Below are 57,671 nucleotides of genomic sequence, written 5' to 3'. Positions count from 1 at the left end.
ACATTATGAAAAATCATATTTCGACAAACAACACGATCACATTATCATGACAGATTCAGGTGAAGTTATCGAATTTTGTGACCCAAGAATTCAACAAATTAAAGAAACCATGGAAGAAATTTTTGGAATTAATATCCAAACACATTCGCTTTATTTTTACGCAACAAAAAAACAATAACGTACAATCGTTGTATTGCAACGATTCAACAAAACAAAAAAAATGACCGTAGATTTATTACTAGGATTACAATGGGGTGACGAAGGAAAAGGAAAAATCGTTGATGTACTTACTTCAAAATATGATATTATTGCTCGTTTTCAAGGTGGACCAAATGCTGGACATACTTTAGAATTTGACGGAATAAAACATGTTTTAAGAACTATTCCTTCTGGAATTTTTCATAAAAACGCAAAAAATATAATAGGAAACGGTGTAGTAATTGACCCAGTAGTTTTTCATAAAGAAATTGAAGGTTTAGCTAAATTCGATATGGATGTGACTTCTAAATTATTCATTTCAAGAAAAGCTCACCTTATTTTACCAACACATAGATTGCTTGATGCAGCTTCTGAAGCTTCAAAAGGAAAAGCAAAAATTGGTTCTACTTTAAAAGGAATTGGACCAACTTACATGGACAAAACTGGAAGAAACGGAATTCGTGTCGGTGATATTGAATTAGAAGATTTCAAATTGCGTTATAGAGCTTTAGCTGACAAACACGAGTCAATGATTGCTTTCTATGATGTAGATTTACAATACAACCTTCAAGAAATGGAAGACGAATTTTTCGCTTCTATTGAAGAACTAAAAAAATTAACTTTTATTGATTCTGAAGAATATTTAAACAAATCATTAAAAGAAGGAAAAACAATCTTAGCAGAAGGTGCGCAAGGTTCGTTATTAGATGTTGATTTTGGAACTTATCCATTTGTAACATCATCAAACACAACTGCTGCAGGTGCTTGTACTGGATTAGGAATTGCTCCAAATAGAGTCAAAGAAGTTTACGGAATCTTCAAAGCATATACAACTCGTGTAGGAAGTGGACCATTCCCAACTGAATTATTTGACGAAGTTGGAAGTGCAATGGCAAAAATCGGAAACGAATTCGGTTCTGTAACAGGAAGAGCAAGAAGATGTGGTTGGTTAGATTTAGTTGCACTTAAATATGCTGTTCAAGTAAATGGTGTGACAGAATTATACATGATGAAAGGGGATGTTTTATCAGGTTTTGACACTTTAAAAATCTGTACAGCCTATAAATACAAAGGAAAAGAAATCAGTCATTTACCTTATAATATTGAACCAGAAAACGTTGAACCTGTTTACACAGAAATAAAAGGTTGGCAAGCAGATTTAACAAAAATGACAACTTACGATGAATTACCTAAAGAATTAAAAGACTATATAGAATTCATCGAAAAAGAAGTTGAAGTACCTATAAAAGTGGTTTCAGTTGGACCAGATAGAACACAAACGATTACAAAATAATTAGATTTTTAAATTAAATTAAACCGTAGTTTTCACGTAAATTTGTGATTCTGCGGTTTTTTTTATACTCATACTTATAAAACTTTCTTAATTGAAATCAGCTTTTGTACTTTTTAATTAAATTTGACATAAAATAAATAGCATTGAAAAATTACATCTACATATTTTTACTTTTTATTCTGACAAGTAATTCTCTTTTTGCACAGAATGAGACCAATAATTCAGGTAAAATTGTTATTGAGTATTCTGATTTTATAGATAAAAATCAAAACGAAATTCCTGGAGCAATTGTCTTTACGGGAAATGTACGTGTACTTCACAATGGAGTAAAAATAAGCTGTAACAAAGCCTATCACTTTACAGCAGAAAATTACGTAAAAGCCTTTGGAAATGTTCAACTAGTTCAGGGTGACACTATTTTCATGAATAGCCGTTATGCGGAATATAATGGAGATAAAGAATTTGCTTTTGCCACTGGTGATGTAAACATGCGTTCTCCTGATTCAAATTTGGTAACTGATACTGTTTATTTTGACAGAAAATCTCAACAAGCCTTTTACAATAGTTATGGGACAATCACTAATAAAGACAATATCCTAAAAAGCAAATCAGGAAGATATTATTTGGATGAGAAAAAATATTCATTCAAAACGGCCGTTTCAGTTGTAAACCCAAGAAGCACAATCAAGACAAATCATTTGGATTACTATGATAATTCTGGACATGCTTATGTTTATGGACCTTCAACTATTACAAGCAAAACGGATTATATTTATACAGAAAATGGCTTCTACGACACCACAAATGATATCGGAAAACTCAAAAAAAACTCTCACATTCTCTACAACAGTAGACGAATTGAAGGAGATGATATTTTCTATGATCGAAAGAAAAACTTTTCCAAATTAGTCAACAATGTAAAAATTACAGATACAGTTAATAATTTGGTTGCAAAAGGACACTATGCTGAAGTTTATAGAAATACGTTAACCAAAAACGACTCAATGTTTATTACTAAAAAGGCATTGATTATTACCAAAACCGAAAATGATTCTATGTACATGCATGGAAAACGTATTTTGGTAACTGGACCACCAGAAAATCGAATTATTAGAGCTTATAACAATGTAAGATTCTTTAATTTAGACATGAGTGGAAAATGTGATTCTCTTCATTCGAGTAATAAAAATGCTTTAACTAAAATGATTGGAAAGCCAATTTTATGGAGCAACAAAAGCCAAATGACAGGAGATATAATGCACATTATTGGCAATAACGAATCAGAAAAAGTAGATTCTTTAAAAGTACTAAATAATGCTTTTCTGATTCAAAAAGATACTTTAAGTGAAAACGGATACAATCAGGTTAAGGGACAAAACCTATATGGAAAATTTAGAGAAAACAAACTTTATGAAGTAGATATTGTTAAAAATTGTGAAGCCATATCATATTTATATAATGAAGAGGATGAATTGGTTGGAATAAACAAAAGTGTTTGCAGTAGAATCAATTTAGAATTAGTAGAAAACAAAATCGAAACCATAACTTTCTTTAATAAAACTGACGGTTACATTTATCCAGAAGAAGAATTTCCTGAAAATGCCAGAAGACTTCGAGGTTTTCTCTGGCGTGGTGATGAAGAAATAAAATCAAAAGAAGACATTTTTCCTCAAGACGAACTCGATTTAGACGAAAAAATTCAAACTGAGACTAAAGCTAAAGAATTAATTGAAGACAAACCAATGGAAATTCTTAAAGAAACTTTAGAATTTGACAAAAAGAAACCTAAAAAGAAAAAATAGGAATACATCCGATAAAAGATTTTCAGACAACAGATAATAAACCACAAAAATGCTTTCCGATTTTTTCAAATACCAAGCACAAACGACTCCTCACCCTTTAGCAATGGAAATTTCTCATGCTAAAGGTTCTTATATTTATAATACAAAAGGAACTAAATTTCTTGATTTCGTAGCTGGAGTTTCAGCAAATACACTTGGACATCAAAATAAAAGAGTAAATGATGCCATAAAAACTCAATTGGATAAGTATTCACATGTAATGGTTTATGGTGAATATGCTCAATCACCAGCTGTTGAATTGTGTAAATTATTAGCAGAAAACCTACCTTATCCATTAACAAAAACTTATTTAGTAAATTCTGGAACAGAAGCTATTGAAGGTGCTTTAAAACTCGCTAGAAGAGTCACAGGACGAAGTCAATTGATCTCTTGTCACAACGCTTATCATGGAAATACTATGGGAAGTTTGAGTGTAATGGGTTTTGAAGAACGCAAACAAATATTTAGACCTTTAATTCCAGATGTAGATTTTATTACATTTAATAATGAAGCTGATTTAGAAAAAATAACTACAAAAACTGCCGGAATTCTTTTAGAAACCATTCAAGGTGGTGCTGGATTTATTCAACCACATAATGATTTTCTTAAAAAAGTCAGACAACGTTGTGATGAAGTTGGAGCAATTATGATTTTAGATGAAATCCAACCTGGTTTTGGTCGAACAGGAAAATTATTTGGATTTCAAAACTATGATGTTATTCCAGATGTAGTTGTCATGGGAAAAGGAATGGGAAGTGGAATGCCTGTTGGTGCTTTTACAGCTTCAGAAAAAATGATGGATTTACTAAGCCATAACCCAAAATTAGGACACATAACAACTTTTGGAGGTCATCCCATTATTGCTGCAGCATGTTTAGCTACTTTACAAGAATTAACTGAAACCGATTTAATGCAACAAGCCTTAGAAAAAGAACAATTAATTCGAAAATTATTGGTTCATCCTTTAATTACCGAAATTCGTGGAAAAGGCTTAATGTTAGCTGCCATGACAAAAAGTCCTGAAATAACAGACAAAGTCATACTACGCTGTCAAGACAAAGGTTTAATTTTATTTTGGTTATTGTTTGAAGGTTGTGCTATACGCATCACTCCACCACTTACAATTTCAAACGAAGAAATTAAAGAAGGTTGTGGCATTATTCTTGAAGTTCTTAATGAAATTGACGCTGAATAAAAGGCAACTATTGGAAAATCAAAAAATGAAAAACCTTTACTTGTTAATTTTTAGCGGTTTAACTATTGAAATTGTTAATTAAATTGTTTAAAACAATAAAAGCTAAAAATCAGATTAGCCTTTAATTTAGTTAATTTTAAATAGGATAAATATTCAAAACCAAAAGCTATGAATTTGAGTCACGAAGAAGAAAACAACCAAGGCTTATCCTTATCCAAATTTGAATCAATGCTTAAAACTAACAAGGTTTTATTTTTTGATTCTGAAGAGTTTGAAGAAATAATTCTTCATTACATGGATACAGGAAGGCTAAATCTTGCCAAAAAAGCACTTAAACTTGCCTTAGAGCAACATCCAAAATCTACTGGATTAAAGTTAGTTCAAGTAGAAATATTAATTTTTGATGATAAAGTTGAATTAGCAGATAAATTATTGAATGAACTATATGCTATTGAACCTACAAACGAAGAAATTTATATACAAAAAGCAAATATTTTTTCTAAAAAAGATGAGCACGAAAAAGCTATAGAATCTTTAAAAACTGCTCTTAAGTATACAGATGATTTTGCAGATGTATATTCAATGATTGGAATGGAATATCTTTTTATGGATAATTTAGAATTAGCCAAAGAAAATTTCATCAAATGTTTAAACGAAGACACTGAAGATTATTCATCACTATATAATGTAGTTTACTGCTTTGATTTCTTGGATCAAAACCAAGAAGCTATTTTATATTTAGACCAATTCATCAACAGAAATCCATATAGCGAAGTAGCTTGGCATCAATTAGGCCGTCAATATTATGCTTTAAAAAACTTTGAAAAAGCAGTTTGGGCTTTTGAATATGCCACCTTAATTGACGATTCATTTTTAGGGGCTTATTTAGAAAAAGCAAAAGCTCTTGAAAAATTAAAAAAATACCAAGAAGCCATTGATTGTTACAAAATTACTATGGAATTAGATGATGTAACTTCTTTTGTACTTCTGCGTGTAGCCAAATGTTATGAAAAATTAGGCAATAACAAAGAAGCATTAAAATTTTATTCAAAAACTGTTCACGAAGATCCTTTATTAGATAAAGCTTGGATTGCCATTACAGACTTTTACATTAGACAATTTGACTATAAAAAGGCTTTGTATTATGTAAATAAAGCTATTGGAATTGAAGGTGATAATAAATTATATTGGAAGCGTTTTGCCTCTATAAATAGAGCTTTAAAATCGTATGAAGAAGCTGAATATGGGTATAGAAGAGCATTTGAATTAGGCGATACTGATTTAGATACTTATATCTTTTGGGCAGATTCATTGCAGTATGTTGGTGATTATCAAATTGCCATTGAAGCATTATTACATGGTGTAGAAAATCATCCAGACCATTATGAAATTGAATACCGTTTAGCTGGTTTATATTACATTCTAAATCAGACTAAAAAAGGGAAGTTTCATTTAGTTAATGCCTTGCAAAGTAATTACAAAAATCACAGTATTTTAGAAAATAATTTTCCGATAATTTGGAATAAAAAATCAATTCAAAATCAAATTATTAAATTTAGAAATTAGTTTATACTTTGATTTAGCTTATTTCATACCATGAGAAAAATTTTTCCCGATTACTTAATCATTACACTAAAAGGAATTGCCATGGGAGCAGCAGATGTTGTTCCAGGAGTTTCTGGTGGTACAATTGCTTTTATTTCAGGAATATATCAAGAATTAATTGACAGCATAAACGGAATTAACCTTTCTCTTTTAAAAACACTAAAAAAAGAAGGCTTAAAAGCAGCATGGAAAAAAGCAAATGCTTCTTTTTTACTTTCATTGGTTATCGGAATTGGAATAAGTGTCCTAACTTTTTCAAAAATAATAACACATCTATTAGCTTCTAAACCTATTATGGTTTGGTCCTTTTTCTTCGGATTAATTATTGCAAGTATTTTACTTATTTGGAAACAAATAACTAAGTGGGAAATAGTTTCAATTGTAGCTTTAATTATTGGCGTTATTTTGACATATTACATTACAATTGCAAGACCAGTAAGCAGTCCAGAAAGTTATCCTTATCTTTTTTTATCTGGTTTTATTGCCATAATAGCTATGATTTTACCCGGAATTTCTGGAGCTTTTATATTATTATTGATGGGTTCTTATGAAACCGTAATTAGCACAATAAACCAATTTAGAGAAGGTTTAACCCAAATGAATATGGAGTTACTTTCAACTGCAATGATGAAACTTGGAGTCTTTGCAATTGGCGCAATTATTGGTTTAAAGTCTTTTTCAAAAATTCTACATTGGATGTTTGAACGCCATAAAAACACTACTTTAGCTTTATTAATTGGATTTATGATTGGCTCACTAAACAAAGTTTGGCCATGGAAAGAAGTGTTAGAAACTCGCATAAACAGTCACGGAGAAACAGTCCCTTTTTTAGAAAAAAGTATTTTACCCCAAGAATTTAATGGTGATGCGCAAGTTTTAACTTCAATCCTTTTAGCTGTTTTTGGATTTCTTGTAATTTACGGAATGGAAAAAATTGCCGCTCGATTAGGAAAAAATTAATGATTTAAAGATGAAAAAGAAAGTAAAAAAACAGAAAAAATATGGTTTAGTCGGTAAAGACATAAGCTATTCTTTTTCTAAAAAACACTTTACTGAAAAATTCACAGCTTATCATTTTGATAACTGCGAATATTTAAACTTTGACTTACCTTCTATTAAAGAATTTCCTGAAATTTTTGCTAAAAACAAAGGATTGAAAGGCTTAAATGTAACTATTCCTTACAAAGAAGAAGTTATTCCATACTTAGATTCTTTATCCAAAAACGCAAAAAAAATTGGTTCTGTCAACACCATCGTTATCAATAAACAAAAAAAACTAATTGGCTATAACACTGATTTTTATGGTTTTAAAAAATCGTTAAAACCTTTATTAGAATCACATCATACAAAAGCATTAATTTTAGGAACTGGTGGAGCAAGTAAAGGGATTGCTTTTGCTTTAAAAAAACTAAATATTGAATATGATTTCGTCTCAAGAAATCCAAATGAATTTCAAATATCTTATGATGAAATTGATGCTGCTTTATTTGAAGAATATTCTATAATTATAAACACAACTCCAGTTGGAACCTTCCCAAACATTGAAGATTATCCAAAATTTGATTACAGCTTATTATCAAAGAAACACATTGCCTTTGATTTAGTGTATAATCCTGAAGAATCTATGTTCTTAAAAAAGGCAAAAGAACAAGGAGCTACAACAAAAAATGGATATGATATGTTGGTTTTTCAGGCAGAAAAATCATGGAAAATCTGGAATAAAAAATAATTTATTTCAATTTAAAAATTAAAAAACAATCTCGAAACTTCTGGTTGTTACTCTTTAATGTTTAATCTTTAGCTTTTTCTTTTGAAATTTCCTTGTGAGTTAGTATCTTCGAAGCATAATAGTAACTTATACATGAATCATGTTAGAAGAAAAGAATGATAACCTGCAAAATGCAGATGGAGACAATGAGCAAGAATTAATACAAGAAACTACTGAAATTCAAGATGTTATTGAAGAGGAAGTAGTTCAAGTAGAACAAGAAGTTCAACCTGTTGCAGAAGAAGCAACTGAAGAGGCTGTTACTGAAAAAACTACTTCGAACGCTGCAATGGATGAAATCGACAATTCAAATGCAGAAGAAAGCGAAGATGACACAATAAAAGACAGACATGAAATTCCTTTATTGGATTATGATCCAATGTCTATGGAAGCACTTACTGAAGAGCTAGAAAAATTAGTTTCTAATGAAAAAGTAATGGCCATCAAAGATCATGTTGAAGAAATTAGAAAAGCATTTATGTCTCATTTTCATGATTTGTTGGAAGAGAAACGTGAAGAATATAGTGAGCAAAACGAAGGAAATACAGAAGGTTTTGAATTTCATTCGCCAATAAAAAATAAATTTGATGCTATTTTTGATGATTACCGTTCAAAAAAATCAAAACACTACAACCAACTTCAAAATAATTTAAAAAATAATTTTGAAGTAAGAAATATAATAATTGAAGACCTAAAAAACCTTATTGATTCTACTGATGATTCTATTGGTGATATGTTCAAAAAAATGAACGAAATCAGAGAACGTTGGAACAATGCTGGTTCTATTCCAAGAGATAAGTATAATATTATTTGGAATAATTATCATTTTCATGTGGAACGTTTTTATGATTTGATTCATTTAGACAAAGAAGCTCGTGATCAAGATTTTAGAAATAATCTAGAGCAAAAACAACAGTTAATTGTTCGTGCAAAAGATTTGTTGGCCGAACCAGATGTAATGAAAGCTTTTAGAGAATTGCAATTATTACATAGAATTTGGAAAGAAGAAGTTGGTCCAGTTGATAGAGAACATAGAGATGCAGTTTGGAATGAATTTAGTGAAATTACTAAACAAATGCATGACAAACGTGAAGCATTAAATGCAAACGCTCATGTTCGTGAATTAGAACATTTTGAAGCTAAACAAAAAATTATTGAAAGTATTAATGCTTTATCTTCTGAAGCAGTTAGCGGTCATAAAGGTTGGCAGAACCAAATGAAAAAAATGGAAGCTTTACGCGAAACTTTTTTCAAAGCTGGAAAAGTACCTTCAGAATTAAACGAAGAAACTTGGGCGAAATTTAAAACAGCTGTTCGTGATTTCAATAAAAATAAAAATGCTTTTTACAAAGAAATTAAGCATGACCAACAAGATAATTTAAATAAAAAATTGGCTTTAGTTGAAAAAGCAAAGGCACTAAAAGATAGTGAAGATTTTAAAGCAACTACTCCAATAATGAAGCAAATTCAAGAAGAATGGAAGAAAATTGGTCATGTGCCAAGAAAACATTCTGATTCTGTATGGAAAGACTTTAAATCAGCTTGTAATGCTTATTTTGACAGATTACACAAAGTTCAAAACGAAGAAAACAAAGAAGAAGTTGAAGCGTTTGAAAACAAGAAAACCTTTTTAGACGAAATTAAGTCGTTTGAATTAGTTGGTGATCACAAAAAAGATTTAGATGCTATAAAAGAAAACATTGAAAAATGGAAATCATTTGGAAGAGTTCCTTTTAACAAAAGACACATTGAAGGTAAATTTAATAAAATCTTAGATGCTCTTTTTGAAAAATTAAGTTTATCTAAAAAAGATACTGAATTAATGAAGTTTGAAAATCGTTTAGAGCATTTAGCTGAAAACGAAGACAATAGAGCTTTAGAAAAAGAATCGTATTTTTTACGTAAAAGAATTGATGAAGTTCAAAGTGAAATTTTACAATTAGAGAATAACATTCAATTTATTACTTCAAGTTCAAAAAAGGGAGAAAATCCATTTATAAAAGAAGTACATAAAAATATCGATAAGCATAAAGAAGATTTAAAAATCTGGAAAGAAAAACTTTCAAGGTTAAATCAATTATAAAATTAAAATCCCGATTCGTTCGGGATTTTTTATTTCTTAAAACTATATTCTCGTTCTACTAAACAAATTCGGGTTGTTTAAGATTCGTACCAAGTACTCCTTCCCGTTTCTTGAGCTACAAGATGGTCCATGTTTTGTTTCCATTTTTTGATGGATTCCAAATCTTTCCAATACGAAACGGTTATTCCAATTTCACTTCGAGCCGATTCAACACTTAAAAACCCTTCTTGTTCTTTCGCTAAAGTTTCCATTTTTTTAGCCATAGCTAAATAACCTTCATCTATTTCGGTACGTTCTGAAGTAAAAATTACTGCGTAGTACATTTTTTTTATTGAATTGTTAAACTGCAATCTATTTTCTGCCAACTGAATACTGAGCACTGAACACTAAAGTTTCTTTGCTTCTTCCCAAAAAACATCCATTTCTGACAAAGACATATCTGATAAATTTTTACCTAATTCACCTGCTTTACTTTCCAAATACATAAAACGTTTCATGAATTTTTTATTCGTTCGTTCTAAAGCGTCTTCTGGATTAATTTTTAAGAAACGAGCATAATTAATCATGGAAAACAAAACATCGCCAAATTCGGCTTCCATTTTGTCTTGATTGCCGGATTCAACTTCAACTTGTAGTTCATTTAACTCTTCTTGCACTTTATCCCAAACCTGATGACTTTCTTCCCAATCAAATCCAACACCTTTAACTTTATCTTGAATGCGACTTGCTTTTACCAAAGCTGGTAAACTTTTAGGAACACCTTCTAAAACTGATTTTCTACCTTCTTTTAGCTTAAGTTTTTCCCAATTGCGTTTGACTTCTTCTTCATCTTCCACTACTACATCACCATAAATATGTGGATGTCTATCAATTAATTTATCACAAATTGAATTCGCTACATCAGCAATATCAAAATCATTAGTTTCACTTCCTATTTTTGAATAAAACACAATGTGTAACAACAAATCACCCAGCTCTTTTTTAATTTCTGGCAAATCATTATCCAAAATTGCATCCCCTAATTCATATGTTTCTTCAATGGTTAAATGACGAAGACTTTCTAACGTTTGCTTTTTATCCCACGGACATTTTTCGCGCAACTCATCCATAATATCTAACAAACGATTAAAAGCTGCTAATTGATTTTCTCTGTTATTCATGTTTTTTTTTAATTGTTATTGAAATTGAATTTCCTATTGCCTTTGAATTAACGTAAAATTATGGAAATATTTTTAGAAGTGAATTAAAATTGGGTTTAATACTAAATAACTATTTTTAAGATTAATAGTATATTTGGGTTAAATATAGTGCCAACAAGTTTAGGATAAAATCTTAAATTAATTTTTAAAATATATTCAATTATGTCAATGTGGGAAATTAATGAGTTATTAAAAAATAGTATTGCAGTAATAAACAACGCTAATTTAGATATCAATTTGAAAAAAAATCTAATTTGGAATTTAGAAAATCTTCCAGAAAAATATCAATTTGATGCAGGTGGATTTGCTAAGACTGAAAATGATTCTGATTTTTGTTATGAAGCTATGAATCCTTATAAGTTTGGTTTATTGGTTTGCATTGAAGCTGAAAAACAATCCAAAACACATTTTATTTATGATTGGTCGACTTTTCTCCTAAATTATTGGAATGAGTATTTTTCTGAATCTACTAAATTAGATGATTTAAAAAAGAATTACCTATCTCTTTTGAAAGTTAGATTTCATAACTATAATTTTGAAAACTACAAACCAATTCATGCTTCTTTGACCCTATATAAAAATGGAAATGAATGGTTTACTGAAGAACAAAACAAATTGATTAAGTGGTTTTGTTTTGAATGATATTAAAACAAAAAAGTCCAAACATACATTTGGACTTTTTTTATATCTTTTTAAAAAAAAACTTATTCTGAAGCTTCTTCTGGTTTTTCTTGTGCTGTTAAAGCTTCAATAGAAATCATTCCTTTTGACTGCAATAAATTGTACCAGTTCATTACTTTTTTAATATCTGAAGTATAAACTCTATCTTCATCAAATTCTGGTAAAATTTCTCTAAAATATGCTTTTAAATTTTCATCTGTTTCCTTGTGAGAAATAGCTGGACCTTCGTTTTCTTTTGTTGCAATTGCTTTAAAAATTTCTGCTAAACGAACTTCTTCGTTGTACGTATAAACAGCAATTTCAGATAACAAACTCACGTTTGCTCTTAATCCCACAGTGATTTTTTTTCCATCTAATAAAGATTCAGCTACAAATCCTGTGCGGGTTTGTAATTTTAAATCATATAATCCTGGCTTTCCAGAAATAGCTAATATTTTTTGTAAACTCATTTTAATGTAATTATTGGGTGGCAAATATATATTTTAAATTTTAAATTCCAATTATTAAACTCCAAATTCCAATTAATATTGTTTTATAAAAATAAGTTAGATTTTGGGATTTCAAAAATTTGGAATTTCTTAATTATCTTCCTTTTTTACTAAAAAATTTCATTCTATAATCAGGAAATGCTTTGCCTTCCATAATGTTTTTTAATTTTTTAGCAATCAACTTTTTCTTTAATGAAGAAACGTGATCTGTAAATAATATTCCTTCAATATGATCATATTCATGCTGAATCACGCGAGCAATTAATCCGTTATAAACTTCGGTTTTCTTGTTGAAATCTTCATCAAAATATTCAATCGTAATTGTATCATGACGAGAAACATCCTCACGAACATCTGGAATACTTAAACAACCTTCGTTAAAAGTCCACATTGTTCCTTCTTCTTTAAGGATTTTTGCATTAATGAATGTTTGCTTAAATACTTTTAATTCTGCAGCTTCTTCTTTAGAAAGATCATCACTGTCTGCAAAAGGTGAAGTATCAACAATAAAAATACGAATTGGCATTCCAACTTGTGGCGCTGCTAATCCAACACCAAAAGCGTTATTCATAGTTTCGTACATATTGGCAATAACTTCCTTTAAATTTGGATAATCATTAGCAATTTCTTCGCAATGTTTTCTTAAAACAGCTTCGCCATAACCATATATTGGTAAAATCATTTTTTTAATTATTTAAGTAATAAAACTTATTTGGTGCAAAAATAGTATTTTGATTTCAGTATAAAAAGTTTAATTGTTGAACTTTTATCTAAAAAATCATCATCCTTAAACCTGACATCCCTATTTTACTTCCTATTCATATAATCTTGTAGCATGATCGTAGCTGCTATTTCGTCAATTAATGCTTTATTTTTTCTTTGATTTTTCTTTAAACCACTATCAATCATAGTTTGAAATGCCATTTTTGAAGTAAAACGTTCATCTATTCTATCCAAAGGCATCTCTGGAAACGTTATTTTAAATGTCTTGATGAATTTTTCTATAATTGCTGCACTTTCAGAAGGAGTTCCATCCATTTGTTTTGGCTCACCTACTATTACTTTTTCGACCTTCTCTTTAGAAAAATAGTCTTTTAAAAAAGCAATTAGGGTTTCTGAAGGAACAGTGGTTAAACCTGAAGCAATGATTTGCATTTCATCTGTTATTGCAATTCCTGTTCGTTTCATTCCGTAATCTATGGCTAGAATTCTTGGCATTTATTATTTTTTTGTAAAGATACTAAATTGTTGTTTAAACCAGACAGGTTTTGAAAACCTGTCTGGTTTAGCATGAAAAACAAATTACTTTAACAAACCTTAGCCATTCGTTTCTAGAATAAATTTATTTTATATTTGTGAAAAAATTATAAAATGCAAAACTTACAATCAATTATAGAACAAGCTTGGGAAAACCGTGCTTTATTACAAGAAACTGAAACTACTACTGCCATAAGGGAAGTTATTGAATTATTAGATAACGGAAAATTACGTGTAGCTGAACCAACTGAAAATGGTTGGCAAGTGAACGAATGGGTTAAAAAAGCTGTAGTTATGTATTTCCCAATTCAGAAAATGGAAACATGGGAATCTGGTATTTTTGAATACCATGACAAAATGGAATTAAAACGTAATTATGCCGAAAAAGGTATTCGAGTTGTTCCTCCGGCTGTAGCTCGTTATGGTGCTTATATTTCTAAAGGTGTAATTTTAATGCCAAGTTATGTAAATATTGGTGCTTATGTAGATGAAGGAACTATGGTTGATACATGGGCAACTGTAGGAAGTTGTGCTCAAATTGGTAAAAACGTACATCTTTCTGGTGGCGTTGGAATTGGTGGTGTTTTAGAACCTTTACAAGCTGCTCCAGTTATCATTGAAGATGGTGCTTTCATCGGTTCAAGATGTATTGTGGTTGAAGGTGTTCGCGTGGAAAAAGAAGCAGTTTTAGGAGCAAATGTTGTGTTGACTGGTTCTACAAAAATTATTGACGTTACTGGTGATGAACCTATTGAATATAAAGGAGTTGTTCCTGCACGTTGTGTAGTGATTCCTGGAAGTTATACTAAGAAATTTGCTGCTGGTGAATTTCAAGTTCCTTGTGCTTTAATCATAGGAAAACGCAAGCCTTCTACTGATTTAAAAACTTCATTGAATGATGCTTTGCGCGAATATGATGTAGCGGTTTAAACATAAATTCCAAATTTTAAAATTCCAAATCTCAATCATTACTATTGAGATTTGGAATTTTATGTTTTTACAAGTAAATATATTGTTAATTAATTGTAAATATTTTAGTATTTCATACATTTGCCGAAATATTTCATCCATGAGAAATTACTTTCAAAGTATAATCCTTTTCTTCAAACGCTTTTTATTAATAGTCATTATCTATCAATTATGTAGACTTCTATTTTTATTCTTTAATAGGAATGCATTTAATGGATTGACTTTAAAAACATTTTTAGGTGGTTTACACTTTGATTTATCAGCTATAGCCTATATCAATATTATCTTTGCTATTTTGCATTTTGTTCCAGGAAAATTCAAATATAAATCGGGTTATCAAAAAGGACTGAAAATTGGATTTTTTGCTGTGAACCTACTATTTATTTTAACGAATTTTGTTGATTTTGAATATTACAAATTTACAGGAAGAAGAAGTTCATTTGGAATGATAACTGCATCTGGAATGGAAAATGAAATTGGAGGATTAATCTTTTCGTTTTTAGCTGAATTTTGGTTTTTACCAATTATTGCTTTTGTTTTAGCAATCTTATTTTGGAAAGCCATTCCGAATATTAAACTTATCTTTTCTGAAGAAAAATCTAAATTTTTAGTTGCAAAACAAATTAGTCTTTTCATATTCTTGCTAGGATTTGTGTTTTTATTAGGTCGTGGTGGATTTCAAAAAAAGCCATTAAAAGTAGTTGATGCTGTAAATTATGGTTCAATTAGTCATTCTGCTTTAGTGTTGAATACTCCTTTTTGTATACTGAAAACTATTGGTAAAAAAGAAACTCTTGAATCTCCAAAATTTTATTCAGAAAGTGAATTAAATTCAATATTCAATCCAGTTGTTGCAACAAATCCAACAGAAAACCAAACCAAACAAAATGTTGTTGTAATCATTTTAGAAAGTTTTGGAAGAGAAAATATCCAACATGGACAAACTCCTTTTTTAGATTCATTAATTACAAAATCATTATTTTTTGAAAACGGTTTTGCCAATGGAAAATTATCTATTGATGCTGTTCCTTCAACACTTTCGAGTATTCCAAGTTTGATGAGTTCTTCATTAATTACTTCAAGTTATTCAATTAATGAAATTTATGGCTTACCTAAAATTTTAAAAGATAATGGGTATAACACTGAATTTTTTCATGGTGCTTTCAATGGAAGTCAAAACTTTGACCAATATTGTAAAGTCGCTGGATTTGATGCTTATTATGGTAAAAACGAATATGATGGCTCAGAAGCTTTTGATGGGAGATGGGGTATTTTTGATGAAGAATTTTTTCAGTTTTATTGCCAAAAAATGTCGAGTTTCAAACAACCTTTTTTTACTTCAATTTTCAGTATTTCATCCCATAATCCATATACCATTCCAGAAAAATATAAAGGAAAATTTCCAAAAGGAACTACTAAAATCCAGGAAAGTATTGCTTATTCTGATTACGCACTAAACCATTTTTTTAAAACGGCAGGTAAACAAGATTGGTTTAAAAACACAATATTTGTAATAACAGCAGATCACACTTCTTCTGAACCAACGGAAGAAAAATTTAAGACAAATGTTGGAAAATTTAGAGTTCCTATTTTGTTTTATAATCCAGGAAATCCAACTTTTGGAGGTATAAGTTATAGAAATATGCAACAAATTGATATTATGCCATCACTTATTGATTTATTACATATCAAAACCAATATGGTTACTTTTGGGAAGTCGTATCAATCTGACAAAGATTTTGTAGTGTATTATTTGGATAATATTTACCATTATATTCAAGGTGATTATTACATGGCATTTGATGGAAAAAAGGCTTTAGCTTTGTATAACTTCAAGAAAGATGAATTGATGAAAACCAATTTACTTTCAACTGAAAAAGAAAAAGCATTGACTATGGAACGTTTTATTAAAGCTTATGTACAATCGTTTAACGAACGAATTATCAATAACAAATTAACGATTCATTAATCTTTCTTGACGTTGTAATTTCAATAATTTCGCATATTTCATATGTGAAAAGAAACCTTGAATTAGAGCAATTGTGATTCCATCTATTCCGTTAAAAATTCCTTTTTTCAAGAAATAACATCTAATAAATGCTGTTAATCCATTGATTACGGGTTTGGCTGCTCCTACTCTTTTTCCTTGATCAAAAAGTTGCTGTGCATGCCAAGTTGAATATTGATTTTTCTTGGCTACAATTTGTTCCAAAGAATCCCAACCATAATGCAAAATATGAACCGGAACTCTCTTTTCGTTAGTTGTTACAATTGATTGATGTACTTTAGCTCCAGAAGGTCTTGCAGTTACCTTATTAAAAAAACGTACTTTATGATCTGGATACCAACCTGAAAAATCGATTAATTCATCTCCTAAAAAATTCTTTACTCGAAACGAAAAAGCGTCATGATTTCCAATTAAATATTTTTCTTCTAAAATAAATTTTTCGGCATCTTTATCTAAAAATTCATCAGCATCTAAATTTAAAATCCAGTCATTTTTGCAATAAGGTAAACCATGAGTTCGTTGTGGACCATCCCCTAAAAAAGCTTGAGAAATTACTTTTGCTCCTTTAGATTCTGCTATTTCAACTGTTCTGTCTTTACTTAACGAGTCTACAATTATGACTTCATCACAAACTTTGAACAATGCATCAATACATTTTCCAATGTTTTTTTCTTCATTAAATGTAATAACTAAACCACTGATTGCCATAATTTGAATTTTATAAGTACAAAAATACAGTTTTTATTTAAAGTTTTTATGTTTGATATTACTTATGTACTTTAGCACTTTAATTTATAAAAATGAAAATTTTAATCATTCAACAAAAACGAATTGGTGATGTTTTAACCAGTTCAATATTAGCCAATAGTCTTAAAGATTATTATCCAAACGCAAGTATTGATTATATGTGCTATGCCAATTGTGTGGATGTTTTAAAAGAAAATAAAGCAATTTCTAACATAATTGTTTTAGAGCAAAATGTTAGAAAAAACTATTTATCGTTATTTAAATTCATTTTTAAAATTAGAAGTCAAAAATATGATGTTGTTATTGATGCCTACAGTAAATTAGAAACGAATTTAATTACCCTTTTTTCTGGTGCAAAATATAAAATATCATATAACAAAGGCTATTCAAAGGCCTTTTACAATCACAATATCAAACGTTTACCAAACGGTACAAAAAGCAACTATGGTTTAGCTATTGAAAACAGATTGGCTTTATTGAGACCATTAATTCAAGAAGAAATTACAGATTTTAAACCAAAAATTTTTCTTTCAAATCAAGAAATTGAAGTAGCTAAAAAAACCATTTTAGAAGCCAACATTCCTCAAAATCAACCCTTGTACATGATTGGGATTTTGGGAAGTGAATGGTACAAAACGTATCCATTGGAACATATGGCTGAATTATTAGATTATACAGTTGAAAAAACTAATGCTTCGTTACTGTTCAATTATATTCCAAATCAAAAGGAAGATGCTTTAAAACTTTATAATTTATGTAATGAGAAAACACAACAAGCAATTTTCTTTGATATTTATGGAAAAAGTCTTCGTGAATTTTTAGGATTATTATCACAATGTAATGCTTTGATTGGAAATGAAGGTGGTTCTGTAAATATGGCAAAAGCTTTGTTTGTTCCAACCTTTTCTTTGTTTTCTCCAAGTGTTGATAAAGAAACTTGGCAGATTTTTGAAGACGAAAAGAACATTTCAATTCATTTAAAAGATTTGAAACCAGAAATTTATGCAGAACATGATGAAAAATATATCAAAGAACATACTTTTAAATATTTTGAAGAATATCCAATTGCGTTAATTAAAGAGAAAATGGATGAGTTTTTTGGGGAGATTAAAGCTTAAACTCCTTTACTTAATTATAATAAATTATTTATTTTGAAAATATTTTTTTGCAGTTTTAAAATATTGATCATAGAAATCTTTTTTTGAGCTTAAGTTCTTTATTTCCGTTGAAAAAAAATCCATTAATATTTTTTTATATTCCGAAGTATCTGTTAAACAATCTTGGTTATCTGAATCAAATACAATTACTGTAGCAAAAATTTCCTCTCTACTTTCAACTCCACCTGTAACAACTGAAAACAACTCATCGTTAGAATCTAAAAGTTTTATATTATGCCATATTAATAATAAATCTGTATCGTTATCTACCCAAACTTCATTATCCCATTTCCCATATTTATCATACATAAGTTTTTGTGAATACATAGCCGAATACACTGCATTGAATCGTAATTCATTTAAATAAATTGAATCATTATTATTAACAGAAAGAACTTTAATTATTTCAAAATTTTTAAAGCCATTTTTATAAATATAAGGTATGTTTGGATTTGCAGTTTTTTGCTTAACTCCTACTTCATCATTATTCTCATTTACTGTTTTTAGATTTGAACAGCTTAAAAAGACAATAAAACTTACAGCAATTAAAATTATTTTTTTCATATTTATAATTTTTATTTATACTGAGAAATTCCCTTTTCAATGGCAGTTATATTGTGCTTTTTATTGTAAGCTCTAATAGCAAAATTTTTCTCCCAAGTTTGTTTGGTTGCATAACCTCTTTTGTGCTCTAAATGCAAACAAATAGCTTGGTAACGAATTTGTTTTGCCAAAACTCCAAAATTAAATAAGCGCTCTCCTACTTCTCTATCTAAACCACCATATTGCATTTCTTCATTGAAACCATTTACTGCCATTAAATCGCTTTTAAAACAAGATGTATTGTGACCGTTAAAGGTTTTCTTAGTTGGAGTTATCCAATTCATAAAAATAGCGAAGTATTTATTATGCGTTAATTTTGTCAACTTAAAACTACTTTTTACTCCGTTTTGAATTAACCACGATGTTGAAAAGCAATTTTGTGATTTTATATCTTCAAACGAAATAGCTTTAGAAGTTTTCATTGGTAATTTGAAATAACCACCAGAAAGAAAATAGCCTTTTTCTTGAAATTTTAAATGTTGCTGCACAAAATCTTTCCTTGGAATACAATCACCATCCGTGAATAATAGATAATCTGAATTCGTTTTAAGAATAGCTTTATTTAGAATTTTACATTTTTGAAAACCATTATCTTCTTGCCAAATATGAAGTATTGGATACTTAAATTTAGATTTAAAAGATTCTATAACTTCTTTAGTTTTAATAGTAGAGCCATCATCAGCAACAACAACTTCAAAATCATTCTCGGTTTGTTGGCAATAGCCTTCGAGAACTTTTGATAGCCATTCTTCTGAATTGTAAGTAGTAATAATTACGGATAACTTCATGAAAACTATTAAGAATGGAAAATTACTATTTTTTCCAAAACTTTAACCTCTTTTTTATCCTTTTTTTTCGGTAAAAACGATATTGAAAATCTTTAGTAAGATTCCACATAGTTGAAAAAACCTTATCTTCATCTACTCCAGAAAGTTTTGCATATTCGTTACTCATAGTAGCAACCATGTCTTCTTTTGGAGTAATTTTAGACAAGTTTTTCATACGAGTTTCAAAATCCATTTTATCATGGAATTTCATTCGATTTAAATCTACTAAATAGAAATCATACTTTCTTTCAGGTCTTTTGATAATCAAAGTGTTTCCTGGTGAATGATCTAAAAACTCAATTCCTTTTTCGTGCATCAAAAAAGTAAATTGTGTAAACTGACGCAAAATATTTTCTGCATCTGGATAATCGGTTTCAACTAATTCACGATAGGTTAAATCACATTCTAAATGCTCACTTACATAATAACTGTCTTTTAAACCTAGTAGCGAAGTATTTTCAAAATAAGCCACTGGTCTTGGTGTACCAATATTATTCTTTAATAAAAAATTAGCATATTCAAACGAACGTTGCGCTTTAGACTTTCTAAAATATCGGTAAGCAATTTTATTAATTAGGTTTGGTTCTTTAAACGATTTTACATTTAAAGTCAATTTATCTAACTCAAAAAGTTTAATGGTATTTCTATTTCCTTTAATAAAAACTTCGCCAGAATTATCGAAATTCTTGATAAAATTTTCAATTTGTTCTTTCTTCTCTAAAAAGGCATCATTTAGTTTGTACACCATTATTTTTTTTTCAAAATTATGCATACAATTTAATTAAACCAATATTTTAGGTATTTTTACCAAAAAATAAATCAAAAAATGAGTTTATTACCAAAATCTTCGCTTGTAACTCCAACTTATAATTGGCCAGAAGCTTTAGAACTTTTACTTTTAAGTATAAAGAATCAAAGTGTTTTACCAGATGAAGTACTAATTGCCGATGATGGTTCCAGAGAAGAAACTACAATTTTGATTAAAAAATTTCAAGCAGATTTCCCGGTTCCTTTAATTCATGTTTTCCATGAAGACAATGGTAATCAGAAACCAAAAATCATGAATAAAGCCATTGCTAAAGCTAAATATGATTACATTATTGAAATAGATGGCGACATTATCATGCACAAAGATTTTGTAAAAGATCATTTAACTTTTGCTGAAAAAGGACTTTATTTATTTGGTTCAAGAGTAAATATTCAGAAAGATATTTTAAAAACTATTTTTGACAAAAAGATAATCAACTTTGGCTTTTTTGCAGAAGGAATTAAAAAAAGAACAAGAACTGTTCGTTTTCCGTTATTTATGAAATTTGCTAAGACTCACGAGGAACGCTCAGGAAAATTGAGAGGTTGTAATATGTCATTTTGGAGAGAAGATTTTATTAAAATCAACGGTTTTAATGAGGGTTTAGTAGGTTGGGGAATTGATGATTCGGAAATGATTCAACGTTTACATAATATTGGAATTAAAGGAAAAAGGCTAAAACAGACTGCTATTGCTTATCATATTTATCATAAAGAGCAAGACAAAAACAATCTTGAAATCAATAATGCTATTGAAAAAGAAACTACAGAAAAAAGAATAACGTTTATTGAAAAAGGAATTAATCAATATTTGTGATTATTTTCTAAGTACGTTTTGATATTCTTCAAAAGTTTTTTGAGCTATATATCTTGCTGTAAATTGCTCTTTTATAATAGCTTTCCCCTTTTCAGAAAATTGTTTTTGTAATTCTTTATTGTCCAGAAGTTGAGCTGTTTTATTTGCTAAAGATTTGCTGTCCTTAATATCGGCTATAAATCCATTTTCACCATCAATAATAATATCAGAAACCACTCCTACTTTTGTAGATACAACCGGAATTCCAATTAACATAGCTTCTAATAATGATGTAGGTCCACCTTCTCTTTGTGATGTTAAGAGAAAAGCATCAAATTGTGTATTTAAAGAAGAAGCATTTTTAATTTTATCCATAAAAACTATGTCTTTAAACACTTTATTTTCAATGGCATATTGTTTTAACCAATCTGTTTTTTTAGAAAATTCACCTACTTGAATAAAAACTATATCTTTTCTTTTTAAAGTATGTTTTAGTTCTGTAAGCACATCAATTAAAGTAAATAAATCTTTTGCATTAGTATGATTAGCAATATTTCCAACGATAAATTTTTCTTTTGGAATATTATATAACTCTCTAATATTTATTGAGCTTGAATAATCTAAAATTTTTAAAGAAACGCTATCATTTACTACAACAGTTTTCTTTAAGGCTGAAACATTTAACGTTTTTCCAAATGAGTCTTGAACCATTTTAGAAACACATATAATTGAATCTAATCTATTATTATTGTATTTTAATTTACTTAAAAAACTACCACTTACACCAACACCTTTTTTTGAAAAAATTAATTTTGTTTTAAATCGGTAAATCAGATTTGATACTAAAAAAAACATCAACGAATCGCTAGTATGTAGGTGAACAATATCTGGTTTGTGTTCTTTTATTGTTTTAGCTAAGTGTTTATAATTGACATATTTATTTAATTTCTTTGTTTTTACACCAATAAAAGGAATTTTGACTTTATTACATTCATGCTCTAACACTGAACTATTAATTCCATAAACAATATTTTCTACATTTAATTCGTTTAGCTGTGGAACTATGTAGATTATCTGTTGCTCGTTTCCTCCCCATCCTTTTGCTCCAGATATATGTAGTATTTTCATAAAATTATTTGTTACTTTGCCTATGGTAATTTTTTGTAAAAATATATAAAATAAATTGCAGTTACAAAAGAGAATTAAACAAAAAACAAACTAAAATGCTCGATTTATCAATTGTTATAATTAATTATAATACTAGTAATTACACCATTAAGTGTATAGAAAGCATTTTTGAACACACCTCAAATCAATTAACGTATAACATTAAAATAGTTGACAATCATTCAAACGAAGAAGATGTCAACAAACTCGATGATTATATTAAAAAAATAAACAACCCAAAAATAACTTTCTTAAAAAATCACATAAACGTAGGTTTTGGTGGTGGAAACATGATTGGTTGTCAATTTTCTGATGCAACATATTACGCTTTTATAAATAATGATTCATTACTTTTAAATGATTGTTTTACAATAATCATCAATCAAATGAAGCAAAATGAAGAATTTGGAATTTGTGGTCCTCAAAGTTATAAAGAAGATGGAAAATTATTACCCACTTTAGATCATTATTCGTCTCCACTAAAAGAATTATTTGGAAGATATTTTTTAGAAAGCATTAATTCTCAAAAATACCCTAACAGAAAAATAGAGTATAAAGAACCTAAAAGAGGACAATTTGTTTCTGGAAGTTTTATGGTTGTAAAAGCTGAAGATTTTTGGAGTGTTGGAGGATTTGATACAAATATTTTTTTATATCATGAGGAAACCGATTTATGCATTCGTTTAGCTAAAATAAAAAAATATGCTTTCTTAATTCCAGAGGCAAAATTCATACATTTTCATGGTGCAAGTACACCAAAAAATATAGAAATTAAAACGGAATTAAAAATATCACTTCTTTACGTAATCAGAAAACATTACGGTTATATTAATTACAAATTGATATTAGTTTTTCTACAAATAAAGTACTTTATAAAAAGTATTAGAAAGCCCAAATATTGGTATTTATTCAAAATATTATTTAGAGGTGGAAGATTAACAGATTCAATGAAACATAAACAAACTATAAATAAATAGTATGAAAGTCCTGTTTTATTGTCCAGATTACTTAGGTATTTATAAAATAATTGAAAAAGGTATTGTTGAAAATACTGGCTTTGAAGTAAAAACAATTTTATTCAACAATTATAAACATAAAAACAAATACAAGAAGCTATTAAACTTTGTAAGTAAGTTAATTTTAAATAAAAATCTTAAAAAGAAATGGGCAAGCGAATTTTATGCCAATCAAATAGATGATTTAGAAGTTTTTGACTATGTTTTTATTATTAGTCCAGATCATTTATTAAGCACAGAACTTGAATATGTCACAAGTAAAGCAAAAAAATCAATTGTTTACTTTTGGGATAGTTTTAAATTAATTGACCGATACGAAAGAACATTGCCATTTTTTGATGTTAAATTTAGTTTTGAACCTAATGACGTAAAAAAGCATAACATGTCTTTGCTAACTAATTTTTATTTTGACACAATAGTTTCAAATAAAAATTCATCAGATGCTTATTACATTGGTAATTTTGATGATAGAATTTCAACAATAGAAAAAATAAACTTATTACTTTTAAAAAGTGGTTTGAAACCTGATATTTATATTAAAATTAATCCTAAAACTAAAGTCAAAAAGTTTTCTGAGAATATAAATTTTATAACTAGTTTTATTCCGTTTGAAGAAAATCAGCAAAAAATAAAAGAATCTAAAATTATTTTAGATATTCATAAAAACATTCAAGACGGATTAACTTTTAGAGTTTTTGAAGCTATTGGATTAAATAAAAAATTAATTACAACCAACAAAGACATCGTTAATTATGATTTTTATAACCCAAATAATATTTTCGTTTGGGATGAAAATGTAACAGAAATTCCAAAAGATTTTCTCGAAAAAGAATATAAAAAATTATCTGATGAAATTTATAAAAAATATAGTTTAGAAAATTGGGTTAAAACAATTTTTAATATAACAAAAATAGAATGAAAAAAAGATTACTTTACATAGCTCCAGATCATTACAGTTTTTACAAAGTTATCCTTGATGGCTTTATTAAGTTTAGTGGCTATGATGTACAATTTATTTACTCCAATAAATCAGATAACTTTAAGTACAAAAACTTATGGGAACGTGTGTATAACTTTTTCTTAAAAACCTTTACCGGCAAAAACATAAAGAAAGATTATAAATTAAAATATTTTGAAAAAAAATTAAATGAATATAAAAATTACGATCTTTTATATATCAATAGACCGGATATTTTTTCTGAAGAAGAATTAAATAAAATAACCGCTAAATGCAATAGATCGATTGCATACTATTGGGATAGTTTTGAAAAAATTGAAGGTCAATATGAAACTATGAAACATTTTGATAAAACTTATAGTTTTGACAAATATGATTGTGAAAAATATGGAATGATAAAAGGGCATAATTTTTTCTATAATTCTGATAATTCACAAAAACCAGAATATGATGTCTTTTTCATTGGTACTTATGACAAAAGATATGATTATTTAATAAAAGTATTAGAATCTATAAGCATACAAAATGTAAAAGTACATGCTACTTTATTTTCATATGATAAGACTATATCAAAAAGAATTAAACATAAAAATATTTCTTTTATTAACGAAATAGTACCTTTTAATGAAGCTTATGTTTTTAATCAAAATACCCAGATTATTTTAGATATTCAACATGACTCTCAAGTTGGTCTATCATTTCGCCCTTATGAAGCGATGGGTTTAAAGAAAAAGTTAATCACAACAAATCCTTACATAAAAGAGTATGATTTTTACAATCCAAACAATATCTTTATTTGGGATAAAGACACAACTGAATTACCTGAATCATTTTTAAATAGTCCTTATCAAGACATTGAAGAAAATATTTACAATAAATATAAATTAGAAAACTGGGTAAAATCAATATTATCATAAAATTATGGAACAAAAACTATATTTCATTTGTACTGATAACAAAAAACCTGTTGGCGGAATTAAGCAATTATACAGACAAGTAGACATTTTAAACGACAACGGTTTTGATGCATTTATTGTACATAGAAAAAAAGGTTTTAGACATCAATGGTTTCAAAATGATACTAAAATAATATACAATATTGGAGTATTCAATACCATTGATAAAATTTTCAAAAAGAGAATAAAGCCACTAAAAGCTTTTAAAAATTATTTTAGAACTAAAAATGATGATCCTATTGATAAAAATGGTGTCTTAATTGTTCCTGAAATTTATGGTCCTTATATTAGTGAGTTAAATTCAGACATCAAAAAAGTTATTTTTAATCAAAATTGCTATTATACTTTTAATAATTGCGAACTTAATGAGTCTAAAAATAATCCAGTATATCTTGACAAAAACTTTTTGGCTTCAATCGTTGTTTCAGAAGATTCAAAAAAATATTTAGAACATATATTTCCTAAATCAATAACTCATCGAATTCATCTAGGAATAAATACTGTTAAGTTTAAATATAACAAAGAGCTTAAAAAAAGACAAATTGCTTTCATGCCAAGAAAGTTAGAAGATGATATAATTCAAATTATAAATATTCTTAAAATAAAAAACAATTTAGAAAATTGGGACTTTGTTGCCATCGACAATAAAACGGAAGATGAAGTTGCTACAATTTTGAATGAAAGTTTAATTTTTTTAAGTTTAAATCACAGAGAAGGGTTTGGTTTACCACCCGCTGAAGCAATGGCTTCAGGTTGTATAGTTGTTGGTTATGCTGGTCAAGGTGGTAAAGAATATTTTAAACCAGAATTTTCTTTTAAAATTGATGAAGGCAATATCATACAATTTGCTCAAAAAGTAGAAGAAGTAGCAATAAAATTGAATAATAATGATGAAACAATAATCAATATGTCTCAAAAAGCTACTAATTATATAAATGAGAATTACAATTTAAAAAATGAAGAAGAAAGTATAGTTACTACTTGGAAAAAAATACTAAAACTATCGTAATAAATGAAAATTTCAGTAGCATTATGTACATATAACGGAGAAAAATATATTAAAAAACAATTAGATAGTATATTAAACCAAACGCAACAAGTAGATGAAATAATTGTTTGTGATGACATATCTTCTGACTCTACTTTAACAATATTAAACACTTATAAAGATAAACATCCTAGTCTTTTTAAAATATTTGTTAATGAAACTAATTTAAAAAGTAATAAGAATTTTGAAAAAGCACTTTCATTAACAACCGGTGATTATATTTTTTTCTCTGATCAAGATGATTTATGGCAAGCTGAAAAAGTTTCAAAAATAATTAATGTTTTCAAAAACAATACTAAAATTGAAGGTGTCTTTTCTAATGCTGCTTTTATAGATGAAAATGATTCAGTTATTTTTGATGATATCTCTTTGTGGGATACAGTTGGTTTTCACGAACCCGAAATAGTTAAACCTATTAATTTTTTAAAATTTTTATTAATTAATGGAAATTTTGTTACTGGTGCTACATTTTGTGTTTCTAAAAAGGTTAAAGAATTCTGTTTTCCATTTAACACTAATGAAAAGAATTTTTTTCATGATCATTGGATAGCTCTTTTACTAGCTGAAAGAAATTCTTTAGCTTATGTAAATGAAAAATTAATATCATACAGGATTCATAGCGCTCAGCAAGTAGGAGTTGGCGGTGTTAAGGAAAGTTTTGAATTTCAAAAAACAAAAACTAAAGAATATAAATTAATTCTTGGCTTTTTTACTCCAAAAAAATTCAATGAGTATAAATTAATCACGAGATTTATTCATGACAAATACAAACATCATACAAATAATTATGACGAACATTATAATTCATTAGTAAACAAAAAAGTAGAAGATGGTTTATTTAAATTGTTCCAAGAAGCAAAAAGTAATATGATAAAGAAAAAACCTTTAAAATATATTACAAAAAAAATAGCTTATCTTTTTAAAAAAGACAATAGCTTAACTTTTAAATAAATAATAATCTAGAAACATAAAGTTCTAACAAAGTAATGTGAAATTCTGAACCTAAAATAATAGTTTTTTTACTATTATTAAGTTACTTAATACTTTAAATGAATTTTAAAAAATACAATTTTAAACAAACCACCCATAATGATTAAAAGTCTATTACTTAAAATAAACCTCATAAAATACTATTATAAAGGTAAATACATCCATCGAGATCCAATTTACATTAAAGGTAGAGATATCAATAATGATCCTTATTACATTAAAGGAAAAGAAGTATTAAACGATACGGAATTTATAAAAGTACAAGAATTAGCAAAAAAAGAAGAGTTAAAAAAACCTCTTAGAACAGAAATAATAAATTTTTTATTATCAAAAAACAATGATAATTATTTAGAAATAGGTGTTAGAAATCCAAATGATAATTTTAACCAAATTATAGCTAAAAACAAATATAGTGTAGATCCGGGAGTAGAATTTAAGACAAATCCCGTCGATTTTAAAATGACTAGTGATGTGTTTTTTCAAAAACTAACTAACAATGATATATTAAATAATGAAATAAAGTTTGATGTCATTTTTATTGATGGATTACACCTTGCAGATCAAGTAGATAGAGATATTTTAAACGCATTAAAATTCATTAAAGATGATGGTTTTATTGTGCTTCATGATTGCAGCCCACCTTCTGAATGGCATGCAAGAGAGGACTTTAAATACTCACACACTCCTGCTTGTGGTGCTTGGAATGGAACTACTTGGAAAGCATTTTTAAAATGGCGTTTTAATCCTGATGTCAATTCTTGCTGTATAGATTCTGACTGGGGTGTTGGGATAATTTCTAAAAAACAAGAAATTGGAAAAAAAATTGAAGCTGAAAACACTTTTTTTGAATTCAACATGTTGGATAAAAACAGAAAGAAATTTTTAAATCTAATTAGTTTTGAATCTTTTAAAAACTTAACTTTCAAATAATGGACATAAACACAGAAATAAACAACGCATACGATGTAATCAAAGAAGGTGGAATAATCCTTTATCCTACTGATACTGTTTGGGGAATTGGTTGCGATGCTTCTAATGAAGAAGCTGTAGCTAAAATCTATGCACTAAAAAAGCGACAAGAAAGCAAAAGCATGATTTGTTTAATGAATTCAGATAAAATGGTTTTCAATATGTTTAAAGATATACCAGAAGTAGCTTGGGAAATTTTAGACATGTCCGAAAATCCTACGACTTTAATATTAGACAAACCTAAAAACGTAGCTAAAAATTTAATTGCAGAAGACAATACTTTAGCCATTAGAATCGTAAAAGAACCTTTTTGTTTCAAACTTATGGAGCGCATGAAGAGACCTTTAGTTTCAACGTCAGCTAATTTTTCAGGTAAGCCTTCCCCAAAATCTTTTAAAGAAATTGACCCAGAAATTATAAAAGGTGTTGACTATGTAGTAAATTTGCAAAAAGATAAAATTTGTGATAAACCTTCAACTATAATCAAATTAAGTTTAGATAGTCAAGTGAAGATTATTCGTAAGTAAAATTCCAAAAAATAAATCCCAAATCCCAATTACAGGAATTTGCGAATTTGAGGTCAAAAAAAATGAATTACACAAAAGCACTAAATAACCCAATATTCAAAATCATTGCAAAGGCAAGTCAAGAACTTAATGTTGAAACTTATGTTATTGGCGGTTTTGTTCGTGATTTCCTCTTAAATAGGCCTTTAAAGAAAGACATTGACATTGTAGCTGTAGGAAGTGGAATTGATTTAGCGCTGAAAGTTTCAGCTCTTCTTCCCAACAAACCAAAAGTCCAAGTTTTTAAAAACTACGGAACAGCAATGCTCCGCTACAAAGACACAGATATTGAATTTGTTGGTGCACGAAAAGAAAGTTATCAAACAGAAAGTCGAAACCCTAAAGTTGAAATTGGAACGCTACAAGATGATCAAGAAAGACGAGATTTTACTATAAATGCACTAGCCTTTTCTTTAAATGAAGAAAATTATGGCGATTTAATTGATCCTTTCAATGGCGTAACAGATTTAGAGTCAAAAACTATAAAAACACCTTTAAATCCTGATATTACTTATTCGGATGATCCTTTGCGAATGATGCGTGCCATTCGTTTTGCAACTCAATTAAATTTTGAAATTGAAACAGCATCTTTAGAAGCAATTATTAGAAATAAAGAGCGAATTTCAATCATTTCTGGGGAACGAATTGTAGATGAATTAAACAAAATACTTTCTACAGACAAACCTTCAACAGGATTTTTATTACTATATAAAACTGGCCTTTTAGACATCATTTTACCTGAATTAACAGCTTTAAATAATGTAGAAGAAATTGAAGGTCATACCCACAAAAATAATTTTTATCACACATTAGAAGTTGTAGATAATATTTGTCCAAACACAGATGATGTTTGGTTGCGTTGGGCTGCATTATTACACGATATTGGAAAAGCTCCAACTAAAAAATTTAGTAAAAAGAATGGTTGGACATTTCACGGTCATGAATTTTTAGGTGGAAAAATGGTCAAGAAAATCTTTCTTAGATTACACATGCCTCAAAATCAAAAAATGAAATTTGTTCAAAAAATGGTAATAATGAGTTCGCGTCCTGTAGTACTATCTCAAGAAATTGTAACTGATTCTGCCGTTAGACGTTTGGTTTTTGATGCTGGTGAAGATGTAGAAAATTTAATGACACTTTGTGAAGCTGATATAACTACCAAAAATCCTCATAAATTCAAGAAATATCATAACAATTTCAATATAGTTAGACAAAAAATTGTAGAGGTCGAAGAACGAGATCATGTTAGACAATTTCAACCACCTATTTCTGGTGAGCAAATAATGGAAATATTTAACCTAAAACCTTCAAGAGAAATTGGCACCCTAAAAGAAGCCGTTAAAGAAGCCATTTTAGAAGGAGAAATACCAAATGAATATGAAGCTGCTTATCAATTTGTATTGCAAAAAGCCGAAAAAATGGGTTTACAAAAAGTTTAACTTTTGTTTCTTTAATTTACAATAGACTTAAAGTAATTTTGTTAAAATATTAAACAATGGATAGTTTTGGTATATTTTTTACTATTTGCATAGTTCTAGAAATTATTATTTTAAACGTAATTTTTGTTAAAAAAATAAGGAATAAAAACCTTAAAGTTAAGAAATTAAGACTTCTTTACTTTATGATTTCTCTAGTTTCATTCATATTTGTTTTTATAATTGTAAATTTAGCTTATGAGTTTCTTCAAAGTTATTTTTTGATTAACATAGGCCAATCAGAAATAACTAGTAGAATTATAATTATTAATTTAATACTAATACTATTTCCACTGTTACAGCTTCTAATAGCTAAACTTTTTATAAATTTAATTGATAAAAAGAATAAAATTAACGAAATTACACTAATAGGTCAAAATGAAGAATAATAAATCAGTCATAATATGGCTACTTTCAGGATGTGTGTTACTATTTATCATGGTAATGGTTGGAGGAATAACTCGTCTAACAAATTCTGGTTTATCGATGACGGATTGGCATTTAGTAACCGATACTTTTCCACCTTTGAGTGAAGAAAAATGGGTTGATGCTTTTGAAGAATACAAGAAATTTCCTGAATACCAAAAAATAAATATTCACAACGACTTTACACTTTCTGATTATAAATTCATCTATTTTTGGGAATGGTTTCACCGTTTTATAGGACGAATTATTGGTATCGTTTTCATAATTCCTTTCGTTTATTTTTTAATTAAAAAGAAATTAGACAAAGAAACAATTAAGAAATGTATCGTTCTACTTGGAATGGGTGCTTTTCAAGGCTTTTTAGGTTGGTTTATGGTAAGAAGTGGATTAATCGATAATCCAGATGTGAGTCACTTTAGATTGGCCTTACATTTAACCTTTGCATTTATTACTTTTGCTTATACGCTTTGGGTTGCTTTAGATTTAATCTATCCTGAAAAAAATGACATCTATAAATCGTTGAGAACTATTGCAAGAATTGCTTTAGTTGCTCTTATTATTCAAATTATTTATGGTGGATTTGTTGCTGGTCTAAATGCTGGTTTAATTCATAATCATTGGCCTTTAATGAGCGATGGACAATTTATTCACGAAAGTGTATTTATTGAACAATCCTCATTATTTAAAAATTTGGTTGAAGGGAAAAGTGGTGTTCAATTTGTGCACAGAACATTTGCTTATGTCGTAGTTGCTTTAATTGCATTCTTATACTACAAAAGCAGAAAAATCAACCTAAACAAAACTCAAAGCAGAGGTTTAAAAATCCTATTGTTCTTTGTGTTTTTACAATTTATTCTTGGTGTTTTTACCTTAATTTTTCACGTTCCAATGTGGTTAGGCTTAACACATCAATTGATGGCTTTCTTACTTTTATCTGCTATGACATTTGTCTTACACCGTTTATCAAAATAAAATAGTATATTTACTACCTGACTATATTGTCACATTTCTTTGATTATTATACATGTCAAAACTTGCCGAAAAAGATAAATTTTTAGATTTATCAGACTATGGAAGAACCTTTGGAAAAGCCTTTGCTTTACAATTAAAAAATACCAAATTCACTCCAATTCATGTAACTTTACTTTTCGGAATTTCCGGATTAATTGCCATATTTTGCATCTTAAATCACTACTATTTCGCAGCTGGTTTCTTCATAATTTTAAAGTCAATTATTGATGCTGCAGATGGTGAATTAGCCCGTATAAAAAACACACCATCTTACACCGGAAGATACCTCGACAGTGTATTCGATATTATCTTAAATTTTATGTTTTTTATGGCAATTTGTTTTGTCTCAAATACCTCTTTATGGTATACTATTTTGGCTTTTTTTGGCATACAATTACAAGGCACTTTATACAATTATTACTACGTGATTTTGAGAAACAAATCGGTTGGTGGTGATGCAACAAGTAAGATTTTCGAATACAAATCACCAAAAGCTTTACCTAGTGAAAGTCAGAAATCAGTTGATATTTTGTTTAAAATTTACACTATAGTTTATGGAGTTTTTGACAAAATTATTCACTTTTTAGACAAGGATGCTTATAAGGTAAAAACGTTTCCAAATTGGTTTATGACTTCATTATCTGTTTTTGGATTGGGATTTCAGTTGTTGATAATTGCGGTAATGTTACCTCTAAATTTAATCGAATTTATAGTTCCTTTTTTCATTTTCTTTACGCTATTAATTTTTATGTTTATTGGAATAAGAAAACGCTTTATTAAGGCTTAAAATCACTATAGACAAATCCTATAGCAGTAATTTAATAATTTGATTATCATGAATTTAAAATAAATTACATAAACAACTAATTCAATATATAATTTTACCCAATCCAAGTCTTAAAATCAGAAACTTTTTCTCTAGAAACCACAACTTCTTCGTCTTTATAAGAAGGTAAAATCACTTTTAATCGAGAATTAGAATACACTTGAATTTCCTTAATTGCTTTCAAAGGAATGATGAATTTTCGACTGACACGATAAAAGTCTTTTGGGTTTAGCTCCACTTCTATTTGTTCTAAAGTTGTATCTAAAAGATAATTTCGGTTTTCAAAAGTATGTAAATAAGTTCCTTTATTTTCACTGTAAAAACATTCGACCTCATCAATTGAAATCACTTTTAGTTGTTGTCCTATTTTTACCGAAAATCTGCTTTTGTATTCTTTAGTTTCATTTCCTAAAATCATCTTTTTAATCATGTCAAAATCCAAGTTTGAAACCGTGTTTTTTTGGACTTGATTTTTAAATTTATTTATGGCGATTTCCAAGTCAACATCATCAATTGGTTTTAGCAAATAATCTATGCTATTTAGCTTAAAAGCACGCAACGCATATTCGTCATAAGCAGTAGTAAAAATGACTGCACTTTTGATGTCAATTTGCTCAAAAATTTCAAACGATAATCCATCCGAAAGTTGAATGTCTAAAAAGATCAAATCAGGATGATTATTGTTTTGAAACCATTCCACAGATTCTTCCACAGAATGCAAAAGTGTGTGAACTTCCAATCCTAATTTTTCGACTTTTCGTTGCAACAATCTTGCTGCTGGTTTTTCGTCTTCGATTATTATTATTTTCATCTTTCTAGTTTTAATATCTATTATTCAAATATTCTATTTTTAAAAAGCTCTTTCATTTTTTCAAAATCTTGTTTCGGTTTTTTACAAACATAAATCTTTTGAAAAAGCTCTTCTTCAGTATCTGCATATGGGTTATAAATTGTTCTTACTTGCTGAATTTCGTCAAAATAAGGATTAAAAAAATCACCAACATTATAACTTAAAACAATTGTTGTTTCAGACATTTTTCCTTTGGGTAACCAACTATAAAAACTCCCATGTAAAGAAAAGGCATTTGGTAAATCATAATCCGAATCAAATAAATTAACTGCTCCAGCTTGACTGTAGTGTTTTCCCCAAATTAGACAACTTTCTTTCTCGTTTGATGGTAAGCTATCATAAACAAACTTAATTTCATCTAAAGTTGATTTCCATTTATTTTTACTATAGTATTCATCATACTTTACAACTTCATTTCCTCCAATAGTTTCTTTTTTCTCAAATGGATAAATCTTTTTTAAATACCTGTCAAAAGAATACACAGGCATTCCAAATGGAATTAAAAAGATACCAGAAAATAAAACTAATGTTAATGGATAAATTGTCCATTTTCTTGTTTCACCAGTGAATTTTTCCCAAAAAACACCTCCAAAAGGTAAAATTATTAAAACGATTGGATAAAAGTAATAGGATTTTCCATTCGTTAAAAATAAAAACAAAAAAGAAAAGAAAATGAATAATCCAATTGGTCTATTGGTTACTTTGTTTTTAGTAAATAAATATATTATTGCCGGAATAGTTATTAATAAAGTAAGTGGATTTATAGCTATTATAAGATTTTGGAAATTTTGAATACGTGAAACACTGTCTAATTGTTTTTCATAAAGTCTTCCAAACATCTGTAAAACAGGAAAATCATTTACAACTTGCCAAATTATATTAGGTACTATAAAAATAAAAGAAATCAATATTATTTGCCAAAATTTGTGTTTTATAAGTGCATGTCTTGTATTCTTAAATAAAAACAAAGATGATAATCCAACTATAAAGAAAACACTATCATATTTAGTCAAAAGCCCTAAAACAGTAAAAAGAGCTAAGTACAACAAATTCTTCTTATCTAATTTTTGACTGAATTTAACTAATTGATAAAAACCTAAAACCCAAAACAACTGACTAAAAATAACTGGTTGAAATAATTGTTGAGAACGACCAAAACTTGGTGCAATTATGATGCATAATAAAGCTAAAAAAACAGCTTTTTCTTTACCTCCTAAAACTATAGTAATTTTCGCAAGATATATGAGAATAAGTATAGCTGCAATATGTGAAAAAAGATGATTTACAAAAACTGAATTAGAATGAAATAGATTTTGAATAGAGGCTAATATTGCTATAAATGGTGGAAATTCCATATAGCCAAATGCTAGATGTTTTCCTGTTTCTATATGTAATAATTCATCTGCTTGAAATCCAGAATGTGAATCAGCAATTAAATGTAAAGCTAACTTGATTAAACAAAAAACAAGTATAATTAGTTTTATCCTTTTTGTCATTAAAAATTGATTTTTGACTATTTTAAACTGCTTACTAAATACTGAACACTGCCTACTGATTTATTCCCAATTGCGTTTCTTTTCATCTTCCATGTATTGTTGAATTTTTCGTTCTTCCCAATTGCTACCTAAAATCATTCCAGGTAGGAAAACGGATAATCCATGAGCTAATAATCCGATTCCCCAGAAAAATAGCGTTATGAAGTTTTGCCAATGAAAATAACTTTCACCTTCTCCTAAATCTTGAATATTAATAACAACTATCATTAAGTTCACAACCACATAAACTAAAGCGTGCGTATAAAAACCTTTAATTCGTTTTACCCTTTTTAAAGCTTCATAATATTTAGCATCTTCTGGACTTGTTGGAATATAATTCTTAAATTCATTTTTATCCATTCTTCTTTGTCTTCTACTTGCTATACTCATCTTATTGAAGTTTATTTTTATTAGCCTTTTCTTCTTCCATAAATTGTTTAATCTTATTATTCTCCCAATCTTTATTGAAAAATGGGAAAAAATTAAACACTCGCATCGCATGAAAAAATACACCAATTCCCCAACCTAATAACGTCCAAATAAACCACAAAACTTCTGGTGTATATTTTAGATTGATGTATATTATCACAATCATTACTAGTAAATAACTTAATAAATGACTATAAAAACCTTTTAATTCTTGTACCTGTTTTTTAGCTTTTTGATAGCGTTCAAAATCATTGTTCGTTTCCATAATTAGTTCCATTTTGATTCTTCTTTATTTCCTTTTTGTAATATCTCCTGAATTTTCTTTTCTTCCCAAGACTTTCCATATCCAAAAGTTTCAAAAGCATGAAAGGTTAATCCTAATCCCCAACCTAACATTGGAAACCAAAACCATTGAAAACTTGATGTGCTTAAATTAATCACTATAAGAATTGGAATAACACAGCAATAAGAAATTAAATTGCCATAGAACCCTTTTAACTTTTCTACTCTATCTTTAGCTCTATCGTAAGCTGTTTGTTCGTTGTAATTGTATGTTGTTTCCATAACTGATATTTGTTTAGTTAAAATTGGAAGTTTTATTCTAAAATAAGCATCCGTATCTTCTACTAATACATTTCTCTTAGTTAGAATTGCGTAGCGACTTACAATATTTTGAAGTCCAACTCCTCTTCTATCTTGCAATACTTCCTTTTTTTGCTTGTTATTTTCTACTATTAATTCGTTGTTTTTTATACTTATTTTGATGTGTAATGGCTTCTTCTCGCTTACAATATTATGTTTAATACAGTTTTCTAATAATAACTGTAAGGATAACGGAACCACTTTAGCATCTTCATCATTAAAATTCTCTGGAACTTCATACGTAATACTATCTTCAAAACGCATTTTTAATAAGTTCATATAGGTTTTTGCGAAAGCTAATTCTTCAGCCACTGTAACCAATTCTTTGTCTTTTTGTTCCAAAACATACCTGTAAATTTTAGACAATGAAGTGGTGAACTTTTGAGCATTTTCTGGATTTTCTTCAATCAGTGAACTCAAAACATTTAAACTGTTGAATAAAAAATGTGGATCAATTTGGCTTTTTAAACTTTCAAATTTGGCTGAAGCTGTTCCTGCAATGATTTTTTGTTCTTTTACTTTGTTCTCTTGAAAAGCTCTATAAAAATAAATTAAATGAATAATCAATAATACCACAAAAGTAAAAACAGATGCCATCACATAATTTGAAGCCTTTTCATACTTTAAAAAATCTGATAAACGCTCTCCTTCAACTACAACGTTTCCAAATATTCTCAATAAAAAAATAATAAATAAGGACAAAAAGAATGAAGAAATAAAACCTACTAAAATTCTTTTACTTGAAAATCTCTCATTTATAAAATACTTATCTAAGGCAATAAATAAATAAGTATTTGCTAGATGTAATGAAAAACTATAAAGTAATGTGTAAAAAAATGTAATCAATAATTCTTCATTAAATGAAATTTTTTGACCATTTAGAACATTAATCAATATTATGATACAAAAAATGGAAAAACCAATTAGTAATGCTCTTGGAAATTCTTTTATATATCTACTTTTCATTTTGATTTTTTTTAATATTATTTACATTCTGCCGAAACTTCTTTAGCTCTATCTAAACCCCAATTTGGATGAAAAGGTGTTGCTGGCTTAAAATTCTCAAACAAAGGTATCGATTTTGCAATTTGTTCGCACATTGGCGTTGTATCTTGTCCAAAATATCTGGCTGAACCCATTTCAAATTCGGCTTTCAAAAACATTACTCTTGGGTTTTCTGATGCTAATTTTTCTGCTTTAGCATAAACTCCATTTGCCATTCCTGAATATTTCATTCCGTTTGTCATTGGGTCAGAAACAATCCAACCTGAGTAGATTAATCCTTGAACCACTAACAATTCAGCATTTTGACTATCTTTCTTTAATTCAATATCTAAAGCATTTTGAGCTTTATTTAACAATGATTTAAGCTCTTCTTTGTCTTGTGTTTGAAAAGAGGCTAAAGCATTAATAAGTGCTACATAATAGTTTGGTAGCCATTCTTTCGATTCTGCAGAAGCAATGCGTTCAAATGTAGCTGAAGCTTCTGTGTTTTTTCCTTCTGACCAAAGTTGCATTCCTTTTGCCATGCCTGTTTCATAATTTGTTTGTGCTGAAACGAATCCACAAACTAAAACTGCGATAAATGTGATAATTTTTGTCATGATATTAAAATTTAAAGTTAGTATTTCTTTTTTGATAGTACAAAGTTGCCTTATAAAATTCAGGTTTTAAAAATGTTATTACTGAACTGTTGATTATCTATGATGAATTGTAGTTTATAGTATATCAAAAAATATTTATTAGGTTTGAATATTTAAATAAGCTTCAAAAACCCCAAAAATTACGTTTAGAACCCCAAAATTGGCGTTATATAACCCCAAATTTGACGTAAACAATCCCAAATTTGACGTTTAGAACTCCAAATATGACAATATACAAGGCCAAATATGACGTAAACAACCCCAAATTTGACGTCTAGCACACCAAAAATGACGCATAAAGCCTTAAATTTAATGAGCACAGTAATTAAACTTTAAATTGTTACCCTTAATTTCAATCTTATAAATTGTCTAAATTATTAGTCTTTTTATTATCACTAATTGTCCAAAAGAAACCAACAAAAATAAATCTATTGGCGGGTTGTGTAATAGCTTGACGTTGAAATTGTCCGTTTAAATCTGGTGAATTGGCATAATTATATCCAAAAACATTATTTGTTCCTATGGCATTTGAAACTGAAAGGAATAGTATTTTTTGTTGTGATAAAAGATAAGCCCAGCTAAAACTTAAATTATTGTAAGATTGAGTTTTTCCATTCATGAATTCTGAACTATTTGGATTGTCAAAAGGTCTTCCTGAATTGTATGAATATGTTCCACTGATTTGTGATTTTAATTTTTCAACCCAATATTTTGTGACTAATGAAAAATTATGTTTTGCAATAAAACTTGGGGTTACGTTAGTTTCATAATTTTTATAATCTCTTTTTGAATCAATAAACGAATACGAAATCCAATACTCTAAATTTTTAATGGATCTATTATCTCTCCAAAATAGATCAATTCCTTTTGCAAAACCGTAACCATTGTTGTTGTAATTGCTATTAAATTCTGCTGATGAAGTATTGTATTTTACCAAATCATTATAATCTTTGTAATACCCTTCAGCTCTGAACATTTTGCCTTCTTTATTGTACATATAATTCAGAATATAATGTGATGTGTTTTCGTAATTCAAATTAGAAGTATATTTCAAATAACTTTGATTTGGTGTTTGGTTAAAAGTTCCATAAGCTAAAGAAACTTGGTTGTTTTCAGCAATTTTATAAGCCATTGAAATTCTTGGTTCAACTACAAAGTCATTTACAATAGAAGCATTTGAACCTCTTAATCCAACATTCATAGCCAGTTTTTTAGAAAAGAAGATTTCGGTTTCAGCAAACAAAGCTCCTAAATTATTATCATATCCGGAAAGAAAACTATTGGCTTGATTTTCTTTAAAAGATTCATCAAAATTGGTATGAAAATAATCTCCTCCAAAATTCAGTTTTATTCTATTGGTCAAAAACTGTGTGAACTTTAATTTGTAATGTAAACTTCTCTCGTTATTATCAACTTTATCATTAGCAATATCGATTTTGTTTTGACTGTAACCATAACTTAATCCTGTTTGTAACTTTGTGTTTTCAGCAATATAACCCGCAAAAGAAGAATTTAAATAAAAGTTACTATTAGTCATATCAACTCGAATTTTATCTTCAAAATTGATGTCTTTTTGATTGATATCGAAATTAGTTTTATCAAAAGCTGCATATACTTTTAACAATCCTTTTTTAATTTTAGTTCTAAAAATACTTTCTCCTGAAAATACTTCAACAGGTTTATTCCAATCTAAATTTTGAGGAATTATCGCTTGATAAGGAGCTAAATTTATGTAACTCGTGTTAAAAGTTATCGAACTCTTTTCCCATTTCTTTGTTTTTCCCAAACCAGCACCAACTGTCATTATTGAAATATCGGTTTGATCTTGTAGAGGTTCATCAATAGTATTCAATAAAAGCACACTTGAAAGGGCATCACCATATTCAGCACTATAACCACCCGTTGAAAATGTAATTCCATCAAACAAAAACGGAGAAAATCGTCCTCGTGTTGGCACATTATTTGCTGTTGCGCCATAAGGTTGTGCTACTCTAATTCCATCTACATAAGTTTGCGTTTCATTTGATTCTCCGCCACGAACAAACAAACGACCACTTTCTCCAACAGTTTGTGTTCCTGGTAAGGTTTCTAATGCTCCTATTATATTTCCTACAGAACCAGCTGTTGTGACAATATCTAAAGGCTTTAAAGCCGTAACCTTACTATTATCTCCAGCTTTAAATGTTCCTGCTGAAACTACAACGGCGTCTAACGTATTCAAATCGTCCTTTAAGTTGAATGTTTTAGGTTGATAGTTCTCAACTTCAATTTTCACTATGAGAGTTTCAAAAGAAATAAAACTGATTTGTAAAATTTGATTTCCAGAGGAAGTAGTTTTAAATGAAAATTCTCCGTTTTCATCTGTAATTGTTCCATCATAAGTTCCTTTTAAAAACACATTAGCTGCTATAATTGGATTCTTTTGCTCATCAATGACTTTTCCCTTCAAAGTGGTTTGAGAGTAACTTAAAAGAGTAATTAATGTGATTAATAAAGTTAAAATAGTTTTCATCTTTTTAATATTAGTTAGTTTGATGAAGCAAAATTGTAGTAAAATCAAACCAATTAAAATTAACATATTCTGAACTGTTAATTTTTTTGGATGAATTGTAATTTCTAACTTTTTAAAACTGAAATCTTGTTATTATCGTAAATGAAAGTATGAGAAAAACCACACTACAAATTCTGTTACTATTCATAATGCCAAATTATATATTTTCACAAAAGATAAATAATATGGCTTCTTTTAGAGATATTAAAAGTGATACTTATTTTAGGTTTAACTACGATAATGATTACTTTACTTCTTCTGATAAAAATTACACACAAGGATATAATTTTGAATTAGTTTCCCCATTTCTTGGAAAGAATCCTGTGAATGGATTATTCTATATTCCTGAGAATACTGAAAACAAATTCGGATTATCTATCGAACATATTGGTTTTACTCCAAATTCTTATAAAAGTCCAGAAATTCAATATGGTGATAGACCTTTCGCTGCAGCAATTATGCTAAAAAGTTTTGTGATTTCGACCAATATTGAAAAGAAATATAGAGGTTATTCTTCCTTTAATTTAGGAATAATTGGTCCAGGTGCATTTGGAAAAGAAATGCAAGTCGCGATTCATGAAGCAACTGGAAACACAATTCCGCAAGGATGGAAAAACCAAATTAAAAACGACATTGTTCTTAATTATGAAGTCGGTTTAGAAAAACAACTCTATCGTTTCAAGAACTTACTTTCTATACAATCTGATGCAAATTTGAAAGTCGGAACACTTTTTACTAATGCTTCATTAGGTTTAAGTGCTACAATCGGAATTATAAATTCACCTTTCACATCAAATGAGGATAAAAATGGATTTCAATTGTATTTTTACACACAACCAGTAATTAATGTAATTGGCTATGATGCAACACTTCAAGGTGGTTTGTTTAACAGAAAAAGTCCTTACACTATTTCTAATTCTTCAATGGAACGTTTTACAGCTCAACACAATTATGGATTAGTTTTAAAAACAAGAACTTTGTATTTTGAATATTCACGTTCTGCCATAACAAGAGAATTTGACTCTGGAAATTCAGCAAAATGGGGCGGAATTAAAATTGGATTTACCTTTTAACCAAGAACGCTAAATAAAAGTCCGTTTTTCCCAATTGTAAACTATTGATTAGTATTTTTACCAAAATATTACTCATGGATTACCAAAAAATACTAAACGACATATATAACGAAGTCATTCAATTAGAGAACAATGGTTCTATTGCTGAATATATTCCTGAATTAGCTAAAGTTGATGCTTCTAAATTCGGAATTTCATTAATTGATAACCAACAAAACATTTATAATGTAGGAAATGCAACTGAAAATTTTTCGATTCAAAGTATCACAAAAGTTTTTACAACAGCTTTAATTTTTTCTGAAATTGGTAATGATTTATGGAAAAGAGTCAATTTTGAACCTTCTGGAAATGCATTTAATTCCTTAGTTCAGTTAGAATATGAAAACGGAATTCCAAGAAATCCTTTTATAAATGCTGGTGCTTTAGTTATTGCTGATTTAATGTTAGAACATTTTGAAGATCCAAAAACGTATTTTTTAGATTTTGTAAGAACATTGGCGAATTCAAAGTCAATAAATTATAATTTAGAGGTTGTAAATTCTGAAAAAGAAACTGGTTTTAGAAATGCGGCTTTGGTAAATTACATCAAATCTTATGGAAATATTAAAAACAATCCAGAAGATGTTTTAGATTTTTATTACCATCAATGTGCTTTAGCTATGAGTTGTGAAGAATTAGCTAAAAGCTTTCAAGTCTTTTCAAATAATGGAATAAATCCATATAATAACGAGCGTTTACTTACTTCAAGTCAATGCAAAAGAATGAATGCCTTGATGCAAATGTGTGGTTTTTATGATCAAGCTGGAGAGTTTACTTTTAAAGTAGGCTTACCCGGAAAAAGTGGTGTTGGTGGAGGCGTTGCTGCTGTTTTTCCAAACAATTATACCGTTGCCGTTTGGAGTCCAAAACTGAATAAAAAAGGAAATTCGGTTTATGGTTTAGAAACTTTAGAGCGATTAACTACAATCACTGAAGCCTCAATATTTTAGAAAATCTTATTAACAAAAGTACATTTGACAAAAGTAGTTTCTTAAATAATACTTACTTTTGCCATTCATAAAATTTCAAACAAATGATTTACAAATTTAGAGCTATATTAGACACTAAAGAGGATATTTTTAGAGATATTGCAATAGAAAAAACAAACACTTTAGAAGATTTACACAACGCAATTGTTAACGCTTTTGGCTTTGATGGAACCGAAATGGCTTCCTTTTATATGTGTGATGATGAATGGAATCAAGAATTTGAAATTCCTTTATTTGACACAGGTGATGATTCTGATGACGTTCGACCTATGAATGAGTTTATCCTTGAAGATAATTTAGACAAACATCACACAAAAATTATTTACGTTTATGATTTTCTAAACATGTGGACTTTCTACGTTGAATTAGCCGTAATTGAAGTTGAAAAACAAGAAGGATTGGTTTATCCAGCCTTATTATTTTCACAAGGTGAAGTGCCTTTAGAAGCTGACGATAAATTATTTGAAGCTGAAGGTGGTTTAGATCAAGAGGATTATGACGAAGATGATTTAGACATGTTCGAAGGTGATGATAGCTTTGAAGATTTTGGTTTTGAAGAAAATTGGAATTAAAATTTTAGATTTCAGACAACAGATAACAGACAACAGATATACTTTTTAAACAAATGATAAACCTTTTCAACGCTCATATAGACAATCTTTCCATTCATAGAGTTGGAAATAAAAGCCGTAACGAAGCCATCTTTTTATCTGAAAACCCATACAAGTTAAACGATGAAATTATGCCTTTATTAAAGGAATATTTCTTTAAACCTTTTCGTGAAAAAGAAGAAAATTACTTTCAATTTGCACATGATGTAGATTTAGAATATAATGACATGTACAATTTAGCCACTGAGATTTTCAATAATCAAAGTGAAGTACATAACATTTCAAAAAAAATAACTTCTCACTTATTTGAGCAATCAAATCATCCACATATTAAGAATGGTGAAGTTTATATAGCTTATCTTTCTAATGTTTCAATTGATAACAATGTAGTGGATGCAATTGGAGTTTTCAAAAGTGAAATTCAAACCGATTTTTTACAATTTGAAGAAAACGGAAGTAGTTTGGAAATGATTTTACAACAAGGAATCAATTTAAATAAATTAGATAAAGGTTGTTTGATTTTCAATTATAAAAAAGAAGAAGGTTATAAAATATTAACCATTGATAGCAACAGATATGATGCTCGTTATTGGTTAGAACATTTCTTATCTGTTGATGCTTTTCAGGATGAAAATTTCATGACTAAGAAATATTTGAAATTCTGTCAAGATTTTGCTAAAGATGTAGTTTTGCCAGCAGAGGACAAACAGCAAGAGGTTTTATTCATGAATAGAGCCATCAATCACTTTGCCAAAAATGATGCTTTCGAAGAATCTGCATTCTTAAATGAAGTTATGGAAAACCCAGAATTTATTCCAGAATTTAAAAATTACAAAGTAGATAAAGGTGAAAAATATAGTATAGAAGACGTAACTGATTTTCCAATTGCTAACGCAGCTGTGACTGATGTTCGTAAGAAATTAAAAAACACCATTCATTTAGATACAAATGTTCAAATTAAGTTAGACTTCGTAAATTCTGATTCAGCTCAAAAATTTGTTGAAAAAGGTTGGGACGAAGAAAAACAAATGTATTATTACTTAGTTTACTTTAATAAAGAACAAAAAAGCTAGTATTTAGTTTTTAATAAATAGTGTTCAGTAAAATAAAAATCCTCAATTACGAATAAGTGGTTGGGGATTTTTTTATATTTGATGTAAATCCAACAGAAATCATGACAAAAATAGAACTACAGAAATTCATTGAAGAAAAATCGAATCGTCAAATTGTATTAAAAGACCGCATGAAACTTTTAACTACTTTAGATGAAGATTTATCAAGTTCCAAAATTGGTCGTTGGTTTGGCAGTGCTTATTTAGCAACTAAACGTTTTGTAACGCTAGCATTAGGAATTATTCTTATTTTAGGTTCAATTTTATTTTTCTTTTTTCCACAAATTTTAGTTAAAGATGAAGCTGTAAAAAATGAAATCATTCAGGATTACAAAGACAACTTTGCCTTAGAAACAGGTTCAGCTTTACAGGTTAAAATAAACGAAATTGCTTCTAATTCCAATAAATCTAAATCTACTCTATTAATTCAAAATTTAGATAAATCTATTGGCGATTCTATTAAAAGTAATGCTAAGAACAAATTTCAGTTTATGGCTGTTTTAGTTTTTATTATGGGATTAATTTTACTTTACATGGCACGATTAACAAAGAAAATTCAGATGAGAAACACCAAAATTTCTGATGCTGAAAAATTATCACATTCTATTATAAAAGATTATTCAATTACTATTGAGGAAGAAGATAAAGAACTTCAAGTTTTGAGAGAATATTTGAATACTATGATTTAATCCATTAAACTTCTTCATCAGGAAAAATTTTCCCAGGATTTAAAATGTGATTTGCATCAAAAACGCGTTTAATACTTTCCATAAGTTCTAGATGTGTTTTTGAAAAGGCAATATCCATATAGTTTTTTTGTACATAACCAATTCCGTGTTCTCCAGAAAGCGTTCCTTTTAAGGCAACGGTTAATTCAAAAATTTCTCTAATTCCTTTTGGGATTTCTTTATTCCATTTATCATCAGATAAATCTCCTTTTATAATGTTTACATGTAAATTTCCATCACCAGCATGACCATAACAAACCGATTTAAAACCATATTTCATGCCTATTGCTTTTATTCCGTTTAATAAAACTGGTAATTCATATCTTGGAACAACAGTATCTTCTTCTTTATAAATAGAATTTGATTTAACGGCTTCACCAACAGCTCTACGCATTTTCCATAAAGCATTTTTTTGCTCTTCTGAATCTGCAAATAAAACCTCATCAATTTTATAATTTTCTACAACTTCTAGGATTTTTTCAGCTTCTAACATCAAAATTTCAGGATAATTTCCGTCAACTTCAATCAATAAATGAGCTTGAATATTTTCTTTAATTTCGACACTTACTCCGTCAACATATTTCATCGTCCATTCTAAAGCATCACGCTCCATAAATTCTAAAGCACTTGGCACAATTCCAGCTCTAAAAATTGCTGAAACGGCTTCACAAGCTTCTGTAGAATTATAAAAAGGAACTAACAACAAAACATTATGTTTGTTTGCTGGAATCAACTTTAATACTATTTTCGTGATTACTCCTAATGTTCCTTCGCTTCCAACCATTAATTGTGTTAAGTTGTAACCAGTTGAGTTTTTTAGTGTGTTTGCTCCAGTCCAAATAATTTCTCCGTTAGGTAAAACAACTTCTAAATTTAAAACGTAATCTTTAGTAACTCCATATTTCAATGCTCTTGCTCCACCTGAATTTTCCGCTACATTACCACCAATCCAACAACTTCCTTGACTGCTTGGATCAACTGGATAAGAAAGGTTTTTTTCTAAAACTGCTTCTCTTAAAACCTGAGTAATTACTGCTGGTTCAACCGTAACTTGAAGATTTTTTTCATCAATTTCAATGATTTTATTTAATCGTTCCATAGAAAGGCCAATTCCTTTTTGAACACATAAAGCTCCACCACTTAAACCTGTTCTTGCTCCAATTGGTGTAACCGGAATATAAAATTGATTGGCTACTTTAAGAATTTCAGAAATCTCAAAAGCGTTTGCAGGTTTCAAAACTACACTTGGAGGAAAAATATAGTCTTCCGTTTCATCATGACCATAATGATTTCTCGTTTCTTCATCCGTAAAGATGTAAGATTCACCAACAATATTTTTTAATAAATCGTATATATTTTTCTTTAATTCCATTGTTCTTGTTTTAAAAATTTAATAAAATCCAGTACCAAAAAGCTAACGTTATGAATGATAACGGAATTCCAATTCCAACCATCATACTACTTAACTTTGGTTTTAATCCATAAGTTGAAGCTAAAATTGCTCCTGTAATCATTGGAGCCATTGCAGATTCTACTATTGAAACATCAATCATCAATCCTGAAGCACCAAATATTTTCTTATACAAAATAAAGAAAAATAACGGTGTGATCATTAATTTAAATAATAAACCTAAACCCAGAAAACCCCAATGTTTGCTTTTTCTTTCAATCTTCAATTGTAATCCAACGGCAATTAATGCTATGGGAGTTACTGTGCTTCCAATTCTTTGAAAAACCGATTGAAAATCAACAGGGAAATCTACTTTAAAAATATTCAATAATAAAGCTACTGCAAAAGCTAAAAATGGTGGGAATAATATTATTTTCTTTACAATTCCATTTACATTTAATGTTTCTCTCGAAAATAATGTAGCAACTATAATTCCGAAAGTTGCCATCACTACAAATGTTCCTGGCTGATCTATTACGATTGCCGTTTCAATTCCTTTAGAACCATACAAAGCCTCAACAACTGGAAACCCAACAAACGATGTATTTCCTAATCCTGCAGTTAAAATTAAACAACCTGTCAGTTTTTTAGACCAACCTAAATATTTTCCTAAAGTATAAAAAAACAAAAATGAAAGTCCAAAACTCAACCAAGCAACTCCTAATGGAAATAATAAAGCTGTCGAAATTTCAATTTTAGGGATATAATAAAGTGCTAATCCAGGCAAAGAAACATAAATAACAAACTGATTTAAAACAACATGCATATTCTTAGGCAAAGCCTTGACATATTGAAAGGTAACACCTATTAATAAACAGATGAAAATTAGAAGAATATTATCCATTTGATTTTTATGAAATACAAAGGTAAAAGCATTATTTGATTATGAAATGGAAAGTTCTTTTTTTTCAAAAAAATTGTACATTTACACAAAGAGAATATTTTTGGAAAATCAACCTAAAAAATCGGCATTATCAGAAGTTAACGGAGTCAATCAACCGGATTCGTTAAGCAATGTTGTGGCTAAAAGAATTCAATTGAAACGAAAAGTTATTCCGTCTGCCAATGAATTGATAGAAGCTATTAAAAAAGGTGACAAAATCGCTTTAAGTAGAGCAATTACTTTAGTTGAAAGTACAAATCCAGAACATTTAGAACGAGCAAATGAAGTCATAAATGGTTGTTTGCCTTTTGCAAATAAATCTGTTCGGATTGGAATTACAGGTGTTCCTGGTGTTGGAAAAAGTACGTTTATTGAAGCTTTTGGTACTTATTTGACTTCTATTGGTAAAAAAGTTGCTGTTTTGGCTGTTGATCCAAGTAGTTCCATAAGTCACGGAAGTATTTTAGGTGATAAAACTCGAATGGAAGAATTAGTCAAAGACGAAAATGCTTTTATTAGACCAAGTGCATCTGGCGATAGTCTAGGTGGTGTAGCCCGAAAAACACGAGAAAGCATAATATTATGTGAAGCATGTGGTTTTGATACTATATTAATTGAAACGGTTGGTGTTGGCCAAAGTGAAACCGCTGTGCACAGCATGGTTGATTTCTTTTTACTTTTAAAAATTGCTGGTGCTGGTGATGAATTACAAGGAATTAAGCGTGGAATTATGGAAATGGCTGATACAATTGTAATCAATAAAGCTGATGGCGATAATATTTCTAAAGCTAAATTGGCTAAATCTGAATTCAATAGAGCTTTACATTTATTTCCTGCAAAAAGTAGCGGTTGGATTCCAAAAGTAACGACTTGTAGTTCTTTTGAAAAAATTGGTATTGATAATGTTTGGAAAATCATTTTTGAGTATTTTAATTTAGTAAAAGAGAATCATTTTTTTGAAAAGAAAAGACAAAGTCAAAATCAATTTTGGATGATGGAAACGATTAACGAACAATTAAAAAGTAACTTCTATAATCATCCAGAAATAAAAAAACTACTTGAAGAAAATAAAAAAGCAGTTCAAAACAATGAGATATCTCCTTTTGCAGCGGCTAAGAGTTTGTTGGAGAAGTATTTTGTCTTATAAAAGCAAAAACCCCAATGAAGTATATCATCGAGGTTTTCTGTCCAAAAACAAACTTAACAAACTATATATGATTTACTTAAAAATATATACTACAAATATGAAAGTTTGAAAATAAAAAAAATCAGGAAAAAAACCTTTAAATTATAAAATAAACACCCTGTAAAAAAAGGTGTTTTTCCTATACCACATAGAAATCATTAAATTAACTTTGTAAAACAATAAATTACTATGATCAAAATTAGAACTAGTATAACCATTTTACTTTTTTCAATCCTCTTTTTGTTAAATTCATGTAATCCAAAGAGTGAAGAAGATAATAATGATAAAACTCCATCACAAATAATTTCAATTGAACAAGCTGTTGAAATGAAGAATTTTTATCAAGATTCAATTGCTGTTCTAATTAAAGAAAATAATTCAACACCAGCTAATGAATACGATCCAACCTTATTTGCATTTATAGAGTTAGATTCCTTAAAAAAATATATTGCCTTTTTGGATGAAGTTGAGCAATTAAATAAGAAAAAAATATCTGGCATAAGAGTTTATTTTGCTGCTTATCCAGACACCCTAAAAAATGGAGGTAAAACACAGAAATATAGAAAAAGAGAAACCTTCTTTTTTGCACCAACGATGGAAGTTGAACCTAATGAATGGGGAAGAGAATACCCGAATTTAAAAAATATTCCTTTTTATATAGAACCTTCAGGTCAGAATAAATTAATAGGTAAATTTAAAGCAATAGATAAACTGTTGTGTAAACATGATTCTAGATCTACAATTAAAAAAGACACAATTAAAGAGTCTGTTAAAACAAGTTTAATATTGAATGAGTTTCAAATAACTCCACCACCTAATTAATATATCTTATGGACATTAAGAATATACCTTTAGCAGATTTAAGAGATTTTTTTACTTATTTTCAAATAGTTACAGCGATTGCAGGGTCAATGTATTATTATAAGTATAAAGACACGTACTTAAAGTACTTTTTATTTCTGCTTTGGTATATTGTATTAAATGATTTTACAGCTAAATACTATAGCCTAAATATAAATAAATACAACTATTTTTTTTATAATATATTTCAAATTGTTTCTTTTAGTTTCTATCTACTTTTGTTTAAAAACGCTGTAAAAAGCTTAAAAAATAAAAAAATAATTTCAATATTATTAGCCTGTTATTACATAAGTTATCTTATAAACATATTATTTATTGATGATTTTTTTATGGATTATTTTTCAAACACTTATGTAATCGGTGCAGCTTTAATAATAACATCTATACTAATATTTTTAAATGAAATATTAAACTCGGATAAAATCATTCATATTAATAAAATGATGGTATTTTGGATAAGTATTGGGTTATTATTAATGTATCTCCCAAATATTCCTTTTAATGTAATTAGAAATTATTATAAAAATTCCCCCACAATTCCCTATATTTATATTGTGAATTTTTTATTGGTGTTTATTTATAATTTAATAATAATTTCAGGTTTTATATGGAGCAGCAAGGAACAGCGGAATTATTTTTAGCCATTATAATTTTATTTAGCGTATGTGTTATAATGGTTTTTCTATTTGTTATTTTTCAAAAAAAGAAAAATGTATTATTATCCAAACAAGTAGAGTCACAACAACAATTTGAAAAAGAAATTGCTGAATCTCAAGTTGAAATACGCGAACAAACTTTAAGAAATATAAGCTGGGAACTTCATGATAATATTGGTCAATTATTGACTTTAGCCAAAATTCAACTTCAAAGTGTTTCAGACAACCCTGAAAATATTAAAGATGTAAATGATAATTTAACTGTAATTTTAAATGAAGTTAGAGCATTATCTAAAGTAATTAACCCCGATTTTATCGCTAACATCAAACTAAATCAAGCCATTCAATTAGAAATTGATAGGTTTAATCGTTTAAATTATATAAAATCAGATTTAGTTATTGAAGGTGAATATCAAGATTTAGATGCAAAAACAGAAATCATTATTTTTAGAATTCTTCAAGAGTTTTTTTCTAATACTATTAAGCATTCAAGAGCTTCTATCTTAAATGTGATAATGAAATTTACTAATTATGAATTACTAATTATAGTAAAAGATAACGGAATTGGCTTTGATGCTTCTCAAAATTCAACAAGTGGAATTGGTTTAAATAATATGAAGAAAAGAGGCGCTTTGATTAATGCTGAAATTTCATTAGAATCAGAAAAAAATAAAGGAACATTATTAACAATTACCCATCGATTTATTTAAAAAATGAAAAAACACTCTATAGTTCTTGTTGAAGATCACACATTATTATCACAAGCCATTGCTGGTATAGTTGATAAATTTGAATCATTTAAAGTCAGTTATTTATGTAAAAATGGGGCTGAATTAGTAGAACAATTTAAATCAAAAAACAATATTCCTGAAATCGTTCTGATGGACATAAACATGCCAATTATGAATGGTATTGAAACCACTGAGTGGATAACCAAAAACCATCCTGAAGTAGCTGTTTTAGCCTTAACTGTTGAGGAAGACGAAAATACGATTCTAAAAATGGTTCGTGCTGGTGCGAAAGGTTATTTACTAAAAGATGTTGACAAACAAACTTTAGAAATAGCCTTATTAAGAATAATTGAAACTGGAGTTTATCATTCAAATATCGTAACAGATGCACTTATGAATTCTGTTACTGGAAAAAATCAGGAAGAAGCAACTTTAAAAGAAAATGAAATTGAATTTTTAAAGCTTATCTGCACTGAATTAACTTATAAAGAAGTTGCTGATAAAATGAACCTAAGTCCCAAAACAATAGATGGCTACAGAGACAACCTATTTGTAAAACTTAATGTAAAAAATAGAATAGGTTTAGTGCTTTACGCAATTAAACATAAAATTTATATTCCTTAAAAAAATACCCCAATAAGTGTATGAAGCTTATTGAGGTATTCAAACATAACTAACTTAACAAATTATTATTTTTTTAATTATTACAAGGGCAATTAGAATCAAATATTTCTACATCTCCTAAACCTCCTTTTTCATTTGTGCTATTATCTAAATCAATGTAAATATCAGTATTTGAATTATTACTAACTGTGGCACTATTTCCAGAACTACTCATTCCTTGAACTCCATAAACCAATGACGAAGTTGACGTCTGCATATAATTTCCAGAAGCCCAAACAATATCATTACTTATAAATGCTCCACTTTTTTCTCTAGAACCATAGTCAACTCCACCAGCAGAATTTTGACCGCTAAATCCTCCTACATAAAAACTATTTCCTGCTACCCATGTAGTACTAGGTCTAACATATTCAAACATTTGTGAACCGTGAGCAGCTCCTCTTTCTGCAATTAACATTCTACCTTTACATGAAAAAGCAACATCAGTAATTTTAGTTTGTGTACCTGGAATAATAGCAATTTCTAATTTTGAACTTGAAGAAGAGTCATCAAATAGTTTTGTTATACCTATTTCATTCGCCACAAATTCGCCACTAGCATTTAAATCAATTGACCAAATCTCTTTATTAGTATTCGAACGAGCAAAATAAACTGTTGTTTTACCATTTGATGTAAAAACACCAATTCCCCATAATTGTTCACCTACAGGAGCAATTCCCGCTAATCCACTATCAAGCACAAAAGGATCAAAAATACTTTTTACATTTCCAGTTGTTGCATCAATTCTATAGATTCTGCCATCTTCTAAATTAGTTGCAAATAATTGATCATTTACTTTATCATAAGCAATATTTCCAATACTATTTCCCGAACCAGTTCCTGAATTTGGAATAAAAGCAGTTCCAACTGTATTTGCATTAGAAGAAACTAAAGTACCTACAAAATTGTTTGTTGTATTTGGTGTATTGATATCTGTAATATAAATACCACTTCTTCCAGCTGTTCCAAAAGTAGAAGGAAACCATGGTGAATCTAAGTTATAAACATCTGTAGCACTTAAAAATATTTTATCCGAACCTTTAATGGCTATACCAAATACTTGTCCAATTCTTGTGACATCCCAAAAATTTGGCTGAATATTTTGCACTTGTCCAGCACCTAATCCTGTATCATTCCAATTTGCACCCAATGGAGCAAAAGAGTTGTTTGTGGTCTCAAAAATTGTTCCTACGATATTACTTGAAGTCATACTTGCTTTTGTTGTAACCATAAATCCTTCTGGTGCATTTTCTATACAAGGCACATCATAATCACAAGTTTCGTCATTACAAGACACAAAAACTATTAGTATTAAAACCAATATAATTGATTTTATTACTGGATATTTACTATATAAATTTTTCATTTTATTTCGTTTAATTGTTTAAAAATTACTCTGGACAAATTACTTTCATCTCTGTTCTTCTGTTTATTGCATGTTCAGCTTCTGAACAATCCACTCCATCAGCACATCTGTTTAATAATCTTGTTTCTCCATAACCTTTACCTGTTATTCTACTTCTATCAATTCCTTGAGAAACAACATAATCAACTGAAGCATTTGCTCTGTTTTGTGATAATGTTTCATTATAAGCATGACTAGAGCGGCAATCTGTATGTGAACCAACCTCAACTTTTACACTAGGATTATCAAGCATAAAACGAACTAATCTATTAAGTTCTATTTTGGCAGAACCTTTTATTTCATATTTATCTAAATCAAATAAAATATTTTTAAGACCTAAACCTTTACCACAATCTACTTTTTCAGCACACATTTCTAGTTTTACGAATAAGTTTTTATCTCTATTGTAATCACTACCATTTACTGTTTCAATTTGAGAGAAATAATTGTCTTTTCGTCCATATAATTGATAAGTCCCTGTTGCTGGCAATTGTAGTACAAAATTTCCTTGTACATCTGTCATGGTAGATTTTTTAACTGCCAGATCTTTATTCTCTAAAACAACGTTTATACCCGAAATTGGAGTTGTTGTATTACATTCAAAAGCCCTTCCTGTAATAATGAAGTTTCTATCTCCATAAATTATCTCTTTTTGCAAAGTTTCTTTAGGCTTAAACTCACCAATAGAAGTTGTCGAACCTTCCATATTTACGTCATATAATTCACCTTCAATTACATAGTCATTTGGTAGCATATCATTAAAAACTACTACACCAAAACTATTAGTTGTTCCTGTTTTAATAACTTCTCCATTTAAATTTTTAACAGCAATATCAGTATTTGCTAATAATTCATTAGTAAATTTATCTCTTGCAGTTACTGCTAATGCATAAATTGGACAAGTTGTACAACATTCTTCTTCTTTAGGCTTACTATTTAATTTTAATGTTACCCCAGCAAAAACTCCTATTGAAGAAACATCACAATTACATGGCTCAGATCTTTTTTCAAAAGTTCCATTTAAAGAATTAAAATTATTTGTCGCTGTACTATTTGTGAATTTTTGATATCCTGTGGAAATACCTGTTGTTGAATCAAGCAATTCTGTTCCATCAAAATGTTTAATATAATATGCTCCTGCATGTACTCCAAATGCTTGACTAAACATATAAGTAAATCTTAATTGAGCTTTGGCTGCTAATGAACTTTTTAAATCATATCCTGCATGAAAGTTCAGTAGTTGGTTAGGAACTGTAGTAGTTTCATATACTGCTACTTTTCCTCCTTTTATAGTAGAAAGTCCTATACGTGTATTAAATTCCGTTTGGAATTTTTTACTAGGTGATAGGTATCTATAATTGGGGCCTATTCCATAAAACATTCTTGTAATTTTATCTTCTTGAATTGTAAAAGACGTTAATGGAACTCCGCTTGATGAAAATAGATTAGCTGTTGGATAAGTACTTTTAGTACCATTATTGATATAGTCAAAATCAAACCCAATTCCAAACCAACTCCAATAATAATCTAAAGAAGTGCCAAATTCTGGCCCAGCTTTATAATCAATATAAGGTGTGTTGTTTTTAAAAGATGGCATATCATATCCAGCTCTAACTGACCATTGAAAACCAGAGTCGGAAATTGGTGTTGTTTGTGCATTAGTATAATTACACATTGCAAAAAATACTAATATAATATATTTTAAGTTTTTCATTTTATATGATTTTAAAGTTATAAGTAAAGTATTAAGGCAATGCATTTATTGCTGTAGTGAATTCATCTGCAGTTCCAATAGTTGTTTCCGATAGAGCGAAAAACACTTGCTGATTTTCTGTCAAGATTTGTTGTTTTATAGCATATCTAAACATTCCATCTTTTTCTGTAACAAAAATTAAGTAACAATCCAATCCAACTGGAAATTGTCCATAAGATTTTCCTAATGAATTTGGAAAAGTTTTAACTGCTAAGAAAACAGCAGAATTTGCTCCATAACCCGCTGGTACATTTGCTGTAATTGTTGTTTTTGGACCAGGTGTAGAATAAAATTTATCGCAATTAAACCATCCGAAAGACGGAATAATAGCTGCATATATAGGAGTTGTAGCTTGTGCAACTGTTAGTATTTCATAAGTTATTGCTTGATCCCAAGACAATTCTCCTTCAGAATTAATTGTGCCAGAAAAAGGTTCCATTCCAGTTTTTGTTCCACCAGTTAATGATGTTGGAATATCCAAAGAAATAGGACAAGTAAGTGTCAATTTTATGTTATCCTGAGTGGCTTGTATATAAAACTCTCCTCCAGATTCTAATAACTCTTTATTAGCTCCTACATTAGCTAAAGTTGGTTTATTAGAAGTTAACATATTTCCTTTATCAAAAATTTCAACATAGGTTACTTTTACTTCACCAGTAACTGGGCTTCCATTTTTTCGTAAACAACTACCTATAATACTCAAATTCACGCCTTTAGGTGAAGTGTAATTTAATGTAGTTGATGCATCAAAAGTAATCACATTCGTTAATGAAGCTGTTTTTGCTTCAAATAAATTCTTTAAAGCTTGAGGAGTTGGAATTGGTTCAATTCCATTAATAACTTCAAACTCATCTTCATTACAACTTATAAAAGAAAGTGTTAAACATAAGAGTAACATAACCTTTGCCATTGTTCCTGTAAAATAATTTTTAATTGTTTTCATAATTTTAATGTTTTTAAATATTGTTATTTTAGTCTATATCAATTGAAAAAATAATTTGTTACCTATATAATTAGATTATTTTTATATTTGACCTTACAAAAATCGTAACATATTGAGAAACAATGAATGAGCATACAACTTAACTATTAGAATACTTTAACCTAATATTTAGGGTTGATTAACGTATTGATAAAAGGTTCTTAGTTTTTAGTGGCAAAACATTTTCTTTTTTTCTTTGTATTGAAATAAAAATGTAACTTTCATCATTATAAAAACTTAACAATATGAAAAACAAAATTTTAGGATTGCTATTATTAGGAGTAATTATTGCTTTTGCAACATACGTTTATAAATATCCTCCAAGAGAAGTTGTACCTACAATACCGATTTCAAAAGAAGATATTTGTATGGATTATAGTAATGAAGACATGAATCAATTAAATGTGAATTTAATCCACAAAATGGTTGATGGATATAAAGACAATCAATTAAGATATATTAAATCTGAAATGACAGATGACGCCCATTCCATTTGGTTCGACTTAGAAACATTGAAAAAATTTATCTATCAATTAGAAAATAAAGCAAGAAAAAATGCTGTTCCTACTTCATCAAATAAGTTAGGAGTTAGAATTTATTATGCTAGTTATCCTAAAAAAGATGAAATGAGCAAATTTTCTGATTTAAAAGATTTTATGTCAGATCCATTAAAATCAAATTATGGAAATTTGCATACTTTAGTTATGATTCCTACTATAAATACAGCAGATGGTAATGTAGATTTTAATCCATTAGATGCAGATACTTATAGTGAAGGATTAAAAGGTAAAAAGAATTATTTAGACACTAATTTAACGAGTACTACATTTGGATTACTTGGAACTAATAAAGCTACTGCTACTACATCTTCTTCTACTGGAGCGCAGAATCATGGAAATCTAATACCACCAGGTGATCCAATAGTTGAAGGTTTTTATCCATAATAAATTATGAAATATCAGCCAGAATTAACATGTATCCTTTTATGGATAGAAATAATTGCTTCCATAATTGCTCTTGCATTTTATTCTAAAACAAAAAAAACTTATTGGATATGGTTTACCTTTTACCTATTTGTAATTGCATTTAGTGATAACTTTATAGATGATTTAGTTTTTTTCTTTAATATTAAAAAACAATTCTTTTATGCTTATATTCTTATCCCAATCCAATTTGTTTTTTTTTATTGGCTATATGCATTAAAATCACTAGGTAAGAAAAAACTATTTTGGAGTTGTATTATTTTGTATACAATGTCATTTATACCTATTGAGTTATATTTTAGCAAATTAAAAGTTGTATATTCTTTCAACTATGTAATTGGAACTTTATTATTGATGCTATTGGTGTTTGTAGAATTTAGAAAACAAATCAAAAATGATGACATTTTAGAGTTTTCAAAAAACAAAATGTTTTATATCAATATTGGAGTCATGTTATTTTATGTAGGAACATTGCCTTTCTTTGGCTTATACAATTTAATAGCTAACGAAGTAGATATCTGGAATATTTATTATATTTATTTCTTAGTATCAAATTGTATTATGTATTTATTATTTGCAGCATCATTTATATGGGGAAAACCGAAATAATTATTACAATAATAATATTTAACTTGTTTTTTATTTTATTCTTAATAGGCATCATATTATTCATTAAGCAATATAAATTAAAGAAGAAAGAACACAATGCTATGCTTTTAAATCAAGAAGAAAATCATCAAAAAGAGTTGTTATCCAACCAACTTGAAATTCAAACTCAAACGATGCAACATATTGGAAGAGAAATTCATGATAACATTGGTCAAAAATTAACTTTAGCTAGCATTTATGCACAACAATTGGCCTTTGAAAACAAAGCTCCCCACATTAATGAGAACATTGAAAATATTGGCGGTATTATTAATCAATCATTAGTAGAATTAAGACAATTATCTAAGTCATTAACTGATGATGCTATTGAAGACAA

The 57,671-nt window shown here is 28.6% G+C and carries 57 protein-coding genes (2 of these 57 running past the window's edge); 35 read left to right on the top strand and 22 right to left on the bottom strand.

The features are described 5' to 3' along the window. The 8 genes from G507_RS0114540 to G507_RS0114505 all read left to right on the top strand — a co-directional run. Positions 1-178, top strand: the end of a protein-coding gene (locus tag G507_RS0114540) for a Fur family transcriptional regulator (protein WP_026718176.1). 260 nt of this gene lie to the left of the window's left edge; only the last 178 of its 438 coding nucleotides appear in the window; its start codon lies off the left edge, out of view; the stop codon is at positions 176-178. 42 nt (positions 179-220) lie between these two features. Continuing rightward, the gene (locus tag G507_RS0114535) at positions 221-1,492 is read left to right on the top strand and encodes an adenylosuccinate synthase (protein WP_026718175.1); all 1,272 of its coding nucleotides are present in this window, start codon (positions 221-223) and stop codon (positions 1,490-1,492) included. A 143-nt stretch (positions 1,493-1,635) separates the two neighbouring features. Continuing rightward, a complete protein-coding gene (locus tag G507_RS0114530) occupies positions 1,636-3,294 on the top strand; it encodes an OstA-like protein (protein WP_035666312.1) in 1,659 nt (552 codons plus the stop codon). Between the two features lie 49 nt (positions 3,295-3,343). Continuing rightward, positions 3,344-4,528, top strand: a complete 1,185-nt coding sequence (locus G507_RS0114525) for an aspartate aminotransferase family protein (protein WP_026718173.1) — start codon at positions 3,344-3,346, stop codon at positions 4,526-4,528. A 168-nt stretch (positions 4,529-4,696) separates the two neighbouring features. Further along, positions 4,697-6,094, top strand: coding sequence for a tetratricopeptide repeat protein (locus G507_RS0114520; protein ID WP_026718172.1), 1,398 nt, complete (start codon positions 4,697-4,699; stop codon positions 6,092-6,094). Between the two features lie 30 nt (positions 6,095-6,124). Next, on the top strand, positions 6,125-7,093 hold the full coding sequence (locus G507_RS0114515) for a DUF368 domain-containing protein (protein ID WP_026718171.1): 969 nt from the start codon (positions 6,125-6,127) through the stop codon (positions 7,091-7,093). Between the two features lie 10 nt (positions 7,094-7,103). Then, the gene (locus tag G507_RS0114510; protein ID WP_026718170.1) at positions 7,104-7,862 is read left to right on the top strand and encodes a shikimate dehydrogenase family protein; all 759 of its coding nucleotides are present in this window, start codon (positions 7,104-7,106) and stop codon (positions 7,860-7,862) included. 139 nt (positions 7,863-8,001) lie between these two features. Beyond that, entirely contained in the window at positions 8,002-9,984 is a 1,983-nt protein-coding gene (locus G507_RS0114505) for a DUF349 domain-containing protein (RefSeq protein ID WP_026718169.1), read from the top strand. Positions 9,985-10,061: 77 nt separating this feature from the next. Here the strand turns inward: G507_RS0114505 and G507_RS17050 are convergent, their stop codons facing one another. Next, the gene (locus G507_RS17050; protein ID WP_051191732.1) at positions 10,062-10,307 is read right to left on the bottom strand and encodes an antibiotic biosynthesis monooxygenase family protein; all 246 of its coding nucleotides are present in this window, start codon (positions 10,305-10,307) and stop codon (positions 10,062-10,064) included. Positions 10,308-10,370: 63 nt separating this feature from the next. Beyond that, positions 10,371-11,144 (bottom strand): nucleoside triphosphate pyrophosphohydrolase, encoded by a 774-nt coding sequence (gene mazG / locus G507_RS0114495; RefSeq protein WP_026718168.1) that lies wholly within the window; start codon positions 11,142-11,144, stop codon positions 10,371-10,373. A 201-nt stretch (positions 11,145-11,345) separates the two neighbouring features. Here mazG and G507_RS0114490 point away from each other — a divergent pair, with 201 nt between their 5' ends. Beyond that, complete coding sequence (locus G507_RS0114490; protein WP_035666310.1) at positions 11,346-11,825, top strand: hypothetical protein; 480 nt, start codon at positions 11,346-11,348, stop codon at positions 11,823-11,825. Between the two features lie 62 nt (positions 11,826-11,887). Here the strand turns inward: G507_RS0114490 and G507_RS0114485 are convergent, their stop codons facing one another. The 3 genes from G507_RS0114485 to ruvX all read right to left on the bottom strand — a co-directional run bounded on the left by G507_RS0114485 (position 11,888) and on the right by ruvX (position 13,570). Then, on the bottom strand, positions 11,888-12,313 hold the full coding sequence (locus G507_RS0114485) for a DUF5606 family protein (RefSeq protein WP_026718166.1): 426 nt from the start codon (positions 12,311-12,313) through the stop codon (positions 11,888-11,890). 133 nt (positions 12,314-12,446) lie between these two features. Next, positions 12,447-13,034, bottom strand: coding sequence for a peptide deformylase (def, locus tag G507_RS0114480; protein ID WP_026718165.1), 588 nt, complete (start codon positions 13,032-13,034; stop codon positions 12,447-12,449). A gap of 125 nt (positions 13,035-13,159) precedes the next feature. Further along, positions 13,160-13,570: a Holliday junction resolvase RuvX gene (gene ruvX, locus G507_RS0114475; RefSeq protein WP_026718164.1), complete on the bottom strand. Its 411-nt coding sequence runs from the start codon at positions 13,568-13,570 to the stop codon at positions 13,160-13,162. Between the two features lie 153 nt (positions 13,571-13,723). Here ruvX and G507_RS0114470 point away from each other — a divergent pair, with 153 nt between their 5' ends. Both G507_RS0114470 and G507_RS0114465 read left to right on the top strand, forming a co-directional pair. After that, positions 13,724-14,539 carry a 2,3,4,5-tetrahydropyridine-2,6-dicarboxylate N-succinyltransferase gene (locus G507_RS0114470; protein ID WP_026718163.1) on the top strand — a complete coding sequence of 272 codons (816 nt, stop codon included), beginning with the start codon at positions 13,724-13,726 and terminating at the stop codon, positions 14,537-14,539. Positions 14,540-14,678: 139 nt separating this feature from the next. Then, positions 14,679-16,547 carry an LTA synthase family protein gene (locus tag G507_RS0114465; protein WP_026718162.1) on the top strand — a complete coding sequence of 623 codons (1,869 nt, stop codon included), beginning with the start codon at positions 14,679-14,681 and terminating at the stop codon, positions 16,545-16,547. Here G507_RS0114465 and G507_RS0114460 read toward each other — a convergent pair. After that, a complete protein-coding gene (locus G507_RS0114460) occupies positions 16,533-17,294 on the bottom strand; it encodes a glycosyltransferase family 2 protein (RefSeq protein WP_026718161.1) in 762 nt (253 codons plus the stop codon). The genes G507_RS0114465 and G507_RS0114460 overlap by 15 nt on opposite strands. A gap of 92 nt (positions 17,295-17,386) precedes the next feature. Between G507_RS0114460 and G507_RS0114455 the strand changes: the two genes are divergently transcribed. Then, complete coding sequence (locus G507_RS0114455) at positions 17,387-18,451, top strand: glycosyltransferase family 9 protein (protein ID WP_026718160.1); 1,065 nt, start codon at positions 17,387-17,389, stop codon at positions 18,449-18,451. A 24-nt stretch (positions 18,452-18,475) separates the two neighbouring features. Here the strand turns inward: G507_RS0114455 and G507_RS0114450 are convergent, their stop codons facing one another. From G507_RS0114450 to G507_RS0114440, 3 genes are read right to left on the bottom strand one after another with little or no spacing between them, the layout of a single operon-like run. Beyond that, on the bottom strand, positions 18,476-19,054 hold the full coding sequence (locus G507_RS0114450; protein WP_026718159.1) for a hypothetical protein: 579 nt from the start codon (positions 19,052-19,054) through the stop codon (positions 18,476-18,478). An 11-nt stretch (positions 19,055-19,065) separates the two neighbouring features. Next, positions 19,066-19,881, bottom strand: coding sequence for a glycosyltransferase family 2 protein (locus G507_RS0114445; protein ID WP_026718158.1), 816 nt, complete (start codon positions 19,879-19,881; stop codon positions 19,066-19,068). Positions 19,882-19,906: 25 nt separating this feature from the next. After that, positions 19,907-20,668: a hypothetical protein gene (locus tag G507_RS0114440; RefSeq protein WP_026718157.1), complete on the bottom strand. Its 762-nt coding sequence runs from the start codon at positions 20,666-20,668 to the stop codon at positions 19,907-19,909. A 78-nt stretch (positions 20,669-20,746) separates the two neighbouring features. Between G507_RS0114440 and G507_RS0114435 the strand changes: the two genes are divergently transcribed. Further along, entirely contained in the window at positions 20,747-21,544 is a 798-nt protein-coding gene (locus G507_RS0114435) for a glycosyltransferase family 2 protein (RefSeq protein ID WP_026718156.1), read from the top strand. On the opposite strand, the gene G507_RS0114430 is transcribed toward G507_RS0114435, so the two are convergent. Continuing rightward, complete coding sequence (locus G507_RS0114430) at positions 21,545-22,651, bottom strand: glycosyltransferase family 4 protein (protein ID WP_026718155.1); 1,107 nt, start codon at positions 22,649-22,651, stop codon at positions 21,545-21,547. A gap of 95 nt (positions 22,652-22,746) precedes the next feature. Between G507_RS0114430 and G507_RS0114425 the strand changes: the two genes are divergently transcribed. The 10 genes from G507_RS0114425 to G507_RS0114375 all read left to right on the top strand — a co-directional run bounded on the left by G507_RS0114425 (position 22,747) and on the right by G507_RS0114375 (position 32,892). Beyond that, a complete protein-coding gene (locus tag G507_RS0114425) occupies positions 22,747-23,667 on the top strand; it encodes a glycosyltransferase family 2 protein (RefSeq protein ID WP_035666307.1) in 921 nt (306 codons plus the stop codon). A gap of 1 nt (position 23,668) precedes the next feature. Then, positions 23,669-24,625, top strand: a complete 957-nt coding sequence (locus G507_RS0114420) for a WaaS/CpsH family glycosyltransferase (RefSeq protein WP_026718153.1) — start codon at positions 23,669-23,671, stop codon at positions 24,623-24,625. Further along, the gene (locus tag G507_RS0114415; RefSeq protein ID WP_026718152.1) at positions 24,622-25,581 is read left to right on the top strand and encodes a WaaS/CpsH family glycosyltransferase; all 960 of its coding nucleotides are present in this window, start codon (positions 24,622-24,624) and stop codon (positions 25,579-25,581) included. The genes G507_RS0114420 and G507_RS0114415 overlap by 4 nt, the downstream gene beginning before the upstream one ends. A 4-nt stretch (positions 25,582-25,585) precedes the next feature. Further along, positions 25,586-26,629, top strand: coding sequence for a glycosyltransferase (locus G507_RS0114410; RefSeq protein WP_026718151.1), 1,044 nt, complete (start codon positions 25,586-25,588; stop codon positions 26,627-26,629). A 3-nt stretch (positions 26,630-26,632) separates the two neighbouring features. Continuing rightward, the gene (locus G507_RS17045; RefSeq protein WP_051191731.1) at positions 26,633-27,619 is read left to right on the top strand and encodes a glycosyltransferase family 2 protein; all 987 of its coding nucleotides are present in this window, start codon (positions 26,633-26,635) and stop codon (positions 27,617-27,619) included. A gap of 138 nt (positions 27,620-27,757) precedes the next feature. Continuing rightward, positions 27,758-28,588, top strand: a complete 831-nt coding sequence (locus G507_RS0114400) for a class I SAM-dependent methyltransferase (protein ID WP_084518994.1) — start codon at positions 27,758-27,760, stop codon at positions 28,586-28,588. Further along, a complete protein-coding gene (locus tag G507_RS0114395) occupies positions 28,588-29,154 on the top strand; it encodes an L-threonylcarbamoyladenylate synthase (protein ID WP_026718149.1) in 567 nt (188 codons plus the stop codon). The genes G507_RS0114400 and G507_RS0114395 overlap by 1 nt, the downstream gene beginning before the upstream one ends. 62 nt (positions 29,155-29,216) lie before the next feature. Then, complete coding sequence (locus G507_RS0114390) at positions 29,217-30,632, top strand: CCA tRNA nucleotidyltransferase (protein ID WP_026718148.1); 1,416 nt, start codon at positions 29,217-29,219, stop codon at positions 30,630-30,632. A 414-nt stretch (positions 30,633-31,046) separates the two neighbouring features. Then, positions 31,047-32,066, top strand: coding sequence for a COX15/CtaA family protein (locus G507_RS0114380; protein ID WP_026718146.1), 1,020 nt, complete (start codon positions 31,047-31,049; stop codon positions 32,064-32,066). 52 nt (positions 32,067-32,118) lie between these two features. Beyond that, positions 32,119-32,892 carry a CDP-alcohol phosphatidyltransferase family protein gene (locus G507_RS0114375; RefSeq protein WP_026718145.1) on the top strand — a complete coding sequence of 258 codons (774 nt, stop codon included), beginning with the start codon at positions 32,119-32,121 and terminating at the stop codon, positions 32,890-32,892. A gap of 94 nt (positions 32,893-32,986) precedes the next feature. Here G507_RS0114375 and G507_RS0114370 read toward each other — a convergent pair whose 3' ends face one another. The 7 genes from G507_RS0114370 to G507_RS0114340 form a co-directional block, all read right to left on the bottom strand. Continuing rightward, positions 32,987-33,742 (bottom strand): LytR/AlgR family response regulator transcription factor, encoded by a 756-nt coding sequence (locus tag G507_RS0114370; protein ID WP_026718144.1) that lies wholly within the window; start codon positions 33,740-33,742, stop codon positions 32,987-32,989. 20 nt (positions 33,743-33,762) lie between these two features. Next, positions 33,763-35,277: an ArnT family glycosyltransferase gene (locus tag G507_RS0114365; protein ID WP_026718143.1), complete on the bottom strand. Its 1,515-nt coding sequence runs from the start codon at positions 35,275-35,277 to the stop codon at positions 33,763-33,765. Between the two features lie 60 nt (positions 35,278-35,337). Beyond that, the gene (locus G507_RS0114360) at positions 35,338-35,706 is read right to left on the bottom strand and encodes a 2TM domain-containing protein (RefSeq protein WP_026718142.1); all 369 of its coding nucleotides are present in this window, start codon (positions 35,704-35,706) and stop codon (positions 35,338-35,340) included. 1 nt (position 35,707) lies between these two features. After that, positions 35,708-36,010: a 2TM domain-containing protein gene (locus tag G507_RS0114355; protein ID WP_157496617.1), complete on the bottom strand. Its 303-nt coding sequence runs from the start codon at positions 36,008-36,010 to the stop codon at positions 35,708-35,710. Positions 36,011-36,012: 2 nt separating this feature from the next. Continuing rightward, positions 36,013-37,353, bottom strand: a complete 1,341-nt coding sequence (locus G507_RS0114350) for a 2TM domain-containing protein (protein WP_035666305.1) — start codon at positions 37,351-37,353, stop codon at positions 36,013-36,015. A 17-nt stretch (positions 37,354-37,370) separates the two neighbouring features. Then, on the bottom strand, positions 37,371-37,991 hold the full coding sequence (locus G507_RS0114345; protein ID WP_026718139.1) for a hypothetical protein: 621 nt from the start codon (positions 37,989-37,991) through the stop codon (positions 37,371-37,373). A gap of 397 nt (positions 37,992-38,388) precedes the next feature. Beyond that, positions 38,389-40,542, bottom strand: coding sequence for a TonB-dependent receptor (locus tag G507_RS0114340; RefSeq protein WP_026718138.1), 2,154 nt, complete (start codon positions 40,540-40,542; stop codon positions 38,389-38,391). A gap of 149 nt (positions 40,543-40,691) precedes the next feature. Here G507_RS0114340 and G507_RS0114335 point away from each other — a divergent pair, with 149 nt between their 5' ends. From G507_RS0114335 to G507_RS0114315, 5 genes are all read left to right on the top strand, one after another. Further along, positions 40,692-41,654 carry a lipid A deacylase LpxR family protein gene (locus G507_RS0114335; protein ID WP_026718137.1) on the top strand — a complete coding sequence of 321 codons (963 nt, stop codon included), beginning with the start codon at positions 40,692-40,694 and terminating at the stop codon, positions 41,652-41,654. 74 nt (positions 41,655-41,728) lie between these two features. Beyond that, on the top strand, positions 41,729-42,643 hold the full coding sequence (locus tag G507_RS0114330; protein ID WP_026718136.1) for a glutaminase: 915 nt from the start codon (positions 41,729-41,731) through the stop codon (positions 42,641-42,643). An 83-nt stretch (positions 42,644-42,726) separates the two neighbouring features. Next, positions 42,727-43,254, top strand: coding sequence for an IS1096 element passenger TnpR family protein (locus tag G507_RS0114325; protein WP_026718135.1), 528 nt, complete (start codon positions 42,727-42,729; stop codon positions 43,252-43,254). 53 nt (positions 43,255-43,307) lie between these two features. Next, positions 43,308-44,366: a nucleoid-associated protein gene (locus G507_RS0114320; RefSeq protein WP_026718134.1), complete on the top strand. Its 1,059-nt coding sequence runs from the start codon at positions 43,308-43,310 to the stop codon at positions 44,364-44,366. A gap of 101 nt (positions 44,367-44,467) precedes the next feature. After that, positions 44,468-45,094 (top strand): hypothetical protein, encoded by a 627-nt coding sequence (locus tag G507_RS0114315; RefSeq protein ID WP_026718133.1) that lies wholly within the window; start codon positions 44,468-44,470, stop codon positions 45,092-45,094. Between the two features lie 4 nt (positions 45,095-45,098). Here G507_RS0114315 and G507_RS0114310 read toward each other — a convergent pair whose 3' ends face one another. Together G507_RS0114310 and G507_RS0114305 are read right to left on the bottom strand one after the other, a co-directional pair. Further along, entirely contained in the window at positions 45,099-46,505 is a 1,407-nt protein-coding gene (locus G507_RS0114310) for an FAD-binding oxidoreductase (RefSeq protein ID WP_026718132.1), read from the bottom strand. A gap of 10 nt (positions 46,506-46,515) precedes the next feature. Continuing rightward, positions 46,516-47,427: an AEC family transporter gene (locus G507_RS0114305; RefSeq protein WP_026718131.1), complete on the bottom strand. Its 912-nt coding sequence runs from the start codon at positions 47,425-47,427 to the stop codon at positions 46,516-46,518. Between the two features lie 100 nt (positions 47,428-47,527). Between G507_RS0114305 and meaB the strand changes: the two genes are divergently transcribed. The 4 genes from meaB (at position 47,528) to G507_RS0114280 (ending at position 51,524) form a co-directional block, all read left to right on the top strand. Beyond that, positions 47,528-48,613 carry a methylmalonyl Co-A mutase-associated GTPase MeaB gene (meaB, locus tag G507_RS0114300; RefSeq protein ID WP_026718130.1) on the top strand — a complete coding sequence of 362 codons (1,086 nt, stop codon included), beginning with the start codon at positions 47,528-47,530 and terminating at the stop codon, positions 48,611-48,613. Between the two features lie 228 nt (positions 48,614-48,841). Further along, on the top strand, positions 48,842-49,474 hold the full coding sequence (locus G507_RS0114295) for a hypothetical protein (RefSeq protein ID WP_026718129.1): 633 nt from the start codon (positions 48,842-48,844) through the stop codon (positions 49,472-49,474). A 646-nt stretch (positions 49,475-50,120) separates the two neighbouring features. Next, the gene (locus tag G507_RS0114285) at positions 50,121-50,879 is read left to right on the top strand and encodes a sensor histidine kinase (protein WP_026718127.1); all 759 of its coding nucleotides are present in this window, start codon (positions 50,121-50,123) and stop codon (positions 50,877-50,879) included. Between the two features lie 3 nt (positions 50,880-50,882). Then, positions 50,883-51,524 (top strand): response regulator, encoded by a 642-nt coding sequence (locus G507_RS0114280; protein ID WP_026718126.1) that lies wholly within the window; start codon positions 50,883-50,885, stop codon positions 51,522-51,524. Positions 51,525-51,597: 73 nt separating this feature from the next. Here G507_RS0114280 and G507_RS0114275 read toward each other — a convergent pair whose 3' ends face one another. Genes G507_RS0114275 through G507_RS0114265 form a run of 3 tightly spaced genes read right to left on the bottom strand, consistent with a single transcriptional unit; the run spans position 51,598 to position 55,664 of the window. Beyond that, positions 51,598-52,929, bottom strand: coding sequence for a hypothetical protein (locus tag G507_RS0114275; protein ID WP_026718125.1), 1,332 nt, complete (start codon positions 52,927-52,929; stop codon positions 51,598-51,600). Between the two features lie 25 nt (positions 52,930-52,954). Continuing rightward, positions 52,955-54,682 carry an OmpA family protein gene (locus G507_RS0114270; RefSeq protein ID WP_026718124.1) on the bottom strand — a complete coding sequence of 576 codons (1,728 nt, stop codon included), beginning with the start codon at positions 54,680-54,682 and terminating at the stop codon, positions 52,955-52,957. Positions 54,683-54,713: 31 nt separating this feature from the next. Beyond that, the gene (locus G507_RS0114265) at positions 54,714-55,664 is read right to left on the bottom strand and encodes a hypothetical protein (protein WP_051191725.1); all 951 of its coding nucleotides are present in this window, start codon (positions 55,662-55,664) and stop codon (positions 54,714-54,716) included. Positions 55,665-55,948: 284 nt separating this feature from the next. Between G507_RS0114265 and G507_RS0114260 the strand changes: the two genes are divergently transcribed. The 3 genes in view from G507_RS0114260 to G507_RS0114250 are tightly spaced (at most 6 nt apart) and all read left to right on the top strand, a layout consistent with a single transcriptional unit that may run on beyond the window. After that, positions 55,949-56,647 carry a hypothetical protein gene (locus tag G507_RS0114260; RefSeq protein WP_026718122.1) on the top strand — a complete coding sequence of 233 codons (699 nt, stop codon included), beginning with the start codon at positions 55,949-55,951 and terminating at the stop codon, positions 56,645-56,647. 6 nt (positions 56,648-56,653) lie between these two features. After that, positions 56,654-57,295, top strand: a complete 642-nt coding sequence (locus G507_RS0114255; RefSeq protein WP_026718121.1) for a hypothetical protein — start codon at positions 56,654-56,656, stop codon at positions 57,293-57,295. After that, positions 57,277-57,671 carry the 5' portion of a sensor histidine kinase gene (locus G507_RS0114250; RefSeq protein ID WP_026718120.1) on the top strand. Its footprint extends 382 nt past the window's final position, so the window shows 395 of its 777 coding nt (coding positions 1-395); it begins with the start codon at positions 57,277-57,279; the stop codon falls past the right edge of the window. Before G507_RS0114255 ends, G507_RS0114250 begins: the two co-directional genes overlap by 19 nt.

It is taken from the genome of Flavobacterium gelidilacus DSM 15343 (assembly GCF_000422685.1).
GTDB classification, from domain to species: domain Bacteria; phylum Bacteroidota; class Bacteroidia; order Flavobacteriales; family Flavobacteriaceae; genus Flavobacterium; species Flavobacterium gelidilacus.
This window is presented reverse-complemented; position numbering and strand designations above follow the sequence as displayed.

What these genes read in the sequence shown, in the direction of transcription:
- G507_RS0114395 (WP_026718149.1), top strand. Translation starts at nt 28,588, where the DNA reads ATGGACATAAACACAGAAATAAACAACGCATACGATGTAATCAAAGAA.
- ruvX (WP_026718164.1), bottom strand. Translation starts at nt 13,570, where the DNA reads ATGCCAAGAATTCTAGCCATAGATTACGGAATGAAACGAACAGGAATT.
- G507_RS0114280 (WP_026718126.1), top strand. Translation starts at nt 50,883, where the DNA reads ATGAAAAAACACTCTATAGTTCTTGTTGAAGATCACACATTATTATCA.
- G507_RS0114365 (WP_026718143.1), bottom strand. Translation starts at nt 35,277, where the DNA reads ATGACAAAAAGGATAAAACTAATTATACTTGTTTTTTGTTTAATCAAG.
- mazG (WP_026718168.1), bottom strand. Translation starts at nt 11,144, where the DNA reads ATGAATAACAGAGAAAATCAATTAGCAGCTTTTAATCGTTTGTTAGAT.
- G507_RS0114485 (WP_026718166.1), bottom strand. Translation starts at nt 12,313, where the DNA reads ATGAGTTTACAAAAAATATTAGCTATTTCTGGAAAGCCAGGATTATAT.
- G507_RS0114455 (WP_026718160.1), top strand. Translation starts at nt 17,387, where the DNA reads ATGAAAATTTTAATCATTCAACAAAAACGAATTGGTGATGTTTTAACC.
- G507_RS0114435 (WP_026718156.1), top strand. Translation starts at nt 20,747, where the DNA reads ATGAGTTTATTACCAAAATCTTCGCTTGTAACTCCAACTTATAATTGG.
- G507_RS0114445 (WP_026718158.1), bottom strand. Translation starts at nt 19,881, where the DNA reads ATGAAGTTATCCGTAATTATTACTACTTACAATTCAGAAGAATGGCTA.
- G507_RS0114340 (WP_026718138.1), bottom strand. Translation starts at nt 40,542, where the DNA reads ATGAAAACTATTTTAACTTTATTAATCACATTAATTACTCTTTTAAGT.
- G507_RS0114315 (WP_026718133.1), top strand. Translation starts at nt 44,468, where the DNA reads ATGACAAAAATAGAACTACAGAAATTCATTGAAGAAAAATCGAATCGT.
- G507_RS17045 (WP_051191731.1), top strand. Translation starts at nt 26,633, where the DNA reads ATGAAAATTTCAGTAGCATTATGTACATATAACGGAGAAAAATATATT.
- G507_RS0114270 (WP_026718124.1), bottom strand. Translation starts at nt 54,682, where the DNA reads ATGAAAAACTTAAAATATATTATATTAGTATTTTTTGCAATGTGTAAT.
- G507_RS0114360 (WP_026718142.1), bottom strand. Translation starts at nt 35,706, where the DNA reads ATGAGTATAGCAAGTAGAAGACAAAGAAGAATGGATAAAAATGAATTT.
- G507_RS0114520 (WP_026718172.1), top strand. Translation starts at nt 4,697, where the DNA reads ATGAATTTGAGTCACGAAGAAGAAAACAACCAAGGCTTATCCTTATCC.
- G507_RS0114525 (WP_026718173.1), top strand. Translation starts at nt 3,344, where the DNA reads ATGCTTTCCGATTTTTTCAAATACCAAGCACAAACGACTCCTCACCCT.
- G507_RS0114295 (WP_026718129.1), top strand. Translation starts at nt 48,842, where the DNA reads ATGATCAAAATTAGAACTAGTATAACCATTTTACTTTTTTCAATCCTC.
- G507_RS0114450 (WP_026718159.1), bottom strand. Translation starts at nt 19,054, where the DNA reads ATGAAAAAAATAATTTTAATTGCTGTAAGTTTTATTGTCTTTTTAAGC.
- G507_RS0114260 (WP_026718122.1), top strand. Translation starts at nt 55,949, where the DNA reads ATGAAAAACAAAATTTTAGGATTGCTATTATTAGGAGTAATTATTGCT.
- G507_RS0114490 (WP_035666310.1), top strand. Translation starts at nt 11,346, where the DNA reads ATGTCAATGTGGGAAATTAATGAGTTATTAAAAAATAGTATTGCAGTA.
- G507_RS0114420 (WP_026718153.1), top strand. Translation starts at nt 23,669, where the DNA reads ATGAAAGTCCTGTTTTATTGTCCAGATTACTTAGGTATTTATAAAATA.
- G507_RS0114255 (WP_026718121.1), top strand. Translation starts at nt 56,654, where the DNA reads ATGAAATATCAGCCAGAATTAACATGTATCCTTTTATGGATAGAAATA.
- G507_RS0114390 (WP_026718148.1), top strand. Translation starts at nt 29,217, where the DNA reads ATGAATTACACAAAAGCACTAAATAACCCAATATTCAAAATCATTGCA.
- G507_RS0114335 (WP_026718137.1), top strand. Translation starts at nt 40,692, where the DNA reads ATGAGAAAAACCACACTACAAATTCTGTTACTATTCATAATGCCAAAT.
- G507_RS0114325 (WP_026718135.1), top strand. Translation starts at nt 42,727, where the DNA reads ATGATTTACAAATTTAGAGCTATATTAGACACTAAAGAGGATATTTTT.
- G507_RS0114305 (WP_026718131.1), bottom strand. Translation starts at nt 47,427, where the DNA reads ATGGATAATATTCTTCTAATTTTCATCTGTTTATTAATAGGTGTTACC.
- G507_RS0114310 (WP_026718132.1), bottom strand. Translation starts at nt 46,505, where the DNA reads ATGGAATTAAAGAAAAATATATACGATTTATTAAAAAATATTGTTGGT.
- G507_RS0114505 (WP_026718169.1), top strand. Translation starts at nt 8,002, where the DNA reads ATGTTAGAAGAAAAGAATGATAACCTGCAAAATGCAGATGGAGACAAT.
- G507_RS0114440 (WP_026718157.1), bottom strand. Translation starts at nt 20,668, where the DNA reads ATGGTGTACAAACTAAATGATGCCTTTTTAGAGAAGAAAGAACAAATT.
- G507_RS0114375 (WP_026718145.1), top strand. Translation starts at nt 32,119, where the DNA reads ATGTCAAAACTTGCCGAAAAAGATAAATTTTTAGATTTATCAGACTAT.
- G507_RS0114350 (WP_035666305.1), bottom strand. Translation starts at nt 37,353, where the DNA reads ATGAAAAGTAGATATATAAAAGAATTTCCAAGAGCATTACTAATTGGT.
- G507_RS0114345 (WP_026718139.1), bottom strand. Translation starts at nt 37,991, where the DNA reads ATGACAAAAATTATCACATTTATCGCAGTTTTAGTTTGTGGATTCGTT.
- G507_RS0114355 (WP_157496617.1), bottom strand. Translation starts at nt 36,010, where the DNA reads ATGGAAACGAACAATGATTTTGAACGCTATCAAAAAGCTAAAAAACAG.
- G507_RS0114430 (WP_026718155.1), bottom strand. Translation starts at nt 22,651, where the DNA reads ATGAAAATACTACATATATCTGGAGCAAAAGGATGGGGAGGAAACGAG.
- G507_RS0114415 (WP_026718152.1), top strand. Translation starts at nt 24,622, where the DNA reads ATGAAAAAAAGATTACTTTACATAGCTCCAGATCATTACAGTTTTTAC.
- G507_RS0114510 (WP_026718170.1), top strand. Translation starts at nt 7,104, where the DNA reads ATGAAAAAGAAAGTAAAAAAACAGAAAAAATATGGTTTAGTCGGTAAA.
- G507_RS0114410 (WP_026718151.1), top strand. Translation starts at nt 25,586, where the DNA reads ATGGAACAAAAACTATATTTCATTTGTACTGATAACAAAAAACCTGTT.
- G507_RS0114265 (WP_051191725.1), bottom strand. Translation starts at nt 55,664, where the DNA reads ATGAAAACAATTAAAAATTATTTTACAGGAACAATGGCAAAGGTTATG.
- G507_RS17050 (WP_051191732.1), bottom strand. Translation starts at nt 10,307, where the DNA reads ATGTACTACGCAGTAATTTTTACTTCAGAACGTACCGAAATAGATGAA.
- G507_RS0114470 (WP_026718163.1), top strand. Translation starts at nt 13,724, where the DNA reads ATGCAAAACTTACAATCAATTATAGAACAAGCTTGGGAAAACCGTGCT.
- G507_RS0114460 (WP_026718161.1), bottom strand. Translation starts at nt 17,294, where the DNA reads ATGGCAATCAGTGGTTTAGTTATTACATTTAATGAAGAAAAAAACATT.
- G507_RS0114285 (WP_026718127.1), top strand. Translation starts at nt 50,121, where the DNA reads ATGGAGCAGCAAGGAACAGCGGAATTATTTTTAGCCATTATAATTTTA.
- G507_RS0114400 (WP_084518994.1), top strand. Translation starts at nt 27,758, where the DNA reads ATGATTAAAAGTCTATTACTTAAAATAAACCTCATAAAATACTATTAT.
- G507_RS0114275 (WP_026718125.1), bottom strand. Translation starts at nt 52,929, where the DNA reads ATGAAAAATTTATATAGTAAATATCCAGTAATAAAATCAATTATATTG.
- G507_RS0114320 (WP_026718134.1), top strand. Translation starts at nt 43,308, where the DNA reads ATGATAAACCTTTTCAACGCTCATATAGACAATCTTTCCATTCATAGA.
- G507_RS0114425 (WP_035666307.1), top strand. Translation starts at nt 22,747, where the DNA reads ATGCTCGATTTATCAATTGTTATAATTAATTATAATACTAGTAATTAC.
- G507_RS0114465 (WP_026718162.1), top strand. Translation starts at nt 14,679, where the DNA reads ATGAGAAATTACTTTCAAAGTATAATCCTTTTCTTCAAACGCTTTTTA.
- G507_RS0114380 (WP_026718146.1), top strand. Translation starts at nt 31,047, where the DNA reads ATGAAGAATAATAAATCAGTCATAATATGGCTACTTTCAGGATGTGTG.
- G507_RS0114370 (WP_026718144.1), bottom strand. Translation starts at nt 33,742, where the DNA reads ATGAAAATAATAATAATCGAAGACGAAAAACCAGCAGCAAGATTGTTG.
- G507_RS0114515 (WP_026718171.1), top strand. Translation starts at nt 6,125, where the DNA reads ATGAGAAAAATTTTTCCCGATTACTTAATCATTACACTAAAAGGAATT.
- G507_RS0114535 (WP_026718175.1), top strand. Translation starts at nt 221, where the DNA reads ATGACCGTAGATTTATTACTAGGATTACAATGGGGTGACGAAGGAAAA.
- def (WP_026718165.1), bottom strand. Translation starts at nt 13,034, where the DNA reads ATGATTTTACCAATATATGGTTATGGCGAAGCTGTTTTAAGAAAACAT.
- G507_RS0114330 (WP_026718136.1), top strand. Translation starts at nt 41,729, where the DNA reads ATGGATTACCAAAAAATACTAAACGACATATATAACGAAGTCATTCAA.